The sequence below is a fragment of the Arthrobacter sp. ok909 genome, from assembly GCF_900104405.1.
GTDB lineage: Bacteria > Actinomycetota > Actinomycetes > Actinomycetales > Micrococcaceae > Arthrobacter > Arthrobacter humicola.
On the sequence record NZ_FNJS01000016.1, the window covers coordinates 1 to 55,888 of the forward strand.

General features: G+C 67.6%; 56 protein-coding genes (1 of these 56 cut by a window edge). 42 read left to right on the plus strand and 14 right to left on the minus strand.

The annotated features are described in order from the left end of the window. Positions 1–2 precede the first annotated feature (2 nt). Positions 3–899, minus strand: coding sequence for a glycosyltransferase (locus BLR03_RS13605; protein ID WP_091253387.1), 897 nt, complete (start codon positions 897–899; stop codon positions 3–5). Between the two features lie 308 nt (positions 900–1,207). Here BLR03_RS13605 and BLR03_RS13610 point away from each other — a divergent pair, with 308 nt between their 5' ends. The 15 genes from BLR03_RS13610 (at position 1,208) to BLR03_RS13680 (ending at position 16,884) form a co-directional block, all read left to right on the plus strand. Then, positions 1,208–2,332 (plus strand): MraY family glycosyltransferase, encoded by a 1,125-nt coding sequence (locus BLR03_RS13610; RefSeq protein ID WP_091253389.1) that lies wholly within the window; start codon positions 1,208–1,210, stop codon positions 2,330–2,332. A 105-nt stretch (positions 2,333–2,437) separates the two neighbouring features. Continuing rightward, the gene (locus BLR03_RS13615) at positions 2,438–2,923 is read left to right on the plus strand and encodes a Cg1360 family ATP-synthase-associated protein (protein ID WP_091253391.1); all 486 of its coding nucleotides are present in this window, start codon (positions 2,438–2,440) and stop codon (positions 2,921–2,923) included. Further along, on the plus strand, positions 2,916–3,266 hold the full coding sequence (locus tag BLR03_RS13620) for a hypothetical protein (RefSeq protein WP_254788479.1): 351 nt from the start codon (positions 2,916–2,918) through the stop codon (positions 3,264–3,266). Before BLR03_RS13615 ends, BLR03_RS13620 begins: the two co-directional genes overlap by 8 nt. A 91-nt stretch (positions 3,267–3,357) precedes the next feature. Beyond that, the gene (gene atpB, locus BLR03_RS13625) at positions 3,358–4,158 is read left to right on the plus strand and encodes a F0F1 ATP synthase subunit A (protein WP_091253392.1); all 801 of its coding nucleotides are present in this window, start codon (positions 3,358–3,360) and stop codon (positions 4,156–4,158) included. Between the two features lie 123 nt (positions 4,159–4,281). Continuing rightward, positions 4,282–4,500, plus strand: a complete 219-nt coding sequence (gene atpE, locus BLR03_RS13630) for an ATP synthase F0 subunit C (RefSeq protein WP_091253394.1) — start codon at positions 4,282–4,284, stop codon at positions 4,498–4,500. Between the two features lie 48 nt (positions 4,501–4,548). After that, positions 4,549–5,100, plus strand: coding sequence for a F0F1 ATP synthase subunit B (locus BLR03_RS13635; RefSeq protein WP_091253396.1), 552 nt, complete (start codon positions 4,549–4,551; stop codon positions 5,098–5,100). Continuing rightward, positions 5,100–5,924 carry a F0F1 ATP synthase subunit delta gene (locus tag BLR03_RS13640; protein ID WP_091253398.1) on the plus strand — a complete coding sequence of 275 codons (825 nt, stop codon included), beginning with the start codon at positions 5,100–5,102 and terminating at the stop codon, positions 5,922–5,924. The genes BLR03_RS13635 and BLR03_RS13640 overlap by 1 nt, the downstream gene beginning before the upstream one ends. 87 nt (positions 5,925–6,011) lie before the next feature. Then, entirely contained in the window at positions 6,012–7,649 is a 1,638-nt protein-coding gene (atpA, locus tag BLR03_RS13645) for a F0F1 ATP synthase subunit alpha (protein ID WP_091253590.1), read from the plus strand. A gap of 76 nt (positions 7,650–7,725) precedes the next feature. After that, positions 7,726–8,619: a F0F1 ATP synthase subunit gamma gene (locus BLR03_RS13650; RefSeq protein WP_091253400.1), complete on the plus strand. Its 894-nt coding sequence runs from the start codon at positions 7,726–7,728 to the stop codon at positions 8,617–8,619. A gap of 81 nt (positions 8,620–8,700) precedes the next feature. Beyond that, on the plus strand, positions 8,701–10,155 hold the full coding sequence (atpD, locus tag BLR03_RS13655) for a F0F1 ATP synthase subunit beta (protein ID WP_091253402.1): 1,455 nt from the start codon (positions 8,701–8,703) through the stop codon (positions 10,153–10,155). Position 10,156: 1 nt separating this feature from the next. Continuing rightward, entirely contained in the window at positions 10,157–10,441 is a 285-nt protein-coding gene (locus tag BLR03_RS13660; RefSeq protein ID WP_091253404.1) for a F0F1 ATP synthase subunit epsilon, read from the plus strand. A 10-nt stretch (positions 10,442–10,451) separates the two neighbouring features. Then, positions 10,452–10,883 (plus strand): DUF2550 domain-containing protein, encoded by a 432-nt coding sequence (locus tag BLR03_RS13665; protein ID WP_091253406.1) that lies wholly within the window; start codon positions 10,452–10,454, stop codon positions 10,881–10,883. Between the two features lie 5 nt (positions 10,884–10,888). Then, on the plus strand, positions 10,889–13,513 hold the full coding sequence (locus BLR03_RS13670) for a bifunctional lysylphosphatidylglycerol flippase/synthetase MprF (protein ID WP_254788480.1): 2,625 nt from the start codon (positions 10,889–10,891) through the stop codon (positions 13,511–13,513). 146 nt (positions 13,514–13,659) lie between these two features. Further along, positions 13,660–15,015 carry a dihydrolipoyl dehydrogenase family protein gene (locus BLR03_RS13675; RefSeq protein WP_091253410.1) on the plus strand — a complete coding sequence of 452 codons (1,356 nt, stop codon included), beginning with the start codon at positions 13,660–13,662 and terminating at the stop codon, positions 15,013–15,015. An 18-nt stretch (positions 15,016–15,033) separates the two neighbouring features. Next, a complete protein-coding gene (locus BLR03_RS13680) occupies positions 15,034–16,884 on the plus strand; it encodes a glycoside hydrolase family 15 protein (RefSeq protein ID WP_091253412.1) in 1,851 nt (616 codons plus the stop codon). A gap of 224 nt (positions 16,885–17,108) precedes the next feature. Here the strand turns inward: BLR03_RS13680 and BLR03_RS13685 are convergent, their stop codons facing one another. Together BLR03_RS13685 and nucS are read right to left on the minus strand one after the other, a co-directional pair. Continuing rightward, on the minus strand, positions 17,109–17,312 hold the full coding sequence (locus BLR03_RS13685) for a cold-shock protein (RefSeq protein ID WP_011692441.1): 204 nt from the start codon (positions 17,310–17,312) through the stop codon (positions 17,109–17,111). 288 nt (positions 17,313–17,600) lie between these two features. After that, on the minus strand, positions 17,601–18,296 hold the full coding sequence (nucS, locus tag BLR03_RS13690; protein WP_026266819.1) for an endonuclease NucS: 696 nt from the start codon (positions 18,294–18,296) through the stop codon (positions 17,601–17,603). Between the two features lie 65 nt (positions 18,297–18,361). On the opposite strand from nucS, the gene BLR03_RS13695 reads away from it, so the two are divergent. Next, the gene (locus tag BLR03_RS13695; RefSeq protein ID WP_091253414.1) at positions 18,362–18,724 is read left to right on the plus strand and encodes an ATP/GTP-binding protein; all 363 of its coding nucleotides are present in this window, start codon (positions 18,362–18,364) and stop codon (positions 18,722–18,724) included. 45 nt (positions 18,725–18,769) lie between these two features. Beyond that, a complete protein-coding gene (locus BLR03_RS13700) occupies positions 18,770–19,597 on the plus strand; it encodes an alpha/beta hydrolase (RefSeq protein ID WP_091253416.1) in 828 nt (275 codons plus the stop codon). Between the two features lie 107 nt (positions 19,598–19,704). On the opposite strand, the gene BLR03_RS13705 is transcribed toward BLR03_RS13700, so the two are convergent. Together BLR03_RS13705 and BLR03_RS25325 are read right to left on the minus strand one after the other, a co-directional pair. Continuing rightward, positions 19,705–21,006: an AI-2E family transporter gene (locus tag BLR03_RS13705; protein ID WP_091253418.1), complete on the minus strand. Its 1,302-nt coding sequence runs from the start codon at positions 21,004–21,006 to the stop codon at positions 19,705–19,707. 605 nt (positions 21,007–21,611) lie between these two features. Then, complete coding sequence (locus tag BLR03_RS25325; RefSeq protein ID WP_368086971.1) at positions 21,612–22,109, minus strand: pentapeptide repeat-containing protein; 498 nt, start codon at positions 22,107–22,109, stop codon at positions 21,612–21,614. Between BLR03_RS25325 and BLR03_RS25330 the strand changes: the two genes are divergently transcribed. From BLR03_RS25330 to BLR03_RS13745, 8 genes are all read left to right on the plus strand, one after another. After that, positions 22,108–23,181 carry a DUF8094 domain-containing protein gene (locus tag BLR03_RS25330; RefSeq protein WP_368086972.1) on the plus strand — a complete coding sequence of 358 codons (1,074 nt, stop codon included), beginning with the start codon at positions 22,108–22,110 and terminating at the stop codon, positions 23,179–23,181. The two genes, BLR03_RS25325 and BLR03_RS25330, sit on opposite strands and share 2 nt — an antisense overlap. A 56-nt stretch (positions 23,182–23,237) precedes the next feature. Continuing rightward, positions 23,238–24,242, plus strand: a complete 1,005-nt coding sequence (locus BLR03_RS13715; protein ID WP_091253422.1) for a tetratricopeptide repeat protein — start codon at positions 23,238–23,240, stop codon at positions 24,240–24,242. Next, positions 24,242–25,342 carry an NADH:flavin oxidoreductase/NADH oxidase gene (locus BLR03_RS13720; RefSeq protein ID WP_091253424.1) on the plus strand — a complete coding sequence of 367 codons (1,101 nt, stop codon included), beginning with the start codon at positions 24,242–24,244 and terminating at the stop codon, positions 25,340–25,342. Before BLR03_RS13715 ends, BLR03_RS13720 begins: the two co-directional genes overlap by 1 nt. Before the next feature lie 125 nt (positions 25,343–25,467). Then, positions 25,468–26,265 carry an ABC transporter ATP-binding protein gene (locus BLR03_RS13725; RefSeq protein WP_091253426.1) on the plus strand — a complete coding sequence of 266 codons (798 nt, stop codon included), beginning with the start codon at positions 25,468–25,470 and terminating at the stop codon, positions 26,263–26,265. After that, on the plus strand, positions 26,247–27,818 hold the full coding sequence (locus BLR03_RS13730) for a transporter (protein ID WP_091253429.1): 1,572 nt from the start codon (positions 26,247–26,249) through the stop codon (positions 27,816–27,818). Before BLR03_RS13725 ends, BLR03_RS13730 begins: the two co-directional genes overlap by 19 nt. A gap of 61 nt (positions 27,819–27,879) precedes the next feature. Next, entirely contained in the window at positions 27,880–28,662 is a 783-nt protein-coding gene (nagB, locus tag BLR03_RS13735; RefSeq protein ID WP_091253431.1) for a glucosamine-6-phosphate deaminase, read from the plus strand. Between the two features lie 106 nt (positions 28,663–28,768). Next, the gene (locus BLR03_RS13740; RefSeq protein ID WP_026266820.1) at positions 28,769–29,095 is read left to right on the plus strand and encodes a DUF3039 domain-containing protein; all 327 of its coding nucleotides are present in this window, start codon (positions 28,769–28,771) and stop codon (positions 29,093–29,095) included. A 231-nt stretch (positions 29,096–29,326) separates the two neighbouring features. Beyond that, positions 29,327–31,117 (plus strand): DEAD/DEAH box helicase, encoded by a 1,791-nt coding sequence (locus BLR03_RS13745; protein WP_091253432.1) that lies wholly within the window; start codon positions 29,327–29,329, stop codon positions 31,115–31,117. A 92-nt stretch (positions 31,118–31,209) separates the two neighbouring features. Here the strand turns inward: BLR03_RS13745 and BLR03_RS13750 are convergent, their stop codons facing one another. The 3 genes from BLR03_RS13750 to BLR03_RS13760 all read right to left on the minus strand — a co-directional run bounded on the left by BLR03_RS13750 (position 31,210) and on the right by BLR03_RS13760 (position 33,639). Next, on the minus strand, positions 31,210–31,557 hold the full coding sequence (locus BLR03_RS13750; protein ID WP_091253435.1) for a hypothetical protein: 348 nt from the start codon (positions 31,555–31,557) through the stop codon (positions 31,210–31,212). 84 nt (positions 31,558–31,641) lie between these two features. After that, the gene (locus tag BLR03_RS13755) at positions 31,642–32,310 is read right to left on the minus strand and encodes an isochorismatase family protein (protein ID WP_091253437.1); all 669 of its coding nucleotides are present in this window, start codon (positions 32,308–32,310) and stop codon (positions 31,642–31,644) included. Further along, positions 32,311–33,639: a nicotinate phosphoribosyltransferase gene (locus BLR03_RS13760; protein WP_237563368.1), complete on the minus strand. Its 1,329-nt coding sequence runs from the start codon at positions 33,637–33,639 to the stop codon at positions 32,311–32,313. A 37-nt stretch (positions 33,640–33,676) separates the two neighbouring features. Between BLR03_RS13760 and clpS the strand changes: the two genes are divergently transcribed. The 6 genes from clpS to rdgB all read left to right on the plus strand — a co-directional run bounded on the left by clpS (position 33,677) and on the right by rdgB (position 38,082). Further along, positions 33,677–34,042 carry an ATP-dependent Clp protease adapter ClpS gene (gene clpS / locus BLR03_RS13765; protein WP_091253439.1) on the plus strand — a complete coding sequence of 122 codons (366 nt, stop codon included), beginning with the start codon at positions 33,677–33,679 and terminating at the stop codon, positions 34,040–34,042. Further along, complete coding sequence (locus tag BLR03_RS13770) at positions 34,035–34,601, plus strand: DUF2017 domain-containing protein (RefSeq protein ID WP_091253441.1); 567 nt, start codon at positions 34,035–34,037, stop codon at positions 34,599–34,601. Before clpS ends, BLR03_RS13770 begins: the two co-directional genes overlap by 8 nt. 85 nt (positions 34,602–34,686) lie before the next feature. Beyond that, a complete protein-coding gene (gene murI / locus BLR03_RS13775; protein WP_254788482.1) occupies positions 34,687–35,727 on the plus strand; it encodes a glutamate racemase in 1,041 nt (346 codons plus the stop codon). Beyond that, positions 35,724–36,521 carry an MBL fold metallo-hydrolase gene (locus BLR03_RS13780; protein WP_091253445.1) on the plus strand — a complete coding sequence of 266 codons (798 nt, stop codon included), beginning with the start codon at positions 35,724–35,726 and terminating at the stop codon, positions 36,519–36,521. Before murI ends, BLR03_RS13780 begins: the two co-directional genes overlap by 4 nt. A 128-nt stretch (positions 36,522–36,649) precedes the next feature. Further along, positions 36,650–37,408 (plus strand): ribonuclease PH, encoded by a 759-nt coding sequence (gene rph / locus BLR03_RS13785; protein ID WP_091253448.1) that lies wholly within the window; start codon positions 36,650–36,652, stop codon positions 37,406–37,408. Beyond that, positions 37,405–38,082: an RdgB/HAM1 family non-canonical purine NTP pyrophosphatase gene (gene rdgB / locus BLR03_RS13790; protein ID WP_091253451.1), complete on the plus strand. Its 678-nt coding sequence runs from the start codon at positions 37,405–37,407 to the stop codon at positions 38,080–38,082. Before rph ends, rdgB begins: the two co-directional genes overlap by 4 nt. Before the next feature lie 94 nt (positions 38,083–38,176). On the opposite strand, the gene BLR03_RS13795 is transcribed toward rdgB, so the two are convergent. Continuing rightward, a complete protein-coding gene (locus BLR03_RS13795; RefSeq protein WP_091253452.1) occupies positions 38,177–38,944 on the minus strand; it encodes a VTT domain-containing protein in 768 nt (255 codons plus the stop codon). Positions 38,945–39,059: 115 nt separating this feature from the next. Between BLR03_RS13795 and BLR03_RS13800 the strand changes: the two genes are divergently transcribed. Both BLR03_RS13800 and BLR03_RS13805 read left to right on the plus strand, forming a co-directional pair. Beyond that, the gene (locus BLR03_RS13800; protein ID WP_091253455.1) at positions 39,060–40,088 is read left to right on the plus strand and encodes a 3'-5' exonuclease; all 1,029 of its coding nucleotides are present in this window, start codon (positions 39,060–39,062) and stop codon (positions 40,086–40,088) included. 116 nt (positions 40,089–40,204) lie between these two features. Then, a complete protein-coding gene (locus tag BLR03_RS13805; RefSeq protein ID WP_254788483.1) occupies positions 40,205–40,756 on the plus strand; it encodes a DUF4395 domain-containing protein in 552 nt (183 codons plus the stop codon). Between the two features lie 35 nt (positions 40,757–40,791). Here the strand turns inward: BLR03_RS13805 and BLR03_RS13810 are convergent, their stop codons facing one another. After that, positions 40,792–41,955 carry an ADP-ribosylglycohydrolase family protein gene (locus BLR03_RS13810; protein WP_091253456.1) on the minus strand — a complete coding sequence of 388 codons (1,164 nt, stop codon included), beginning with the start codon at positions 41,953–41,955 and terminating at the stop codon, positions 40,792–40,794. A gap of 173 nt (positions 41,956–42,128) precedes the next feature. On the opposite strand from BLR03_RS13810, the gene BLR03_RS13815 reads away from it, so the two are divergent. From BLR03_RS13815 to BLR03_RS13840, 6 genes are all read left to right on the plus strand, one after another. Next, a complete protein-coding gene (locus BLR03_RS13815; protein ID WP_091253459.1) occupies positions 42,129–42,485 on the plus strand; it encodes a YidH family protein in 357 nt (118 codons plus the stop codon). After that, entirely contained in the window at positions 42,482–42,823 is a 342-nt protein-coding gene (locus BLR03_RS13820) for a DUF202 domain-containing protein (RefSeq protein ID WP_091253461.1), read from the plus strand. The genes BLR03_RS13815 and BLR03_RS13820 overlap by 4 nt, the downstream gene beginning before the upstream one ends. A 160-nt stretch (positions 42,824–42,983) precedes the next feature. Then, positions 42,984–43,985 (plus strand): MIP/aquaporin family protein, encoded by a 1,002-nt coding sequence (locus BLR03_RS13825; protein WP_091253464.1) that lies wholly within the window; start codon positions 42,984–42,986, stop codon positions 43,983–43,985. A gap of 62 nt (positions 43,986–44,047) precedes the next feature. Continuing rightward, positions 44,048–45,268, plus strand: coding sequence for an exonuclease SbcCD subunit D (locus BLR03_RS13830; protein ID WP_091253466.1), 1,221 nt, complete (start codon positions 44,048–44,050; stop codon positions 45,266–45,268). Then, on the plus strand, positions 45,265–48,333 hold the full coding sequence (locus BLR03_RS13835; protein ID WP_091253469.1) for an AAA family ATPase: 3,069 nt from the start codon (positions 45,265–45,267) through the stop codon (positions 48,331–48,333). The genes BLR03_RS13830 and BLR03_RS13835 overlap by 4 nt, the downstream gene beginning before the upstream one ends. A gap of 183 nt (positions 48,334–48,516) precedes the next feature. Beyond that, positions 48,517–49,884: an MFS transporter gene (locus tag BLR03_RS13840; RefSeq protein ID WP_254788494.1), complete on the plus strand. Its 1,368-nt coding sequence runs from the start codon at positions 48,517–48,519 to the stop codon at positions 49,882–49,884. 85 nt (positions 49,885–49,969) lie between these two features. Here BLR03_RS13840 and BLR03_RS13845 read toward each other — a convergent pair whose 3' ends face one another. After that, a complete protein-coding gene (locus BLR03_RS13845; RefSeq protein WP_091253473.1) occupies positions 49,970–50,686 on the minus strand; it encodes an IclR family transcriptional regulator in 717 nt (238 codons plus the stop codon). 210 nt (positions 50,687–50,896) lie between these two features. On the opposite strand from BLR03_RS13845, the gene BLR03_RS13850 reads away from it, so the two are divergent. The 3 genes from BLR03_RS13850 (at position 50,897) to BLR03_RS13860 (ending at position 54,539) form a co-directional block, all read left to right on the plus strand. Further along, positions 50,897–51,508 carry a flavin reductase family protein gene (locus tag BLR03_RS13850; protein WP_254788485.1) on the plus strand — a complete coding sequence of 204 codons (612 nt, stop codon included), beginning with the start codon at positions 50,897–50,899 and terminating at the stop codon, positions 51,506–51,508. Between the two features lie 53 nt (positions 51,509–51,561). Continuing rightward, positions 51,562–53,016, plus strand: a complete 1,455-nt coding sequence (gene hpaB, locus BLR03_RS13855; RefSeq protein ID WP_091253476.1) for a 4-hydroxyphenylacetate 3-monooxygenase, oxygenase component — start codon at positions 51,562–51,564, stop codon at positions 53,014–53,016. Between the two features lie 191 nt (positions 53,017–53,207). Then, on the plus strand, positions 53,208–54,539 hold the full coding sequence (locus BLR03_RS13860; RefSeq protein WP_091253478.1) for an MFS transporter: 1,332 nt from the start codon (positions 53,208–53,210) through the stop codon (positions 54,537–54,539). A 54-nt stretch (positions 54,540–54,593) separates the two neighbouring features. On the opposite strand, the gene BLR03_RS13865 is transcribed toward BLR03_RS13860, so the two are convergent. The 3 genes in view from BLR03_RS13865 to BLR03_RS13875 are tightly spaced (at most 4 nt apart) and all read right to left on the minus strand, a layout consistent with a single transcriptional unit that may run on beyond the window. Then, positions 54,594–55,421 (minus strand): alpha/beta fold hydrolase, encoded by an 828-nt coding sequence (locus tag BLR03_RS13865; protein ID WP_091253481.1) that lies wholly within the window; start codon positions 55,419–55,421, stop codon positions 54,594–54,596. 4 nt (positions 55,422–55,425) lie between these two features. Beyond that, positions 55,426–55,755 carry a biotin/lipoyl-containing protein gene (locus tag BLR03_RS13870; protein ID WP_043482513.1) on the minus strand — a complete coding sequence of 110 codons (330 nt, stop codon included), beginning with the start codon at positions 55,753–55,755 and terminating at the stop codon, positions 55,426–55,428. After that, positions 55,748–55,888, minus strand: the 3' portion of a protein-coding gene (locus BLR03_RS13875) for an alpha-ketoacid dehydrogenase subunit beta (RefSeq protein WP_091253483.1). 903 nt of this gene lie beyond the right edge of the window; the window shows 141 of its 1,044 coding nt (coding positions 904–1,044); its start codon lies off the right edge, out of view; its stop codon occupies positions 55,748–55,750. Before BLR03_RS13875 ends, BLR03_RS13870 begins: the two co-directional genes overlap by 8 nt.

Genomic DNA, 55,888 nt, shown 5'->3' on the forward strand with positions numbered 1-55,888 from the left:
GGTCAGAACTTCTGGTCCTCCAGGGGACCGAAGCCCTTGCCGCGGAGGCCGGTGGAAAATGCACGGAACCAGTCGGCGAGGCCGCGGACGTCGCCGCTGCGCAGGAAGTAGCCGAGGTAGCCGCCCACGTCCGCGATCAAGGACTTGACCCGGAAATGGCGGCGGATCATGTAGCCGCGGTTCCGGTAGTAGAAGTAGCGCTTGAAGGCGGAGTCCGGAACGATCACGTGCCACCGGGCGCCGAAGACGTGCTTGGTTTCGGAAAACGCGTGCGGGTGGGTGATGGCGGCGGTGGTGACCGTGCCGAAGCGGATGCCGGCCTTCCGCAGCCGCAGCGTGAAGTCCACCTCGTCGCCGCGGATGAACAGGCGCATGTCCGGCAGGCCCACCTTGAAGAAGACATCGGAACGGATCAGGGCGCCGTTGAAGAAGTGCCCGTCGCCGGGCAGGAACCCGACCTTCTCCACGTCCGCGCGCTCGTGCGTGACCTTGCCGTTGAGGCGGAAGAAGAAGGACAACTGCTCCGGGTGTCCGGGGGCCAGCACGAGCGGGACCACGGCGTCCAGGCCGCGGTCCTGCGCTTCGCGGAGCAGCGTGGCGAGGCATTCCGGGTCGGCGGGCTCGGCGTCGTCGTCCATCATCCAGATCCAGTCAGCCCCGCTGGCCACGGCCTTGAGGATGGCCAGCGAAAAACCGCCGGCGCCGCCAAGGTTGGCCTGGGACCGGACATAGTCCACGTTGGCGTGCCGGTCCGCGACATCCTTGGAGGGCACGGTGCCGCTGTCGACGAGGCAAATGGAGCGCACCGCAGCGGTCTGGCTGTTGATGGCATCCAGCAGGACTGCCAGCTCCCGGGGACGGTCAAACGTCACGGCAGCGACTGCAACCGAGGGGGTCATCGCGGGGTCCTTTCAGCACGACCGTCAGTGGTTTTCCCGCCGGCGGAGGGCCGTGTGACGCGAAGACAGGTGGCCGTTGGCATTAGTATCTTGACTAGAGTCCACTGTAATACAGCCCTGTCAGGCACTACGCACTGCCTGCCCTGTGCACGGCGACGGAGAAGTTTCATTTTTCGAACGACAGTTCCACGGCAATTGAATTCACCCCATATCCGCAGCTCACCGGTGCCTCCGGTGCTGCGGAGCATGCCGCCGTGTCATGCCTTCGCCTGTGATTGTGCCGATGGCTCAGGACTGGTGGTCTTCCCGTGATCATGTATCTGCTCATGATGCTGACGGCAGCGATCGTGAGCTACGCGGCCACATGGGGTGCCCGGCTTGTGGGCAACAAACTGGAACTTTATTCACCGATCCGTAGCCGCGACATGCACTCCAGGCCGATATCCAGGCTCGGCGGCCTCGGCATCTTCGCAGGCGTCCTGGTGGCCCTGGTCACAGCGAGCACATCGTTCTTCGTCAAGGACATTTTCCGCAACAACACCGCGCCCTGGGGGATCCTTGCCGGGGCCACCGTGATCGTGCTGGTCGGCGTCGCGGATGATCTGCTGGATCTGCGATGGTGGGTCAAACTGATCGGCCAAAGCGCCGCGGCACTGGTCGTGGCCATCTGGGGAGTCCGGATGACGATCATCCCGTTCATCCCGGAACCGTTCGTGATTCAGAACGAGGCCGTGAGCATCGTCCTGACTGCCGGGCTGATCGTGACCACCATGAACGCGTTCAACTTCATCGACGGACTGGACGGCCTCGCCGCGGGAGTGGCGATCATCGGGGGAGCGGCCTTCTTCCTCACGGCCTACTGGGTCCACCGGACCGCCGTCCTGCTGGACCGCTCGGACCTGGCCACCCTCCTGACGGCCATTGTGGTGGGCAGCTGCGTCGGCTTCCTGCCGCATAACTGGTTTCCCTCGAAGATCTTCATGGGTGATTCCGGGGCCATGCTGATCGGCCTGCTCATGGCATCGGCCGGCGTCGTGTCCACCGGTCAGATCAGCTCCGGGCTCTACGACCGGGCTAACGGCATTCCCACGGTCATCCCGATCCTCCTGCCGTTCGCCGTGCTGTTCCTGCCGCTCCTGGACCTGTGCCTGGCTGTCGTGCGGCGGACCGCGCTGGGCCGCTCGCCCTGGTCGGCGGACCGAGGGCACCTGCACCACAAACTCCTCGACATCGGCTACTCGCACCGCAGCGCCGTGGTGCTCATGTACCTGTGGACCAGCATCCTGGCCTTCGGCGGCCTCGCGTTCGCGATCTTCCCGTGGCACATAGTCCTGGCCGTCGATCTGGCGGCCGCCGCAATCATGGCCGTGGTGACCGCCTGGCCGTATCTGCGGCAGCGGGGGCCGGGGCAGATCGCCGGCACGCCGGAGTAGCATGCTCCGGCGCTTTTCCGAATAATTTCTATCTAATGTAGAATTCAGGGGCGGTACTTCGCCGCTCACCAAGACCTTCACCACGCACGCGACGATTGGGATCTGATGACCTCCAACGCCGAACCGGGACCCGCTTCCGGCAACGGACCCGTTGGTGTCTCCGGCCCCACAAAGTCCCTGTGGCTGAGACTGCTGGCCATGAGTTCGGCCGTCTCCGCCGTCGCCCTGCTGATGACCGGCGTCACCGCCTTCTTCTTCAACGGCGCCGTGGGATTCTGGTCCGCCCTCTTCGGAGGAGCCCTGGTGATGGCATTCTTTGCCATCAGCCTCGCGGTGGGCCACTTCGTCGGCCGCAACAACCCCTCCGGAGCCATCGGACTGTTCGTCGCGACGTATTTCGTCAAGGTCGTCGGCTTTGCCGTGGTCCTCTTCGTTATCGGTGCCCCCGCCTGGCTGCACGGCCGCTGGTTCCTGATCGGCGCCGTCGTGACCGTGGTGTTTTGGCAGGCGACCGAGATTTACGGTTTCAGCAAGGCCAGGCTCCAGATTTACAGCGATCCAGAACCCCGGAAAGGCGGCACGGATGTTTAGCCGCAAAACGGGCCGAAGGCCAGTTACCGGACCGATCAATAAGGTCGCCAAAACACCCAAAACCACGGCCGGTGCCCCCGGTGTATCCACGGACGGCAGCGACGGCGGATACAACGCCGGGATCGCCGTCTTTAGCTACATTGTTGGCGGAATCATCGTCTGGAGTTTGATAGGGTGGGGACTGGATAATCTGTGGGGAACCCGCTGGATTGTGCTCGCAGGCGCTCTGCTTGGAGCTGCGGGAGGGTTCTATCTTTCTCATATGCACGGCCTCACCAGTAACAGAACTTCAGCTGATGACGGCAATGCTGCACGTGGCCCGTCCCAGGACGAGGAACAGTAATGCCAAATAATTTCACAGGGGGAGAGGCGGGCAGCAATGTCGCCGGTCCCCGCCCAACGCCCAATGATGGACACTGCAGAGAGGAAACGCGTTGATCGCGCTTGCGCTCCCGGCCCAAGATTCTGGAACCTTCACGCCTCCTGGAATTGAAGAACTTCACCTGCCGGCTATCATCCCGTGGGGTGCAGCCGAAGGATTTTCCAAGCAGATGCTGCTGGTAATCCTGTCGGTTGTCATTATCGCTACATTCTTTGTGATCGCTGCGCGGAAGCAGCAGCTCGTTCCCGGCAAGCTGCAGTTCGCAGGCGAGGCCGCCTACAGCTTCGTCCGCAACGGCATCGCCAAGGACATCATCGGCGGCAGGGACTTCATGAAGTACGTCCCGCTGCTGTTCAGCCTGTTCTTCTTCATCCTGGTGAACAACATCTACGGTGCAATCCCGGTGATCCAGCTTCCGACCTTCTCGCACGTCGGCGGCGCCTACGTGATGGCAGCGATCGTCTATGTCACCTGGATCGCGATCGGCATCAAGAAGAACGGCCTGAAGTACTTCAAGCTGGCGACGGTTCCTTCCGGTGTCCCGTTCTACATTCTCCCAATCGTCGTCCCGATCGAGATCATCTCCAACTTCCTGGTCCGCCCGGTCACGCACAGCCTCCGTCTGTTCGCCACCATGCTGGCCGGCCACTTGATCGTGATGATCTCCGGTGCGGGCATTGAATTCCTCGTGATGCAGGAAAATGTTCTCCTCAAGGGCGCGTCCGCACTCGTCCTTGCAGGTGCCATCGCCATGTACATGCTCGAAGCACTGATCATGGTGCTGCAGGCCTACGTCTTCACGCTGCTGACCGCGATCTACATCGAAGGCGCGCTGCACGCCGACAGCCACTAGGCAAAGAGCCGCACGGCAGACGCCGAAAAGGCGCAGCGCCTGCGGCACAAAAAAGACTTCCCTTCACGGGGATGAAGCAACCCAAACAACCTGCCACTTGAGTGGCATCTTGAAAGGAAAAAAATGAACGGCACCATCAACGGCTCCCTCAACCTCATCGGCTACGGCCTCTCCGCCATCGGCGGTGGTATCGGTGTGGGTCTCGTGTTCGCTGCCTACATCAACGGTGTGGCACGCCAGCCGGAAGCCCAGCGCGTCCTGCAGCCGATCGCATTCCTCGGCCTCGCGCTGACTGAAGCCCTCGCCATCCTCGGCCTGGTCTTCGCGTTCGTTCTCAAGTAAACAGAACAACCGAACATCCAGAACCGAGTAGATAAGGACGGGTGAAATATGAATCAAACGATCATCTCAGCCGCCACCGAAGGCGGTACTAACCCCCTCGTTCCCAATCCTTGGGAGATGCTTGTCGTCTTCGCCGGCTTTGCTGTCCTCATGTACATCGTGGTCAAGTACGTTGTCCCGATGTTCGAGAAGACCTTCGCAGAGCGGGCCGAGGCCATCGAGGGTGGCATCGCCAGGGCTGAAAAGGCCCAGGCCGAGGCCTCCGCAGCACTCGAAGAGTACAAGCAGCAGCTGACGGAAGCCCGCACGGAAGCCAACCGCATCCGTGAGGAAGCACGCGGCGAAGGTGCCCAGATCCTGGCGGAGCTGAAGGAAAAGGCCGCTGCCGAGTCTGCCCGCATCACCGCACAGGCCCACGCCCAGATCGAATCCGAGCGCCAGGCGGCCGTTGTGTCCCTGCGCGCGGAGGTCGGCACGCTGGCCACGACGCTGGCGAGCCGCATCGTCGGCGAGGCACTGAGCGACGACGCACGGTCGGCCCGCGTGGTGGACCGCTTCCTGGCAGATCTGGAGAACCAGAACGCGGGTGTAGCTAAGTAATGGCAGGTGTATCGAGCGAATCGCTGGCCTCTGCGCTGGCGGCACTGGAAGCCAAGCTTCCCTCCGCGTCGCTGCAGTTGGCAGAAGAACTCTTCGGCATCCTGGGTACGGTGGACAGCTCGGCTGGCTTGCGCCGCGCCCTGACTGACCCGTCCCGCAGCGGTGACGAAAAGTCGGCGCTGGTCAAGCAGCTCTTCGGAGGAAAAGTATCCGCCGACGCTGTTGAGATCGCGGGCGGACTGGCCAGCTCCCGCTGGGCATCTGCACGGGATATCGGCGATGCACTCGAGACTCTTGCCGCTTCGGTGGTCATCGCTGTTGCCGAGAATAAGTCGGCAGTCTCTGCCTCCGGACTCACCGGACTGGAATCGCTGGAGAACGATCTGTTCGCCTTCAACCATTCCGTCGAGTCCAGCCACGAGGTCCAGCGCGCTCTGTCCGAGCCGCAGGCCAGCCCGGCCGCCAAGGTGACCCTCGCCGAGAAGCTCGTACCTGGTGCGAGCAAGGAAGCGAAGGTCCTGATCGGACAGGCCGTCACGGCTCCGCGTGGTCTCAAGGTCACCAGGCTCGTTGGCCGCTTCGCCGAGCTTGCCGCCAAGCGCCAGCAGCGCTGGATTGCAACGGTCAGCATCACCCGTCCGCTGACGGAGACCCAGACCAGTCGCCTGCAGGTGGGGCTGAATGCCCTCTACGGGCGCGAGCTCAAGATCAACATGAACGTTGACCCGGCACTCATCGGCGGGATCCGGATCCAGGTGGGGGATGAAGTGGTTGACGCTTCTGTCCTCGGCCGATTGGGTGAACTCCAGCGTCAGCTTGCTTAGCTAGCCGGACAAGCACAACCTAACGACAAGAAACCCCGGTCATCGTGAGCAACGATGATCACGAAAACAGGAGAGCAGGGACTGCAGATGGCCGAATTGACCATCAACGCCGACGACGTCCGTATTGCGTTGAACGAGTTCGCGGCGTCCTACGAACCCGGAAACGCAGAGCGCGTAGAGGTCGGCCGTGTAACAACCGCAGGTGACGGCATCGCCCGTGTTGAGGGCCTTCCCTCGGTCATGGCGAACGAGCTGCTTCGCTTCGAAGACGGCACCCTGGGCCTGGCCCAGAACCTCGATGTCCGCGAAATCGGCGTCATCGTCCTCGGTGACTTCACCGGAATCGAAGAAGGCCAGGAAGTGCACCGCACCGGACAGGTTCTGTCTGTACCGGTCGGCGACGCCTTCCTCGGCCGCGTGGTTGACCCGCTGGGCCAGCCCATCGATGACCTCGGCGAGATCAAGGCCGAGACCACCCGTGCCCTGGAACTCCAGGCGCCCGGCGTGACCCAGCGTAAGTCGGTTCACGAGCCGATGCAGACCGGCCTGAAGGCCATCGACGCGATGATCCCGATTGGCCGCGGCCAGCGTCAGCTCATCATCGGTGACCGCCAGACCGGCAAGTCGGCAATCGCGATCGACACGATCATCAACCAGAAGGCCAACTGGGCTTCCGGCGATGTCACCAAGCAGGTCCGCTGCATCTACGTCGCCATCGGTCAGAAGGCGTCCACGATCGCGGCCGTCCGTCAGACCCTTGAGGACAACGGCGCCCTGGAATACACCACGATTGTGGCTTCCCCCGCGTCCGACCCGGCAGGCTTCAAGTACCTGGCACCGTACGCCGGCTCGGCGATCGGCCAGCACTGGATGTACGGCGGCAAGCACGTCCTCATCGTGTTCGATGACCTGTCCAAGCAGGCCGAGGCCTACCGTGCAGTGTCACTACTGCTGCGCCGCCCGCCGGGACGCGAAGCCTACCCGGGCGACGTCTTCTACTTGCACTCCCGTCTGCTGGAGCGTTGTGCCAAGCTCTCCGACGAGCTCGGTGCAGGCTCGATGACCGGCCTGCCGCTGATCGAGACCAAGGCGAACGACGTTTCCGCCTACATCCCGACCAACGTGATCTCCATCACCGATGGCCAAATCTTCCTGCAGTCGGACCTCTTCAACGCCAACCAGCGCCCCGCTGTCGACGTCGGTGTGTCCGTCTCCCGCGTCGGTGGCGCCGCCCAGGTCAAGTCCATGAAGAAGGTCTCCGGTACCTTGAAGCTGGAACTGGCCCAGTACCGCGACATGCAGGCCTTCGCCATGTTTGCCTCGGACCTCGACGCAGCATCGCGCCAGCAGCTGACCCGCGGTGCACGCCTGATGGAACTGCTCAAGCAGGGCCAGTACTCGCCGTTCCCGGTCGAGAACCAGGTCGTCTCCATCTGGGCCGGCACCAACGGCTACCTCGACGACGTTCCGGTTGAAGACATCAACCGCTTCGAGACCGAGTTCCTGGAGCACCTCAAGCACAAGTCCTCCATCCTGACGACCCTGGCTCAGACCAACGTCATGGACGATGACACCGCAGAAGCACTGAAGACCGCGATCGTGGACTTCAAGAAGGGCTTCTTCGGCGAGGGAGACAACCTCCTGGTCGGTGCGGGGCACGAGGAGCACGCCCCCATCGGCGAGGATCAGGTCGACCAGGAAAAAATCGTCAAGCAGAAGCGCTAGTTTCGCTGGCAGGGACTGCCGGGACCCGCACGGGTTCCGGCAGTCCCGGCCATCGGGATCTTAGGAAAGGATAAGTATGGGAGCCCAGATCCGGGTCTACCGCCAGAAGATCAGCTCGACGACGTCGATGCGCAAGATCTTCAAGGCGATGGAACTGATCGCTACCTCGCGCATCGGCAAGGCCCGCGCACGCGTAGCAGCTTCACTGCCTTACGCAAACGCGATCACGCGTGCCGTTTCTGCTGTCGCAAGCCAGAGCGAAATCGACCACCCGCTGGTCACCGAGCCGGCGCAGATCCGCCGGGCCGCCGTCCTGGTTATCACCTCGGACCGTGGCCTCGCAGGATCGTACTCGGCGAGCGTCCTTAAGCAGGCCGAAGGCCTCAACGAGCTGCTGCACGAGGAAGGCAAGGAAGTCAAGACATTCCTGGTCGGCCGCAAGGGGCAGGCGTACTTCGACTTCCGGAACCGTCCGTACCACCGCGTATGGACCGGCAACACGGATGCACCGGAGTTCGCGACCGCTCGGGAAGTCAGCGAAGCACTGCTGGCTGACTTCGCCGCCGCCTACGAAGAGGGCGGCGTCGACGAAATCCACGTCGTCTACACCCGCTTCAAGTCGATGGTGACCCAGGAGCCGACGGTCGTCCGTCTGCTGCCGCTCGAAGTTGTCGAAGAGACGGCCGCGTCCGAATCGGACCTGCTGCCCCTCTACGAGTTCGAGCCGGAAACGGAGCAGGTTCTCGATGCCCTGCTGCCGCGCTACATCGAATCACGTATCTTCGCCGCCATGTTGCAGGCAGCGGCTTCCGAGCTCGCAGCCCGCCAGCGGGCGATGAAGTCCGCCGGCGACAATGCGACGGACCTCATCAAGAAGTACACGCGTCTGCGCAACACTGCCCGCCAGGCTGAAATTACGCAGGAGCTTTCCGAAATCGTGGCCGGCGCCGACGCGTTGAACGCGTCCTAGCCAGCCCGGGTCCGGACCCAGCTGTACCTGCACCAAAAGATAAACTTAACCCCACGCCATCTACTGAGTGAAGTGAGAGAGATGACTGCCACTGCTACCGAACACGTAGCCGCAACGTCCGGTGCTACCGGCCGTATTGCACGTGTTATTGGCCCGGTTGTCGACGTCGAATTCCCGGCTGACGCAATCCCCTCGATTTACCACGCACTCACCACCGAGATCACTCTCAACGGTGAGACCAAGACCATCACCTTTGAGGTTGCCCTGCACCTGGGCGACAACCTCATCCGTGCCATCTCCCTCCAGGCCACCGACGGACTTGTCCGCGGTACCAGCGTGGTGGACACCGGTGCCCCGATCTCCGTGCCCGTGGGCGACGGCGTCAAGGGACACATCTTCAACGTGCTGGGCCAGCCCCTCGACGTTGCCGAGTCCGAACTCCAGATCACCGAACGCTGGCCGATCCACCGCAAGGCTCCCGCCTTCGCGACCCTGGAAGGCTCCACCGAGATGCTGGAAACCGGCATCAAGGTGATCGACCTCCTCACCCCGTACATCAAGGGTGGCAAGATCGGTCTGTTCGGTGGTGCCGGCGTCGGCAAGACCGTGCTGATCCAGGAAATGATCACCCGTGTTGCCCGCAACTTCGGCGGCACCTCGGTGTTCGCCGGTGTCGGCGAGCGTACCCGTGAAGGTAACGACCTCTGGGTTGAAATGGAAGAGGCAGGCGTCCTCAAGGACACCGCCCTTGTATTCGGCCAGATGGACGAGCCGCCGGGAACGCGTCTGCGCGTGGCCCTGTCCGCCCTGACCATGGCGGAGTACTTCCGCGATGTGCAGAACCAGGACGTGCTGCTCTTCATCGACAACATCTTCCGCTTCACCCAGGCAGGTTCCGAGGTTTCCACCCTCCTTGGCCGCATGCCTTCGGCCGTGGGCTACCAGCCCAACCTGGCTGACGAGATGGGTCTCCTCCAGGAGCGCATCACGTCCACCAAGGGCCACTCCATCACCTCGATGCAGGCCATCTACGTTCCCGCAGATGACTACACCGACCCGGCTCCGGCCACGACCTTCGCACACCTCGACGCGACCACGGAACTTTCCCGTGAAATCGCCTCCCGTGGTCTGTACCCGGCCGTTGACCCGCTGACGTCGACCTCCCGCATCCTGGATCCGCAGTACATCGGCCACGACCACTACAACACGGCCGTCCGCGTCAAGCAGATCCTGCAGAAGAACAAGGAACTTCAGGACATCATCGCCATCCTCGGCGTTGACGAACTCTCTGAAGAAGACAAGATCGTCGTGTCGCGTGCACGCCGCATCCAGCAGTTCCTCTCGCAGAACACCTACACCGCCAAGCAGTTCACCGGCGTCGAAGGCTCCACCGTGTCCATCAAGGACACCGTTGAAGGCTTCACCGCGATCTGCGACGGCGACCTCGACCACGTAGCAGAGCAGGCGTTCTTCAACGTCGGCGGCCTGGACGACGTCGAGCGCCAGTGGGCCAAGATCCAGGAACAGACCAAGTAATATGGCTGAGCTTGAGGTTGAGATTGTCGCAGCGGACCACTTCGTGTGGTCCGGAGCGGCCAAGATGGTCAAGGCCCGCACCAGCGATGGTGAAATCGGAATCCTGCCCGGCCACTCGCCCCTGCTGGCGATTCTGGCCGAAGGTGAACTGGCAATCGAGCCGGTGTCCGGTGACCGCATCTCTGTAGTTGTTGATGGCGGGTTCTTCTCCGTCGACAACAACAGGGTGGTCATTGTTGCTGACAACGCCCAAATGGGCGAAGCGGCTACTGCGGGGATCCGCTAGCACGACCTTGATGAACGATATTGGTTTGCCGTTCATCGTCCTGGCAACTGCGTTTGCGTTGCTGGTCTTTGCACTGTGTCTTTCGGGGGTGCGCCGCTTCAATCTGCGGCGTGCCCTCGGCACGGTGGACGCCTCCATCTGCACGGCTGGAAAAAGCTGGCAGATGGGGGTTTGTCGTTATCAGGACAACGAGCTCGAGTGGTTCCGGCTGGTCTCACTGAGTGTCCGTCCCAAGCACACCTTCCGGCGCAGCTCCCTGGAGCTGCTGGGCCGGCGCAAGCCCACCGAATCAGAGCTCCTCAAGGTCCAGCCTGACGCCGTGATCGTGGAGCTCCGCTACGAAGGCCAGGAGGTCCTTCTTGCGATGCGGTTCGACGCCTACACGGGATTGTCTTCCTGGCTTGAGGCCGGACCGGTCATCGGCGTCGGCACCTGGCGCTAGCGCCTGTGGACGCATCATGGCTGGGCGTCTGGAAGCAGGGCGTGCGCCGGACGCTGGCGCATTTCCGGGCGGTACCGTTCACTCTGACGGTCCTCGCGGCCTTCCTGGCCATCGGGGCGCTCACGGGCAGCTTCCTGTCCGGGGCGCCGCACGCGTTGCTGCCCATTGTGTCCGTCAGCGCCCCGGGCCTGAAGGCAGGGCACTGGTGGTCGCTGTTCACCTCCCTGTTCTTCGCCAGCAATCTGCTGGCCTACCTCGCCGCGTCGCTCATGATCCTGCTGCTGCTGGGCCTCGCCGAGCGGCACCTGGGCACGCTCCGGACGGCCGTGTTCTTCTTCGTCGGCCAGTTCGCGGCGGTGACCCTGTTCCTGCTGATCACGCAGCTTGCCCGCTACCTCGGCGACGGCTGGCTGGGCCTCATGGTCAGTGCCCGGCTGATCGGCCCCTACGCGGCCGTCCTCGCCGTCGTCCTGGCGGCCAGCGGGCTTCTGCCGACGCTATGGCAACGGCGCCTGCGGACCGCCGTCGTGTCCGTCTCCCTGCTGCTGGTGCTTTATGTGGGCCATGCGGAGACCGTGGTGGGGCTCTGCGGGGCACTCGCCGGCCTGGCCGCGGGCTGGTGGATCCAGGGCGACCGGGGCACGCTGCACCGCCACCGTTCAACGGGACGGGAAACGCGGAACCTGCTGGCCCTCACGGTGACCATCTTCGCGGTGGGACCGATCCTTACTGCCGTTGTCAGCAGCCCCACCGGGCCCCTCGCCTTGTTGCGCGACGTCGTGCTGAACCCGTTGCCCACGCTGAGCCAGCTGGAAGAAAACTGCGGCGGTACCGTTGACGTCAACTGCCTGGAGGCCGGCCGCGCCGGTTTCGCCGGTCCGCTCGGCCTCGCGCTGGCGGTCGTCCCGGTGGTCCTCCTGCTGATCTGCGCGGACGGCATGCGGCAGGGCCGCCGGCTTGCCCTGCGGATCGCCATCATTGTCCAGCTGGGGGTGACGGCCCTCGCCGCTGTGTACCTCGCCCTGTTCGCCCGCATTCCGCACTATCCCAACGGGCCCCGCCCGGCCGTCATGGGCTCAGGCTTCGTCCACGTCCTCCCGCTCGTGGCCGTTCCGCTGCTGGTCGTGGTGCTGCTCTGGTTCAACCGGCGGCAATTCAGGGTGGAGACGGCTCCGCTGGCCCGGCGGACCCTGGGGCTGGTGGTCGGCGGCACGTGGCTGGCGCTCACCGGCGCCTACACGGGGGCGTGGCTGGCGGCCGGCGGGATGGACCGCGACGGCGGACCGCTGGGCCTGGTGGCGGAACTGGCCCGGCAGTACCTGCCGCTGCCCATTCCGGGCGCCTACAGCCGGCTGTTCCAGAACCGCAACGCCGTCGAGGCCTTCTTGTTCGCCTATGCCGGCATCATCTTCTGGGGCGTAGCCCTCGCCGCGGTCTGGCTGGTCCTGCGGCGGCGGCTTCACGGTACCGGGATGACCGGTACCGACGTCGGCTCCGGGGACCGGGACACGGCCCGTGAGCTCATCCGCCAGGGCGGCGACTCACTGTCCTGGATGGCGCTCTGGGAACCGAACAAATACTGGTTCACGCCGGACCGTCGCGGCGGGATCGCCTACCAGCAGCACGGCAACATTGCCCTGACGCTGGCCGGACCGTTCGGACCCGCGGCGCTCCATCAGGAGACCGCGGCCGGCTTCATGCGTTACTGCGCCGAAAACGCCCTGATCCCGTGCTTCTACTCCTGCACCGACGGACTCTGGCCGATGCTCAGTGCCCGGGGCTTCCGCAGGGTGGCCGTGGCCCAGGAAACCAGGCTTGCGGTGCGCGAACTCGAGTTCAAAGGCAAGCAATGGCAGAACGTCCGCACAGCCCTGAACCGTGCCGCGAAGACCGGCGTCCGCGCCGTCTGGGGCCGCTACAGCGGGTTTCCGGCCCCGCTGCGCGCCCAGCTCAGCGAGGTCTCCGAAGAATGGGCGGCTCAAAAGCACGTCCCCGAAATGGGTTTTACGCTCGGCAGCATGGACGAGCTCGACGACGACGACGTGCTCTGCTGCCTGGCCGTGGACTCCGCGGGACGGGTGCACGGCGTCACGAGCTGGCTGCCGGTTTTCGAGGACGGGCGGATCGTGAGCTGGACCCTGGACTTCATGCGCCGGCGCGGGGACGCTTTCCCCGGCGTCATGGAGTTCCTCATCGCCTCCGCCGTCCGGGAGCTCAAGCGCACCGTGGAGGTCATCTCCCTGTCCGGCTCACCGCTGGCCAAGGACCGCTCCGGAGACGATGCGCGGGAGCGCGAAGGCGACGACGGTGGCGGTGCCTTGGGCGGCGGCCGCGGGGGAGGAAACGCGGGGGACGGCGACGGGGCGCCGGGCGCCGGCGGACAAGGCGACGCGGGACCGGAGGGCCTGGCCGGAATCCTCGACGTCGTGGGCCGGGCCCTGGAGCCGATCTACGGCTTCCGTTCGCTGGCAACCTTCAAGTCGCGCTTCAAACCGGACTACCGCACGCTGTACCTGTACTACCAGGATCCGCTGCAGCTGCCCGCGATGGGCCGGGCCCTGAGCCGGGCTTACCTTCCCGGGTTGTCCGTCCGGCAGAGCGCACGCCTGCTGCGGACCCTGGTGCGGTAGTTGCCGCGTTGTGTGTCCCCGACCGCAGAACTCGGACTAATGTCTGAGCTAGACTGGCCTGCCGCGGCTCGGACCCGGGTTTTCAGCAGTGCCGAATTAGCAGTGCCGAATTAGTAGTGCCGAATTGACGAGGATGAGGTATTTACATGGCCGAGGAAATTGATGTCGTAGTTATCGGGATGGGCCCGGGCGGTGAGGCCGCCGCCGGGGAACTGGCAGAAGCGGGCCTCTCGGTGGTGGGAATCGAAGGACGCCTGGTCGGCGGGGAATGCCCCTACTACGGCTGCATTCCGAGCAAGATGATGATCCGGGCCGGTAACTCCCTGGCAGAGGGGCGAAGGGTCCGCGGCCTCGCCGGGGAGACAGACGTCCGCCCCGATTGGGTGCCGGTGGCGGATCGGATCCGCTCCGAGGCGACCGATGACTGGGACGACACTGTCGCCGTCGACCGCTTCACCGGCAAAGGCGGCCGCTTTGTCCGCGGCCGGGGCCGAATCGTCGGACCGCGGACTGTCAGCGCCGCCGGCCAGGAGTTCGCCGCCCGCCGTGCCATTGTGGTCAATACCGGTACGGAACCGATGATTCCTCCGATCCCGGGGCTGGCCGACGTGCCCTACTGGACAAACCGGGAGGCAATCGCCGCCGCCGAGGTCCCGGAATCCCTCATCGTTATCGGGGGAGGAGCCATCGGCGCGGAACTGGCGCAGGCATTCGCGCGATTCGGTAGCCGGGTCACCGTTCTGGAAGCGGCACCGGGCCTGCTGCCCCCGGAAGAGCCCGAGGCCGGCAAGCTCCTCGGGGACGTGCTCCGCGAGGAGGGCATCGACGTCCATGTCGGGGCACGGATAGGAAACGTCCGGCACTCTGCCGGCACGTTCACGGTAGACCTCGGCGGTTTCACCATCAGCGCCGGCAGGCTTCTGGTCGCAACGGGCCGCACTACCGGTCTCGAATCCCTCGGCGTGGCTGCGCTGGGCCTGGACCCGGCTGCCCGGTTCCTTGACCCCGATGAGCACATGCTGATTGCCGACGGCGTCTACGCCATCGGGGACATCACGGGCAAGGGCGCCTTTACGCATATGTCCATGTACCAGGCAGCCATCGCCACGGCGCATATCCTTGGCCGCGACCTGGCCCCGGCCGAATACCACGCGGTTCCGCGGGTGACCTTCACCGACCCCGAGATCGGTTCCGTGGGCATCACCGAGGCCCAGGCACGGGGGAAGGGCCTGAGCGTGCGTGTCGGTTTCACGGACCTTTCCACCTCCGCCCGCGGCTGGATCCACAAGTCCGGCAACCAGGGCTTCATCAAGCTCGTCGAAGACTCCGACCGCGGCGTACTGGTCGGTGCGACGTCTGCGGGCCCTGCCGGAGGCGAGGTCTTGTCGGCCCTGACACTGGCCGTCCACGCCGGGATTCCGGTCAGCACGCTGCGGCGGATGATCTACGCCTATCCAACATTCCACCGCGCCATTGATGACGCGTTGGGCCGTCTTAAGTGAACCCGACGGCGTGTACCGATGACTGGTGAGCCCATTGCCAACTACGGGATGCTCTCTGATTGCCGCTCCGCCGCGCTTGTGAGCGCCGCGGGTTCCGTGGACTGGTTGTGTTTTCCGCGCTTTGACAGTCCGTCGGTGTTTGGCCGGATCCTGGGCGAGGACGCGGGATTCTGGTCGATCCGGCCAGTGGACGAGCACTCCTCGACCCGGCGCTACCTCGGGCCCACGATGGTGCTTGAGACGGTCCACACCACGGCCGACGGGACCGTGACGGTCACCGATGCCTTGGTACTGGGGGACGGGAACCGGGGCCACGAGCTCGGTGCGGGCGCGCCCGGAACGTTGCTGCGGCAGGTGGCCTGCCTCGACGGCGAAGTCGCGATGGAGGTAATTTTCGCACCCCGGCCGGAATACGGGCTGGTCCGGCCCCTCCTTGAGGCAACGGCCGGCGGCGTCTTAGTCCACGGCGGAGCCGATGTCCTGGCCTTCTCCACCCCGGTCCCCTTCGACCTGGATGCTGGCGAAGCGATGGCGAAGCCGGTTCTGCGCGCCGGAGATGTCCTGGGATTCGCGCTTCACCACGAGAATGCCGGGCCGGTACCGCCGGCGTTCTGGAGCCAGGGGGACATCGCGCGCCGGATTGAGGACACGCTGGAGGGCTGGGGCAGCTGGTCACAGATGCACCAGAGGTACGAGGGGCCGTGGCAGGACCTGGTCGCTTCCAGCGGCAGGGTCCTGCAGGCACTGACGTTCTATCCGACCGGTGCGATTGTCGCCGCCCCGACCACGTCCCTGCCCGAGGTCGCCGGCGGCACCCGGAACTGGGATTACCGGTACACCTGGATCCGGGATGCCAGCATGACCCTTCAGGCACTGTGGGTGGCCGCCTGCCCGGACGAGGCCGGAAGGTTTTTCCAGTTCCTCGCGGAGGCTGCCGCCGATCGGCTGACCGGCGGCGACGAGCTGCAGATCATGTACGGTATCGGCGGGGAACGCGACCTGTCCGAACGTGAACTCGCCCACCTTCCCGGCTGGCGCGACAGCGCCCCGGTGCGGGTGGGCAACGGCGCATGGAACCAGCGCCAGCTCGACGTCTATGGCGAACTCCTCGACGCCGCCGCCACACTCCCGGACTATCTCAACGACATGGCTCCCGGGACGCGGCAGTTCCTTGCCGACGCAGCCGACGCCGCCGCATCCCGCTGGCAGTCAAGGGACCAAGGGATCTGGGAAGTCCGTGGCGCTCCCCGTCACTACCTGCATTCGAAACTGATGTGCTGGGTGGCCGTGGACCGGGCCATCGCCCTCGCCAACGTCCTGGATGCCGAAGACAGGGTTCCACACTGGAATCAGACCCGGCAGCAGCTCGCCGATTCGATCCGCAGGAACGGCTGGAACGAGACCGCCGGCGCCTATACCCAGGCCTACGGCTCCGAAGATCTGGACGCGTCCGCGCTGATGCTCTCCATCGTCGGCTTTGTCCCCGCCGATGATCCCCGCATGCTGGCAACGATCGACGCCATCGAGAACCGGCTCACCGACAGCCGGGGCCTGGTATACCGGTATCAGGCCGGCGACGGGCTCTCCGGGGATGAGGGAACGTTCCTGCTGTGCACGTTCTGGCTGGCCCATGCCCTGGCACTTGCCGGACAGACCCGCCGCGCCCGCACCGTCTTCGAACGGGCTGCGGGATTCGCCACCGATCTGGGCCTGCTGGCCGAAGAGGTCGCGCCGGACAGCAACGAGCTGCTCGGAAACTTCCCGCAGGCCTTCAGCCATATCGGCCTCGTCAACGCCGTCTGGGCAATCCGTGCCGCCGAAGACAAAGACCGGCCTCCTGCCGCCGTCGACGGCGACGACGCCCTGTGACTCGTCCCTGACGGGTCCGCTTTCCGGGAATCCGGCGCCGTGCGGTCCTTCGGCCGAAATGATCTGCAGCTGCGTCTAAAAGCAGCGGGACGGAAAAACCACGGCGCCCAACAAAGCAGGGCGCCTAACAAAGCAGGGCGCCCAACAATGCAAAAAATGATCCCCGGCACTAATGCCGGGGACCATTTATTGCGGGAATTGCCGCAGCAGTTCCGTGCGGGAGACTAGACCAGCGTCACGCCGGTAGCCTGGGGGCCCTTGGCGCCCTGGCCGATCTCGAACTGAACGCGCTGGTTCTCGTCGAGGGTCTTGAAGCCGCCGGTCTGGATCTCGGAGTAGTGAACGAAGACATCGCCATCGGAGTCATCCGGGGTGATGAAGCCGAAGCCCTTTTCTGCGTTGAACCACTTGACGGTTCCCTGTGCCATTTGTTTCTCCTCATTGTGGATCTTGAATAAGTCCGGCGCACTTCACACCGGCCTTGGTCACTCTGCGAGAAGAACCTTGGCTTCGGGCCCGGATCCCGGACCGTGGCGGCAGGAGCTTCACGCTCGCAACATGTCTTGCGAGCATGAAAAAACACCTACACAAAGACTCGTATAAGAATTTCATGACACTTGCTTCAGGTCAACGGGCGCAAGCGAGAATTGCATAAATTTTGTGCAAAGAATCCCTTAACGCGAATCCGCGCCCGGAAAAGCCTGCCCGGGGCGTACTTAGAAGAGCCGGGACTCGCTGTCGTCAACGCCGCGCATGGCGTCGTAGTCCAGGGTGACGCAGTCAATTCCGCGGTCCTTGGCGAGGACCTTGGCCTGCGGCTTGATCTGCTGGGCCGCGAAGATCCCCCGGACCGGTGCCAGTAGCGGGTCCCGATTGAGCAGTTCCAGGTAGCGGGTTAGCTGTTCGACGCCGTCGATGTCACCGCGCCGCTTGAGCTCAATGGCCACGGTGGCGCCGTCGGCGTCCCGGGCGAGGATGTCCACCGGGCCGATCGCGGTGAAGTATTCGCGGCGAATCAGGGAGAACCCGGTCCCGAGCAGTTCAATCTGCGCAGCCAGCAGTCGCTGGAGGTCCGCCTCGACGCCGTCCTTGATCAGGCCGGGATCCTGGCCCAGTTCGTGGGAGGTGTCGTGCAGCTGCTCATGAATGTTGATGATGAGCCGGTCATCGGTCTTGGCGGACTGGACCGTCCACTGCTCGACGACGCCGACCTCGACGTCGACCTCGTCCGGGGTGGAGACCCGCAGCGAGGCAGGCGGGCTCATCCAGTTCAGCGGCTTGTAGGACCCGCCGTCGGAATGGACCAGGACCGAGCCGTCGGCCTTGACCAGCAACAGGCGGGTGGCCAGCGGGAGGTGGGCTTTGAGGCGGCCGACATAATCGACAGAGCAACGGGCTATGACTAAACGCACCCGGTCCACTCTACCGTCTGTGCCGGGGGAGCAGGGAGGCAGCCGGGCTGGGGCAGAATGGAACCATGCCGCGTTCCAACCGACCCCGTCGCACAGTGTCAGGAAAGACCGTGTCAGGAAAATCGGGCTCCGGCGCCAAACACGGAGCCAGGAACGGTCCGGCGCCGGAACTTGATCTGGAGCGGGCACGCTCGGGTTTTGCCCGCCGGGAGAGCGCGCCGGACGGCGAATGGATGGTCCGCTCCATCACCGCAAGCCGTGCCGAGAAGACCTACATCTGCCCCGGCTGCTCCACGGCCGTGCTGCCCGGGATCGCCCACCTGGTGGTCTGGTCCGATGATCACCTCTTTGGCGCCGCCGCTGGCCTAGCGGAGCGCCGGCACTGGCACAGCAACTGCTGGCGGTCACGGACGTACCGGTATCGCTAACGGGTAGGACAGGTATCGCTAACCGTTATCGCTAAGCTTGTCAGCATGACTTTTGATCCGGCGTCGTACGTCTTCACCCAGCCGTCCGCGCCCACCCCCATCCGCGCTTCCACCGTCCTGCCGGCCCGCCGCGAGAACGTCGAACTCCGGACCTCGGACGGACACCGGCTGGTGGGCGAGCTGGCGGTCCCGGAATCGGGCGAGATCAAGGCAACGCTCATTACGCTGCACCCGCTGCCGACGCACGGCGGCTTCATGGACTCGCACGTCTACCGCAAGGCGTCCTACCGGCTGCCCGCCCTGGCCGGGATCGCCGTGCTGCGCTTCAACACCAGGGGCACGTCCTCGCCGCGGGGGACCAGCGGGGGCGCCTTCGAGGAAGGCATCGGCGAGCGTCTCGACGTCGAGGCTGCCGTGCAGTTCGCAGTGGACCGCGGCCTGCCGAACCGATGGCTCGTTGGCTGGTCCTTCGGTACCGAGCTCGCCCTCATGTATGGCGCCACGGAGCCGGTGGCCTCGGAGATCGAGGGGGCTGTCCTGCTCTCACCCCCGCTGCACCGGGCGACGGACGTGCACCTGAAGGAGTGGGCCGAGGCCGGCAAACCGCTCAAGGTCCTGGTCCCCGAACACGACGACTACCTGCAGCCCGCGGCGGCGGCGGAGAGGTTCGCCGTCGTCCCGCAGGCCGTGGTGGTAGGCGTCGACGGCGCCAAGCACCTGTGGGTGGGGGAGAAGTACGCCGGGCGCGTGCTTAACGAAATCGTGGACGAGGTCCTGCCTGGACGCGCCGCGACCGGCAGTGCCGGAACCGGAAGCGCTGGAACCGTGCTGCCCCAGGAATGGGACGGGCCGGTGGCCACGGCTCACGCCTGAGCCGGCAACGCCGCGCCTCATAGTCAAAATAGTCGAAACCGCACCGAAAAAGGACAGTCGCACCGTGGATCCACGGTGCGACTGTCCTTTGCCGGTGCGAAAACGACTTAGCGGTTGTCCTGGCGGGCGATGAAGATCTCCTTGAGCAGCAGTAGGACCGCCGCCGCAGTGGGGATGGCGATCAAGGCACCGAGCACGCCGAGCAGGCTGCCGCCGGCGATGACCGAGATGACGGCGACGGCACCGGGCACCGCCACGGCTTTCTGCATGATCCGCGGCGAGATGAAGTAGGCCTCGAACTGGAGGTAGGCGAAATAGCAGATGGCGAACACGAGCGCCGTCTGCCAGCCGGCCGTCAGCGCAACCAGTGTCACCAGGCAGCCGGCAATCATGCCGCCCACGAGCGGGATGAACGCCAGCAGGGCCACGACGAACGCCAGCAGCGTTCCGAACGGCACGCCGATGATCGACATCACGATGAAGGCGAAGGTGGCGTTCAGTACCGCCACGACGGCCTGGCCGATCACGTAGTTGCCCACCGAACCGGTAATTTCCTCCGACAGGGCTTGAACCCGGTGGCGGCGCGAGCGCGGCGCGAGCCGGTAACCCCATTTCTTCATGGCGGGCAAAGCCGCGAGGAAGTACAGGCTCAGGACCAGCACGATCAGCGCGCCGAACAGCCCGTTGGCCACCGTGGAGCCGAAGCCCACAACGCCGCCGAAGATGCCGCCCATGGCATCCGGGTTGTTGACGAACTTCTCGAGCTCCTGCGTGATGCGGTCCCGTATGCCGAATTGCTGGTCAATGCTCCGGAAGAAGTCTGAGTCAACGAACTCCTGGACCCACTTCGGCGCCTGCTGCACAATTTGCGTCACCTGCTGCACGATGGTGGGGATCAGGGTGGCAAAAAACGCCGCGACCGCCAGGGCCAGGGTGGCAACGGCCATGAGGATGCCGGCGGCCCGGGGGACGTTCTTGCCTTCGAGCCAGCGCACCACCGGGTCCAGTCCGAGGGTGATGAACAGCGCCGTGACGATCCACAGGAGCAGCTGCGTGGTATTCGAGCCGATCCAGTAGACCAGGAGTGCGACGCCCACGCCCACCGTGCCCATGAAGCCCATATATAGGGGATGCTGGGCGGACATCCGGGGGCCGGGACTGCCGAAGCGTCCGGCGTCACCGGCCTCGCCTACCCCTTCGTCCTCGGCCTCGTGCTCAGGAGGCATTTCGAAGCGGAGCCGCGGCTGGGCTCCCGGCAGGGGCTGACGCAACCGCCGGGCCAAGGACAAAAGCACTCCGGCGGCGGCAACCCGGGGGCGGGAGGCAATCGGCTGCGGGGCAGGTTTCTGGTTGCCGGATTCCTGGGCTTCTTCCGGTCCTGCGGAGGACGAATCCGTATCTTCAGTCACTGCGGTGAATGCCCTTAATTCTCTGCGGCGCCATGGCGGCTGCGCTGGTGTGATGATCACCGCAAACACTATCAGCAGGCTTGTCAGCTCAAAGGCGGGGCGCCGGCGCGGGGGTCCCGGACGGGGGCGGGCCGGGCCGCCGATCTGACTCGCGGGTAACAAAACGGTTACTATTGAAGCTACGTGTCCGCTGATGATTGGTGTATTTTGCGTTTCAAGACTGCAGTCGCCCTGGTGCTGCTCGGCCTCCTGACACTGCTGGCTGGAATTGGCCAGAAGACCTTTTGGGCTCCTCCGGAGACCATCACGGCCACCGCTCCGGCCGGTACTGCGGCGCCGCTGACCGTCTTCGACGAGAAGCTGAGGACGCTGCACCCCGGGACCGTGAAGATCAACGTCAAGGGCGAGGGCAGCTTCATGCTGGCAGCAGGACGCCCGGACGACGTCAACGCCTGGGTGGGCAAGACCGCGCACAACACGGTCGCCGGCGTGTCCGGCGACGGCAAGGCGCTGCAGCTGACGCATACCGACGGCGAAGCAACCGCGCCGTCGCCCGCCGGATCGGATCTTTGGGTCACCACCGAAAACGCCAGCGGTGAAATGAACTATTCCTGGAACGCGCCGGCAGACGGCGACTGGTCCCTCCTCCTCGCAACGGACGGCACCAAGCCCGCGCCGAGCACCATCACGATGACCTTCCCGAACGACACCTCCACGCCCTGGGCCATTCCGTTCATGGTGCTCGGCGGCCTGCTCATCATCGCCGGCGTGGCACAGCTGGTCCTCAAGCCCAAGGCCGGCAACCGGAGCTCCGGCACCCCGACCGGCGGGGGCGAAGGCAGCCCGTTCGTCCGCCGCGCGCAGGCCAAGGCCGCGGCACGCCGCGGAAGCCGGGGTTCAACGGCCGGCACGCAGCCGGCCACGCCTGGAGAGACTGCCCCCGACACCGCGCCGCAGCCGGCCATGCCTGAAAAGACCGCGCCCGAAAAAACCGCTCCAGGGAAGACTGCGCCCGAAAGAACCGTGCGTGAACAAACCGTGCGTGAACAAACTGTGCCCGAGCAGAAGCGGGGTGCCCGCACCGCACGCCGTGCCGGCGTCATGGTTGCCTTCTTGACGGCCGCCGCCGTCACCGGAACCTCCGTGGCGGCCCATGCCAGCCAGACGCCGGCCCCCTCGCCGAGCGCCAGCGCCCCGGCATCCAGTGCTCCGGCTGCCAGTGCCCCTGCCTCTAGTGCCCCTGCCTCGGCCAGCGCGACTCCGGGCACCTCGGGCCCGGACCAGGCCGCCGATGCCCCGGTGCTCCTGGACGCCCAGTTCCGCCGCGTCCTGGAACAGGTTGCCGGTGCCGTCGATGCCGGCGACGCCGCCAAGGACGCCGCCAAACTGCAGCCGCGCGTGGCACAGTCCGAGCTCGAGGTGCGCACGCAGAATTACAAGATCCGGTCCCAGGTGGGTTCCTACGAGGCCCGCATGCCGGTCCGCTCCACGAAGCTCCTGACCACCGTGGTCACCAACAAGCGCAGCTGGCCCCGGTCCGTCATGGCCGTGACGCAGGGCGAGGGCAACGTTGTCCCGCAGGTGCTGACGCTGACGCAGGCCTCCCCGCGGGACAACTACAAGCTCGTCAGCAGCACGCCGCTGCAGCCCGGAGCCACGTTCCCGGCGATCGGGCGGGGCGGCACGGAGACGCTGGCGCCCTCGGACAAGTCGGGCCTGCTGTACAGCGGCGAGGAAGCGCTCGCCGGGCTGGGTGACCGCCTGACCAAGGCCGACTCCGCCTTCAAGGACAAGCTCGTCGAAGGCCAGTCCTCCCCGTACATCGCCGACACCCTCGCCTACCAGGCCGACGTCGTCACGTCCGGGGTCAACGGCACCTTTGCCTTCACGCACAAGGTAGCCCCGGAGAACACTGTCGTGTTCCGTACGGCCGACGGCGGGGCGCTGGTCCTGGGCCGCCTGAACTTCTCCTTCGACGGCACTCCGAAGGCTGAGGGCGACAAGCTCACGATCGGCGACGACGCGGCTGCCCTGGCCGGCGGTAAGGAGACCAGCACCGGCATGGTGCTCAACTTCGCCGAGTCGGTGGCGGTCTATGTTCCGCCGGCAGGGTCCAAGGATCCGATGAAGCTCGTGGCCGCCACCCGCGGCCTGGTCGGAGCGGCTTTCAAGTAGCCCTTACCGGCGGCGCGGGTGGCGCCGGGCAGGGCTTCAATGGCTAGAGTGGAGCTATGACAACGCCAGCTTCCCGACCGGTCCCGCCAGTTGCCGCCAACCCGCTGAACCTGCGCGGCGCCGTCGATCTCTCCGCCTTGAAACAGCGCCCGGCGCCGCCGGCTGCAGGTGCGGGCCGGACAGGCTCCACCGACGCTCCGCCCACTCCTGCAGCCGGCGGCGCCGAACACGCCAGCCGTCCGCTGCGGGTAGACGTCACCGAAGGCAACTTCCAGGAGCTGGTGGAGCTCTCGGCGCAGGTGCCCGTGGTGATCGCCCTGTGGGCCTCCTATTCGCCGGACTCCGGGCAACTGGTGGGCGTCCTGGAGGACATCGTCGAAAGCTACGACGGCCGGCTGGTGCTCGGCGCCGCGGACATCGATGCCTTTCCGCAACTGGCCCAGGCCTTCCAGGTTCAGGCCGTGCCGACCGCCGTCGCTGTCGTCAAGGGCCAGCCCGTCCCGCTCTTCCAGGGCGGTGCCGACGAGGAGCAGGTGCGCAGCCTGTTCGATGAACTCCTCAAGGTTGCCGCGGCCAACGGCGTGACCGGACGGATCGGCGCCGGCGGTCCCGGCAGCGGGGAACCGGAGGCTCCGCCGCTGTCGCCGCTGCACCAGGCCGCATTCGACGCGATCGAGGCCGGCCACTACGACGCGGCCGCTGCCGCCTACCGTCAGGCCCTGAACGAGATGCCCTCTGACGCCGAGGCCAAGGCCGGGCTGGCGCAGGTGGAACTCATGGCACGCCTCCAGTCCTTTTCCGGGCCCGACGCCGACGCCCTCCGCCGGCTCGCCGCCGATGAGCCGGACAACCTCGACGCCCAGCTTGGCGTCGCAGACCTGGACATCGCCGGCGGCCACATCGAGGACGGCCTCGGCCGGATCGTGGCGTTCATCGGCCGGAACTTCGGCCCGGAACGGGAGACCGCCCGGGTCCGGCTGCTCGAACTCTTCGACGTCGTGGGCACCGGCGACGAGCGCGTCGCCAAGGCTCGTCAGGGACTGGCCCGGGTGCTGTTCTAGTGGGATCCGCACTCTTCACGCCGCTGGAGCTGAGGTCCCTGCGGCTGCAGCACCGCGGCTGGGTTTCGCCGATGTGCCAGTACAGCTGCGAGCCCGAAACCGGCGAGGGGGTGCCCACCGACTGGCACCTCATGCACCTGGGCTCGTTCGCCACCGGGGGAGCGGCCCTCATCCTCACCGAGGCCAATGCCGTGAACGCGGAGGGCCGGATCAGCCCCCGCGACGCCGGCATCTACAACGACCGCCAGGCCGCGGCCTGGGAACGCATCACTGCCTTCGTGCACCGGCACGGCACTGCGGAGACCAGGATCGGCACCCAGCTGGCGCACGCCGGCCGCAAGGCGTCGTCCTACTGGCCGTTCTCCGGAAAATCGGGCAGCGTACCGGCGGCCGAGGGCGGCTGGGACACCGTGGGTCCCGGCAACGGTGCCTTCGACGGCTACGCGCCGCCGTCGGCCATGACTGACGCGGAGATCGACGGCGTGATCGCCGATTTCGCCGCAGCTGCCGTGCGGGCCGTCGCTGCCGGTTTTGACACGATCGAGATCCATGGCGCCCACGGCTACCTGCTGCACCAGTTCCAGAGCCCGCTCGTCAACGACCGCACGGACCGCTGGGGCGGGGACGAGGCCGGCCGGAACCGGCTGACGCTTGCCGTGGTGGACGCCGTCCGCGGCGTCATCCCCGACTCCATGCCGCTGCTGCTGCGGATCTCTGCCTCCGACTGGGCGCCGGGCGGGATCGAGGCCGAGGCCTCTGTCCGGCTGGCCGGCGCCGCCGCGGAGCACGGAGTGGACCTGGTGGACGTTTCTTCCGGCGGCGCCGTGGCGCACCAGCAAATTCCGATCGGTCCCGGCTACCAGACCGGGTTCTCGGCCCGGATCCGGCGCGAAACCGGGGTCAAGACCGGCACGGTGGGACTGCTGACCTCGGCCGGGCAGGCCGAGCACGCGGTTGCGACCGGCCAGGCCGACGGCGTGTTCATCGCCCGGGCCGCCCTGCGGGATCCGCACTGGTGGCTGCGGGCAGCGTTCGAGCTCGGCCACGACCTTGCCTGGCCGCCGCAGTACGAGCGCGCCATACCCCGGCATTCGTTCTAGAACTCCACGGTTGGGGGTGCGGGTAGTTGCTGTGCGGGTGCGGGTGCGGGTGCGGGTGCGGGCGCGGGGGAAGCTACGCCTTGCGGACGATCCTTTTCGCGACCGGGGGCGGTTAGTCTAGCGTCATGACTTACCAGCCCCCGGTGCCGCACGGCCCGTCCGCGCCGACGGTCCCTGCCCTGTCCCTGCTCGGCCTCGCCAAGCGCTTCGGCGACAAAATCGCGGTCGACGGCATCACCCTGGACGTTCCAGCCGGATCCTTCTACGGGGTCGTCGGCCCCAACGGCGCCGGCAAGACCACCACCTTGTCCATGGCGACGGGACTGCTGCGCCCCGATTTCGGGACCGCGCTGGTCCATGGCGTGGACGTCTGGCAGCATCCGCTGGAGGCCAAGAAGCTGATGGGGATCCTGCCCGACGGCGTCCGGCTGTTCGACCGCCTCAGCGGCGAACAGCTCGTCACGTACGCCGGCCTGCTGCGCGGCATGGACCGGGAGACGGTGGCCGCGCGCGTGGCGGAGCTGCTTGCAGCCCTGGACCTCGGCAACGACGCCGGCACGCTGGTGGTGGACTACTCCGCCGGCATGACCAAGAAGATCGCCCTGGCCTCGGCACTGATCCACGCGCCGCGGCTCCTGGTCCTCGACGAACCCTTCGAATCGGTGGACCCCATCTCCGCGGCCAACATCCGCGACATCCTGGACCGCTACGTCGCCTCCGGCGGAACGGTCATCGTTTCCAGCCACGTCATGGACCTGGTCCAGCGCATGTGCGACCACGTCGCCGTCGTCGCCAGCGGCCGGGTCCTCGCAGCCGGCACGGTGGAGGAAGTCCGTGCCGGGGCGAGTCTCGAGGACCGCTTCGTGCAGCTCGTGGGCGGCCGCAACCACACGGAGGGACTGGAATGGTTGCGCACCTTCTAAGGCTCAAGCTGACCCTCCTGCGCAACAGCGTGAGGCGCAGCCCCTGGCAGCTGGTGGGCCTCGGCATCGGCACCCTGTACGCCCTGGGAATCGTCGGGCTCCTGGTGGCCGGGCTGCTGCTCCTGCGCGGCCAGGAGATTGAGCTCGCCCAGACGGTCGTGGTCCTGGGCGGCGCGGCAGCACTCCTGGGCTGGGCCATCATCCCGGTCGCGGTCTCTGCCGCCGACATGACCCTGGATCCGGCCCGCTTCACCACCTTCGCCGTGCCCAAGCCGCAACTGCTGGCGGGGCTGGCGTTGGGCGGCCTGATCGGCATACCGGGCCTTGCCACCTCCCTCGTCGCGCTCGCCACCGTGGGCACCTGGTCCCGCAGCGTGCCCGCCGCGGCCGGCGCACTCATCGGCGCGGTGCTGGGCGTGCTGAGCTGCGTCGTGCTGTCCAAGGTCGTGACCACCGCGACGGCAGGGCTGGCGAGCTCCCGGCGCTTCAAGGACATCAGTGCCGTCGCCTTCCTCATCCCGCTGGTCCTCATGGGCCCCATCGTGGCAGGCATCGCGAAGGGAATCGCCGGTTCGGGCGATTTCCTGGCCAGCCTGGCCCGGACACTGTCCTGGACACCCGCCGGCGCGGCCTTTTCGCTCGGCGGCGAGCTCGCCGCCGGCCACTACGGGGCAGCCGCCGTGAAATTCCTCATCGCCGTGGCCACCCTGGCCGGGCTCGCCCTGGCCTGGAAGGTCCTGCTGCAGCGTGCCCTGGTGACCCCGCCCTACGCGGGAACCTCCAAGCGCCGTTCCGGCGGTCCGGGCCTGTTCGGGGTGCTCCCGGCGACCCCGGCCGCGGCCGTCGCCGCGAGGTCCCTGTACTACTGGCTGCGCGATCCCCGGTACGCCGGCGCCCTCGTAGTCGTGCCGCTCCTGCCCGTGCTGTTCCTGTTCCAGGGCAGCCAAAGCGGGTTCTACGGCCCGTTCCAGTTTGTCGGTCCGCTGACCGCCTTCCTCCTGGCCTGGTCGATCTCCACGGACGTGTCCTACGACAGCACCGCGTTCGCCCTGCACGTGGCCACCGGAGTGCGCGGCGCCGACGACCGGCTCGGCCGGGCCTTGGCGTGCCTGAGCTTCGCGCTGCCCGTCGTGCTCCTGTTCAGCGTGGGGCCGTTCTTCGTCACGGGCGACTGGGCCAAGCTGCCCGCGGTCCTGGGGCTCTCGCTCGGCGTGCTGTTCAGCGGGCTGGGCCTGTCCTCCGTGGTCTCGGCGCGCTACACGGTGAGCGTCCCGCTGCCGGGAGACAGCCCGTTCAAGAAACCGCCGGGCAACGTGGCCCAGACCCTTGCCGTGCAGCTCGGCGGCATGGCGGTCCTCATGGTCCTCGTGGCACCCGAAGCGGCGCTCGTGGCCGCACAGTTCATCACCGGCAGCACCGTGCCCGGCTGGATCGCCCTGGTCCTTGGGCCGGTGCTGGGGCTCGCGCTGTTCGCCACCGGGGTCAGGGTTGGCGGCATCTGGCTCGACCGCCGGGCGCCGGAGCTGCTGGCACAACTGGCCGTCAACCGCTGACGGGTGCATGCTGGGAGTGCGCAGACCCGAACGCCAGGTAAGCCAGGTAAAGGCAGGGATTATGGAAGTTGTCATCCTTCCGGGCAGCAAGCAGATCGCATCGCTGGCGGCCGATGCGGTGGAAGCCTTGCTTCGCCGCAAACCCGGCGCCGTCCTGGGCTTGGCGACGGGCTCCACCCCGTTGCCCATCTACAGCGAGCTGGCGCTGCGGCACGAGCGCGACGGACTGGACTTCAGCGAGGTCCGGGCCTTCGCCCTGGACGAGTACGTGGGACTCCCGGCGGACCATCCGGAGTCCTACCGCCAGGTGATCGCCCGCGAATTCACCGCACGGGTCAACATCAGCCCCGCCAACGTGCACGTGCCCGACGGCGCCGCGGCGGACATCCCCGCGGCCTGCCAGAGGTATGAAGACGCCATCCGCGATGCCGGGGGAGTGGACCTGCAGCTCCTCGGCGTCGGAACCGACGGCCATATCGGGTTCAACGAGCCGGGCTCGTCCCTCGCGTCCCGGACCCGGATCAAAACCCTGATCGAGCAGACACGCCGGGACAACTCACGGTTTTTCGGCAGCCTCGCCGAGGTCCCCCGCCACGTCCTGACGCAGGGTCTGGGCACCATCCTGGACGCCCGCCACGTGATTCTCGTCGCCACCGGCGCGCAGAAGGCCCAGGCCGTCCGGGATCTCGCGGAGGGCCCGGTCTCCGCCATCTGTGCAGCGTCGGTGCTGCAGCTGCACCCGCACGCCACAGTCCTCGTGGACGAGGCGGCGGCGTCCTCGCTGCGGCTGGCCGATTACTACCGCCACAGCTATGACCACAAACCTGCCTGGCAGGGCCTCTGAGTCCCGCCGCCGGCATCGCGGAAGCATCGCGGAAGCATCGCAGGAGCATCGCGCAGCCCCGCCGCGGGCGGCGCGCAGGTCCGGTCGCGCGCTTCCAACGGCTAAGATGGGTGTCATGACTAGCATGACCGATCCTCTCGAAAACGACCCGATGCGCGAGCTCTCCGGAGCCGGGACGTCAACGGCCACGATCGAGCGCGAGGAACTGCGCCAGGAAGTGGAGCCCGGTGACCGGGAGCGCTTCTCGCACTACGTGCGCAAGGAAAAGATCATGGAATCCGCGCTGACCGGCGAGCCCGTGATCGCGCTCTGCGGCAAGGTCTGGACGCCCGGCCGCGACCCGCAGAAGTTCCCGGTGTGCCCCGAATGCAAGGAAGTTTACGAGGGCCTGCGCCCCGGGAACGACGGCGGCAAGGGCTCCGGCGATAAGTAGCGGCACGTGAGGGCTAACGGACCGCATTGGATCCGTTAGGCGTCACCCTGTGGCGCTTCTGTAGTCCCCGGAAGCGCCCTGTAGTGCCCGTGTAATGTCCCTCTACGGCGGCGCGCCGCTGCGCCGCCGCGCTTTTGTACTGCCCGCGGTCCATCCGAAAAAGATTGGTGTTTTTGTGCTTAATTGGGTTTCTCCGTCGGCTGCAGCCATGCGCGGATGGGGGGCGCCCCAGTGACAGAGACACTCTTCGGCGGACCCGTGCTTCCCCCCGCCTATCCCGAGCGGGCCGCCTGGGGCACCGCCCCGAAGCTGCGCGCCTGGCAGCAGGAGGCGCTGGACAGCTACTTCAGCACCCATCCCAAGGATTTCCTTGCCGTCGCCACCCCCGGCGCCGGCAAGACCACGTTCGCCCTGCGGGTGGCGTCCATGCTCATCGAGTCCGGCGTCGTGAACCGCGTGACCATCGTGGCGCCAACCGACCACCTGAAGCGCCAGTGGGCCGACGCCGCCGCGAAGGTGGGTATCGCGATCGACCCGAATTTCAAGAACGCCGACGGCCAGCACGGCCGCGGGTTCATCGGAGTCGCCGTCACGTACGCTCAGGTGGCCAGCAAGCCTATGCTGCACCGGGCCAAGACCGAGGCCGCCCGCACGCTGGTGATCCTGGACGAAATCCACCACGGCGGCGAGGCCCTGTCCTGGGGAGACGGCCTCCGCGAGGCGTTCGACCCCGCGGCCCGCCGGCTGTCCCTGACCGGTACCCCGTTCCGCTCCGACACCTCGCCCATCCCGTTCGTGGAGTACGCCGAGGACCGGGACGGGATCCGCCGCTCCAAGGCCGACTACACCTACGGCTACGGCAAGGCGCTCCGGGACCACGTGGTCCGCCCGGTCATGTTCATGGCCTACTCCGGCCAGATGCGCTGGCGCACGAGCGCGGGCGATGAAATGGCCGCCTCCCTGGGCGAGTCGGCCGTCACCAAGGACATCATCTCGCAGGCCTGGCGCACCGCGCTGAACCCCGCCGGCGAATGGATCCCCGCCGTCCTGGCCGGAGCGGACAAGCGTCTGAGCGAAGTGCGGCGGAGCGTCCCCGATGCCGGCGGCCTGGTCATCGCCACCGACCACGAGGACGCCCGGGCCTATGCCGGCCAGCTGAAGAAGATCACCGGCGAATCGCCCACGGTCATCCTCTCCGACGACGCCAAGGCCTCCAACAAGATCGAGGAATTCTCCGCCGGCGACAAGCGCTGGATGGTGGCCGTGCGGATGGTGTCCGAAGGCGTCGACGTGCCGCGGCTGTCCGTCGGCGTCTATGCGACCTCGACCTCCACCCCGCTGTTCTTCGCCCAGGCCGTGGGCCGCTTCGTGCGTGCCCGCAAGCGCGGCGAAACGGCATCGGTGTTCCTGCCCTCGGTGCCGCAGCTGATGGCGCTGGCCAACTCCATGGAGGCCGAGCGTGACCACGCCCTGGACCGCCCGGAGAAGGACGACGGCGACGGTCTGTTCAATCCAGAGGACTCGCTCATGGACGAGGCCAACCGTGAGGAGAAGGCCTCCGACACCCTGATGAAGGGCAAGTTCGAGGCCCTCGACTCGCAGGCGTCCTTTGACCGCGTGCTCTTCGACGGCGGCGAGTTCGGCACCGGCGGCGAGGTGGGCTCGGAGGATGAGCTCGACTTCCTCGGAATCCCCGGACTTCTCGACGCCGAACAGGTCGGCACGCTGCTGCGCCAGCGCCAGCACGAGCAGCTGAACCGCAAGAACAGGCGCGCCCCGCAGGCCGGTGCCGCGCCCGAGGCGGCCGTGCCGGCCGTGCCCGACCACCGGATGCTCATGGACCTGCGCACCGAGCTGGCCAAGAACGTGGCGGCGTGGTCTGCCCGGACCGGGACCCCGCACGGCGTCATCCACACCAAACTCCGGACCGTCTGCGGCGGCCCCGCCGTCGCCCAGGCCAACGAGGAACAGCTGCAGACCCGACTGCGGAAGCTGCAGGACTGGTTCATCGGGCGGAAATAGCCGCCGGCGCCGCTCAGCATGGCAGCAACAGCGAAGGGACCAGGCCGGTGGCCTGGTCCCTTCGCTGTGTGTAACAGTCTCTTGCGCTCCGGTTACTGGCCGTTGCCGCAGATCTTGCCGTAGGTCTGGCCGGCCGCGGTGTAATCGGCCTTCATGGTTTCGAGCTTGGCGGCGTCGGGGTTGGGTTTGGCGGACTCGTCGAAGTATTCGATGATGGTCTGCAGCGGAGCCCGGAGGTCATCCGATGCCGCGGCCTTGATGGGCCGCAACTGGTTGGCGACCCTGTTCATGCCGGCTTTGTCAGACGTGGCCGAAGGGGCGGAGACCACGGTCTTGACCCGGGCGCAGGTTTCCTCGTTGGTCAGCTGCGGGGAAGCCGAGCAGCCGGCGGCGGCGAGCAGCGCTCCGGCGGCAATCAGGACGGTCAGGGTCTTCTTCATGGTGTACTCCGGGGTTCTACGGGACGGTCAAAATGGCAAGACTGGCGATTTGGCAAGGATTTCGAGTCTACTGCGGCGGCGGGCTCACAGGACATCGACGCCGCCGAACTCCATCTCGGCCACGGCGTCGTCGAGGTCTTCGGCGATTCCGGCCGTCAAACCGCGCAGCACCGTGACGGAGTAGCCGGCCTGGACGGCATCCAGGGCGGTCGCCTTGACGCAGTAGTCCGTGGCGATGCCCACCACCACGATATCCTCGACGTCGTGGCTTTGCAGCCAGTCGTCCAGTCCGATCGCATCATCGCCGGCGGTGAAGGCACTCAATGAGTCTTCGGCGTCTTCAGCGCCGGGGCCGGTTTCGGCAACGGGCATGGCGCCGGGCTTCCGGTCCCCGGTGGGGACGTCGTCCTCGGGGGCCAGGAGTCCTTCAAAACCGGAGTACGCCGCGGCGAACTGGCCCTTGCGGAAGTAAGCCTGGATGTACTCGGGGTCCAGGTCGGGGTGCAGTTCGGCCCCCCGGGTGCCCGCCACGCAGTGCCGCGGCCAGCTGTCGACAAAGTCAGGGTCCTCCGAGAAATGCGCCCCCGGATCGATGTGCCAGTCCTGGGTGGCCACGATGTGGTCGAACTGGCTGTGGTGGGCGTCGACGTACTCGCTGATCTCGCCGGCGAGGGCTGCCCCGCCGGCGACGGCGAGGGAACCCCCTTCGCAGAAATCGTTTTGGACGTCAACAATGATCAGGGCGCGGGACATTCAGTCCTCCTCGTAGATGGTGGGGATTGCCGCCTCGCCGCGTTGCAGCCGGTTGACGACGGCGGGGAGCTCCCTCATGGTCTCCGCGTGGCGCCGCCGGGCGCGCTGGACCCCCTCGGGGCCGGTCCACCCGGGCAGGAGTTCGCCGTTCTTGACGAACTGCTGCAGGAGCGGACGGTCATTGCCGTCATCCTCCGGGTGGTGGCCGACGCCGACGATTTCCTGGGTGGCGGTCCCGCGCTCGTTGAGCTTGCGCAGCGCGTACTTGCGGCCGCCCTTGCTGGCTTTGTTCTTGGCGGCCTTCGCGACGGAGATGAAGTCCCCGGCGTCGTCGGTGCGGCTGACGAGCTTGTAGACCATGCTGGCCGTCGGGGCCCCGGACCCGGTCACCAGCGAAGTACCGACGCCGTAGGAGTCCACGGGTGCGGACTGCAGCGCCGCGATGGCGAATTCGTCGAGGTCGGAGGTCACCACGATCTTGGTGTGGTCATTGCCGAGCTCGTCGAGGAGCTGGCGGACCCACTGGGCCTGGGCTACGAGGTCCCCGGAGTCCAGCCGGACCGCGCCGAGTTTGTCTCCGGCGAGGTCGACGGCCGTGCGGACCGCCGTTTCGACGTCGTACGTGTCCACCAGGAGCGAGGTTTCCGGGCCGAAGGCGGCAATCTGGGCCTCGAAGGCCTCACGTTCCGTGTCATGCAGGAGCGTGAAGGAATGGGCGGCCGTGCCCACGGTCTTCAGCCCGTAGCGCAATCCGGCCTCCAGGTTGGAGGTGCTGTCGAACCCGGCAATGACCGCGGCGCGGGCAGCGGCGGCGGCCGCCTCCTCATGCGTCCGGCGCGACCCCATTTCGATGCACGGACGGTTTCCGGCCGCCGTGATCATCCGGGACGCGGCGGAGGCGATGGCGCAGTCGTGGTTGAGCACGGAGAGCAGGTACGTCTCCAGGATGCAGGCCTCGGCGAACGTGGATTCCACGATCAGGACGGGGGAGTTCGGGAAGTATGCCTCACCCTCCGGGTATCCCCAGATGTCGCCGGAGAAGCTGTAGCCGGCCAGGTACTCCAGCGTCTGGTCGTTGACCACCTTCGTCCGGCGCAGGTAGTCCAGTTCCGGCTCGCCGAAGCGGAAGTTCGCGATCCCCTCCAGCAGGCGTCCGGTGCCGGCGACGATCCCGTAGCGGCGGCCGTCCGGCAGCCTCCGGGCGAAGGCCTCGAAGACGGATTTCCGGTGGGCCGCACCGGACTGCAGAGCACCCTGCAGCATGGTCAGCTCGTAATGATCGGTGTACAGGGACGTGCGGGGACGGTCCCAGCCAGCTGATGAACTCACAAATTCACTCTAGTGTGCATCCCCATAGAATGGACAGATGACCCTCAGCGTTGCGCTTGGCCCCGACACACGGGAGAGCACCCAGACCGGAACTGTGACGTCCACCGACGTCCTGACCGCCCCGGACATCCCCTGGAACCTCGTGATCTGGAATGATCCCGTGAATCTGATGAGCTACGTGAGTTACGTGTTCCGCAGCTATTTCGGATACTCGGAGGCCAAGGCCAACAAGCTCATGATGGAGGTCCACAAGAAGGGCCGCTCGATCGTGGCGCACGGCAGCAAGGAACAGGTGGAGCAGCACGCGGTCGCCATGCACGGCTACGGCCTCTGGGCGACGGTGGAAAAAGCCACCGGCGGCAGCGGGAGCGGTTCAGGCAAAGGCAAGGGAAAACGTGGCTAAGGCATTCAAGTACGGGCTCAAGGGCATCAAGGGCTATCTGGAGCCGGCTGAACGGGAACTGCTGCGCAGCCTTTTTGCCGACGTCATCTCCATGCTCGAGCCGGCCGAGCGGGCCAACGAGGACCCGCTGGCCGCCCTGGTGGGACTGGACGCCGACGCCCGCGAGCCCTCGGACCGGGCCCTGCGCCGGCTGCTGCCGAACGTGATGAAGAACGACGACGGCGCCTCCCTCGAGTTCCGCCGGTACACCGAGCGCTCGCTGCGCGAAAGCAAGATCGGCGCGTTGAAGGCGGCCGCACTGAGCCTGGACAGGGACGACCTTGTCCTGACCCCGGCCGACGCCCGGCACTGGGCCACGGCCCTCAACGATGTCCGGCTGGTCCTGGCCGAACGCCTCGACATCCGCGACGACGCCGACGCGGACAACGTCCACCTCATGCAGGACTGGTCCCAGGCCGAGGACGTGGAAAGCTACCTGGCCCTCGTATACAACTTCACCACGTGGCTGCAGGAGTCTCTGGTCCAGGCGATGGTGCACTCGCTCGATGCCCGGCGCTGAGCGCGGGCGTGTGACACATGAGACACGAGTTGCACGCCACAATGTGATGGCCGCCCCGCAGGCGTTGTCCTATCCTCGAATAATCATGACTTCAGCATCGAGTATGGACCCGGCCGCAGCTGTTGCCGCGGACTCCCCAGCGAGCAATACCGCCACCGGCCCCACGGGCCCCGAACCGGCATCGGAGCTGGGATCGCGCCCCATCGGGGTCTTCGATTCCGGCGTCGGCGGGCTCACGGTGGCCCGGTCGATCATCGACCAGCTTCCCAACGAATCCATCCTGTATGTCGGCGACACCGCCAACGGCCCCTACGGGCCCCTTCCCATCGCCGAAGTCCGCGCCAACGCCCTCGGCGTCATGGACGAGCTCGTTGACTCCGGCGTGAAGCTGCTGACCATTGCCTGCAACTCCGCCTCGGCCGCCGTGCTGCGCGATGCCCGGGAGCGGTACACGGCCCGGTACGGGATTCCGGTGATCGAAGTGATCCAGCCGGCGGTGCGTCGCGCCGTCGCGGCGACCCGCACGGGCCGGGTGGGCGTGATCGGGACCTCGGCCACCGTGGGGTCGCGCGCCTATGAGGACACCTTCGCGGCCGCCCCGGACCTGGAAATCACGTCCGTGGCCTGCCCGGCGTTCGTGCCCTACGTGGAGGCCGGGATCACCACGGGGCCGGAACTGCTCGCCGTCGCCCGCGACTACCTGGCACCGCTCATAGCCGCCGGCGTGGACACCGTGGTGCTCGGCTGCACGCACTACCCGCTACTCACGGGCGTGATCTCCTTCGTCCTGGGCGAGGACGTCACGCTGGTCTCCAGCGCTGAGGAAACGGCCAAGGATGTCTACCGTGCCCTCGCCTCCCGCGGGCTCGAGCGCATGGACGCCGCGGCCCCCGAGCACAATTTCATTGCCACCGGGGATGCCGCCCAGTTCGAACACCTCGCCCGGCGCTTTCTCGGCCCCGAGGTCCTCAGCGTCCGCCACGTGGACCACGTCGCGGCGCAGTACCCCACCGGCAGCCTCGCCCGGATCACCCCGGAGATGATCGCCGCCGCCCAGGCCGGCACGGGCCGGCCGCGGATCTCCAACTTCGTGGGCGGATCCGCGGGCGGGGGAACGCTGCTGTGAAGCTGACCATCGTGGGCTGCACCGGGTCCTTCCCGGGACCCGGCTCGCCGGCGTCGTGCTATCTGCTGACCGCCAACGACGGTGAGCGGAACTGGAAGATCGTCCTGGACATCGGCAGCGGCGCGCTGGGCGCGATCCAGCGCTACACGGACCTGGAGGACATTGACGCGATCTTCCTGACCCACCTGCACCCGGACCACTGCATGGACCTGTGCGGCCTGCACGTTGCCGTGCGCTGGAAGCCGGGCGGCTGGGGCAAGGGCCGGATTCCGGTGTGGGGACCAGCCGCCACCGCCGACCGCATGGCCACCGCCTACGGCCTGGACCTGGATCCCGGGATGCACGAGGAATTCGACTTCAGCAACTGGTCCGAGCGCAAGCCGGTGACCATGGGTCCGTTCACCGTCACCCCCTACGCCGTCAACCACCCGGTGGAAGAGGCCTACGCGCTCCGGGTCGAGGTCACCGAACCGGACAAGGACGGCAACCCCGTCACCCGCGTCCTGAGCTACTCCGGGGACACCGACTCGTGCAGCGGGCTTGAGGACGCGGCCCGCGATGCCGACCTCTTCCTGTGCGAGGCGGCCTTCGAGGAAGGCCGCGACGACGCCATCAAGGACGTGCACCTGACAGGCAAGCGCGCGGGGGAGGCCGCCGTCGCCGCCGGTGCCCGGCGGCTGCTGCTGACGCACATCCCCGTCTGGACGTCCCCGACCACCGTCATGGCCGAGGCCAAGGAGGTCTTCGGCAAGGACGTGGCCGTCGCCGTCGCGGGTGTGCACTACACCGTTTAGACGCCGGCACTGTTTCGACGCCGGCACTGTTTCGACGCCGGCACTGTTTCGACGCCGGCACTGTTTCGACGCCGGCACTGTTTCGACGCCGGCACAGCCGGGGCCGGGCAAGTCGATAAGCTAAAGACATGACTTCCCAAGCTCCTACTGTCCCCGTCATCCGCGCCGACGGCCGCACCGCCGATCAGCTGCGCCCGATCAGCATCACGCGCGGCTGGTCCAAGCAAGCGGAGGGATCGGCCCTGATCGAGTTCGGCAACACCCGCGTGCTGTGCACGGCCTCCTTGACGGAGGGCGTCCCGCGCTGGCTCAAGGGCGAGGGCCGCGGCTGGGTCACCGCCGAATACGCCATGCTTCCCCGGGCCACGAACACCCGATCCGACCGCGAATCGGTCAAGGGGAAAATCGGCGGCCGCACGCACGAGATCTCCCGGCTGATCGGCCGCTCACTGCGCTCCATCATCGACACCAAAGCCCTCGGTGAGATCACGATCGTGCTGGACTGCGACGTCCTGCAGGCCGACGGCGGCACCCGCACGGCGGCCATCACCGGCGCCTACGTGGCCCTCGCGGACGCCATCCGCTTTGCGCGCGAGAAGAAGATGATCGCCAAGAACGCCGAGCCCCTGATCGACACCATCGCCGCGGTGTCCGTCGGCATCATCGACGGCGTGCCGATGCTCGATCTGCCCTACGTCGAAGACGTGCGCGCCGAGACGGACATGAACGTCGTGGTGACCGGCTCCGGAAAATTCGTGGAAGTCCAAGGCACCGCCGAGGGCGCGCCCTTCGACCGCGACGAGTTGAACAAGCTCCTGGACCTGGCGCTGCTGGGCACGGAGCAGCTCGCCGCCATCCAGCGCGACACCCTGGCTGAAGCCCCGTGACAGAGGCGCCCTCGGCGGACCTGCCGGATGCCGGCAGCACGGCGCCCCGGCTTGTCCTCGCCACCCATAACAAAGGCAAGCTGCGGGAACTCCGCGAGCTGCTGCGCGGCCAGGTGCCCGGACTTGACGTTGACACGCAGGTAGTGGATGCCGGCGCCGTCGGAGCCCCCGACGTCGCCGAGACCGGGGTGACCTTCGCCGAAAACTCGCTCCTGAAGGCGCGGGCCGTGGCGACGGCCACCGGGCTCGTGGCAATCGCCGACGACTCCGGACTGTCCGTTGACGTGCTGGGCGGTGCGCCCGGGATCTTCTCGGCGCGCTGGTCCGGCCGGCACGGAGATGACGCCGCGAACCTGCAGTTGCTCCTGGCCCAGCTGGCCGACGTGCCGGATGAGTATCGCGGGGCCGCGTTCGTCTGTGCCGCGGCCCTGGCGGTGCCCGGGTCCGCGCCTGAGGACGGCCGGGAAGTCGTGGAGTACGGACAGCTGGAAGGGATGCTCCTGCGCGAGCCGCGCGGGGAAGGCGGCTTCGGCTACGACCCCGTCCTGCAGCCCAGCGGACTGGACCGCAGCTGCGCCGAGCTCAGTTCCGAGGAGAAGAACGCCATCAGCCACCGGGGCCATGCGTTCCGTGCACTCCTGCCGGCCATCGTCGAGGCCCTGGCCGGGACGTAGGCCGCCGCGGCAGGCGCGGTGTGATGCCCGCTGAGAGTGCTTAAAGCAAGAGAGGCGCCCCACACTGTGGGGCGCCTCTCTTGCGTGCGGTGTGTCAGGGGGTCCTGCGCTCTTCTTCCGGTTCGTGCTCCTCGATGAACTCCTCCACGACGTCCGTGCCGTACTTCTCGGCCTGCCGCCTGGCGATGGCGCCCCGGATGACTTCGATGGCGATCGGGATGACGGAGACCAGCACGATGGCGATGAAGATGATGTCGAGGTTGTCCTTGACCCACGGCACCTTGTCTCCGAGCAGGTAGCCAAGGAGGGTGACGCCGCCGCCCCACAGCACGGCGCCGATCACGTTGTAGGTGAAGAATTTGCGCTTGCTCATCTGCGCGACGCCCACGATCACCGGGACGAAGGTGCGGATGATCGGGACGAAGCGGGCCAGGATGAGGGCCTTGCCGCCGTGCTTTTCGAAGAAGGCGTGCGCGTTTTCCACGTTTTCACGCTTGAACAGCTTGGAATTGGGCTTGTTGAACAGGGAGGGACCCGCAGTGGCCCCGATCAGGTAGCCCACCTGGTTGCCGATGATCGCGGCGACGATGATGAGCGCCGTCAGGACCCAGATGTTGACCTGGATGGTGCCGGTGGCCACGAGCAGCCCGGCCGTGAACAGCATGGAGTCGCCCGGCAGGAAGAAGCCGATCAGCAACCCGGTTTCGGCAAAGATGATGCCGCAGACCAGCAGGACCACCCACGGCGCAAAGGCCGGATTCGCCAGGAAGACCTGCGGGTTGAGCCAGTCGGGGAGGAAGGAGGCCAGATGTGGCTGCACCGGACCGGCGCCGCCAAGGGCGGACACGGCAAAGTCGCTCATAGCTATAAGGTTCACCTGTTAAGGGTACTTGACGGCCGCCGGCCGGCCCCTGCAGTGCTGCCGGGGCCGGCCGCGCCGGTGCGGAGGTCCCGCCGTCGGGCGGTAAAGTTGAGCCGTGGGTTTGGACTTTACGGCGATCGACTTTGAGACCGCGAACGGCTTCCGCGGTTCACCGTGCGCCGTTGGCCTGAGCAAGGTCCGCGACGGCGTCGTTGTTGAGGAAGCCTCCTGGCTGATGCGGCCGCCGGAGAACCACGACACCTTCGACCACCACAACGTCCGGATCCACGGCATCCGCCCGGACCAGGTGGCCGGCCTGCCGCGCTTCGGGGAGCTGTTCCCCGAGATCGGGGCGTTCATCGGCGAGGATGTGCTGGCGGCCCACAACGCGGCGTTCGATCTCGGCGTGATCCGCTCGGGCCTGGAGGTGTCCGGGCTGCCCGGTCCCGCCTACGACTACGTCTGCACGGTGGTGCTGTCCCGGCGCTGTTACTCGCTGGTGTCCAATTCGCTGCCGTACGCGGCCGAGGAAGCCGGCGTGCCGCTGGTCAACCACCATGATGCGGCCGAGGACGCCCGCGCGTGTGCGGGCATCCTGATCGACATCGCCGCCCGCAACGGGGCGGCGAGCATTGCCGAACTCTATCTGTCCCTGGGCATGGAGGTCTCGCACCAGCCGGCCTTCGACCCCCGGCACGACCCTTTGTCCAAGGCCACCCTGGCCGCACTGGAGGCGCTCGCCGGGGGAAACGCCGGGGGAAATGTTGGGGCGCCGTCGGGCCGCCGGTTCGTTGCCGGCTGGCCCGAGGAAGGTCCCAACCCGGAACCCAATCCCGGCGCCAGCCCTGACCACCCGCTGTTCGGCCAGACCGTCGTGTTCACCGGCGAGCTGGCGATTCCCCGGCCCGAAGCCAAAATCCGCTCCGCCGAGCTCGGCGCCCGGCCCGAAAGCCGGGTCACGGCCCGCACCACCGTCCTGGTGGTGGGCGACGGCTTCGTGGCCGCGGACCTGCGCTCCGGCCGGATCACCGGCAAAGCCCGTCGCGTCCTGGAACTGCACGAACGCGGGCAGCGGATCGAAGTCCTGTCCGAGGGGGAATTCCTCCAGATGGTCGGCGGACACGTGGCCGCCGCCACCGCCTGAACCGGACAGCCCGGGGCCCGGATAACCCCGCCGGCCCGGGCCGGCATGAACCTGCCGGCAGTCACATGGCGCAACAATCATTCCCCCTGCGGCGCGCACGCTCGTAGCCTTGGCGGATGAGCAAACTGATGGATGCACAGACTCCCGCCGTTCGGTCGACATCAGTGGCGTCGAAGCGCGGAATTGACTGGGGCAAGGTGTTCGCGTTCCCGAACCCGGTGAACGAGTACTCCGCCCGCATTACCGCGGCACTGGTCGTGGTGCTCTCCGCAGCGACTCTGCTGACCGGTTTCGGCTGGGGGCTCGCCATCATCGCGGCGGGGTTCTGGCTGCGCGTGCTGTTCGGTCCGCGGATATCGCCGCTGGCGCAGCTCTCGGTCAAGGTCATCACGCCCTGGCTCGGCCGCACGCGGCTTGTTGCCGGCCCGCCCAAGCGGTTCGCGCAGGGCATCGGCGCCGCCGTGTCGACGGCCGCCGCACTGCTGCTGGCCGCCGGCCTCGCGCCGGCTGCATGGGTCCTGCTGGCTGTGCTGATCGCCGCCGCGTCCCTGGAAGCATTCGCCGGGTTCTGCCTCGGCTGCACCATCTTCGGATTCCTGCAGCGCCGCGGGGTCATCCCCGAGGACGTCTGCGAGGCCTGCAACAACGTCTCGCTCCGGCGCGCCTAAGGCCCGCCGCCGGCCCAGGATACGAGTAAGTGACGTTACGAGCCGGTGACGGCTGCCAGCCGTGACGCCATGCCCCGGATGACCTCCGGTGCCTCCAGGGCCGCCAGCCAGCCAGCCGGCAGGCACTGCTCGCCGTAGTACGCCCCCAGGATGTTTCCCGCGATCGACGCCGTCGAGTCGCTGTCCCCGCTGTGGTTCACCGCGACGGCGATGGCCGCGCGGAAGTGGGCCTCGGCGGCACCGGCCCCCGTCGCTGTTTCTGTCCCGGTTCCCGGGGCGGTGGCCAGCACGGCGTAGAGCGCGACGGCGAGGGCTTCCTCTGCCACCCAGCCCTCGCCGAGTTCGCGGACCAGGTCCTCCGGGCTGAGCCAGTCCCCGGACCCCGGCCTGTCCCCGGCTAGCCGAAGGGCCGCCTCCAGCCGCGCCACGACGTCCGCGTCCGGGCCTTCGTCCCTGCGCAGGACGCCGCCGCGCAGCTGTCCGAGGGCCGATTCCGCGGCTTCGCGCAGCCCGCGTCCGGTAGCCAGGGCATGGATCACCAGGCTGAACACTCCGGCGCTCTGCCGTGCCGCGGGGTGTCCGTGGGTCAGCGACGCGGCGTCGGAGCTGAGCTTGTAGACCGTCTCGGGCTCGAGGTGGGGGATCAGGCCGAACGGCGCCGAACGCATCACGGTGCCGCAGCCCTTCGACTCGGGGTTGACCGGCCGCTTCACGGTCCCCATCTCGCCCGTGGCGAGTCCGCTCAGGCACGCGTTGCCCGGCGCCCGGCGGTTCTTCAGAACGTCCTGGCCGTCGATCCAGCGCGGCGGCTGGACCGGGGCCGACGCCGGCACAGCGACCCCTTGGGTGCCCAGCCAGCGCAGGTACGCGAGCCACAGGCACGCGTTGATGTCGGCCGACACGCCGTCGTTCGCCCATTCGAGCGCCTCAAGGAGGCCGTCCGCCGTGTACAGCGTCATTTGCGTGTCGTCCGAAAACGGGCTGGCGGCGTCGAGAGCGGAAAAGTCCTGCAGGCCCGCGGGGCCGAACCGGGCGCGGATTGCGGAAATGCTGTCGAACTCGACGGCGTAGCCCAGCGAATCGCCGAGCGCGCCGCCCAGCAGGCAGCCGTGAATGCGCGAGCCGTGGGCAGGGGCCGGGGAATGTGACAGGCCGGGTGCTGGGGCTGGTGCGGGCGTGGTCCCGGGCTCGGTGCTCATGTCTTCAAATTTACCCGGCGCCGCGCGCACTACCCAATGAACGCCGGTAGGGTGCTGTTAGGACCCGTCCAGCGGTCGGGCGAAGCAACCGCCGGTGGTGCCGTCGCCAGGCCAGACGCGACAACCAGGCCAGACAGGACAACTAGGCCAAACAGGACGACCAGAGGACACGAATGCGCGAACCGACGTGGCGGAAGACCGGAACCACGCCCGATTACAGATTCTCCCTGGCCAACGAACGGACGTTCCTGGCCTGGATCCGCACGTCCCTGGCCCTGATCGCCGGGGCCCTCGCGATTGACCAACTGGCCCCGGAAATTGCGCCCGCACCGATTCGGATTATTCTGTGCGTCATCCTCGCATTCCTGGGCGCCGGCCTGGCCGCCCTGTCCTACCAGCGGTGGGGACTCATGGAGGCGGCCATGCGGAACAACCGCGAGCTGCCATTCTCCGGGCTGATGCTGGTGATGACCATCGGCGTCGCGGCCGCGGCCCTGGTGTTTGCCGCCCTGATCCTGCTGGCGCGGTGAATCCCGAAGAGGCCCGGGATCCCGGGCTGCAGCCCGAGCGGACGTCCCTGGCCTGGCGCCGGACCCTGCTGGCCCTGATAGTCGCGGACCTGCTGATCTGGCGCAGCTGGGCGCTCGCGGCGTCCCGGGGCGGTCCTTCGGGGCGTGTCGATTACCTGGGCGTCTGCGCATTCGTCGCCATGGCCGCCACCCTGATTCTGAGCGTGTGCGTGCTGGTCCGCGGGCACGAACTCCGGCGGTCCACGACCGCGCCTTCGGCAACGCTGCTGCGCTGGGCCGCAGCCGCCGTCATGGCCCTTGCCTCCAGCGCCGTGGCCGCGGTAGCGCTCGGGCGCTAAGCCGCAACCCAGCGAACATCCAGATTCCGCTGGCAGACTGCTGGCGAAGCTATTCTCCGGGCGGCCCGATGCCGTACCCGGTCCATGACCCGGCGGCGGGCCAGCGACGGCGCAATTTCAGCCCCAGGGCGCGCCGCCACCAGCGAAGGAAGTCCTGACCATGACCCTGCCTGTGCCATCCCACGACACCGTCGGCGTCCAGCCGCCGGCCGCCAGCGACGATGCGCCCCGGCCAGCGCTCCTGGCCCGGCTGTCCGCTGAGGCGTTCGGGACCCTGATCGTCGTGGTCGCAGGTCTGGGCGTGCCGCTGTTCACCATTCCGCAGTCGAACCCGCTGCCCGCCGCACTTGCCGCCGGCGTGGCCCTGACGGCGGCGATGCTGGCCGTCGGCTACATCTCGGGCGGCCATTTCAACCCCGCCGTCACCCTGGGCAACGTCATCGCGGGCCGGATTAGGCTGGCCGACGCCGCCGCGTACATCGGCGCCCAGCTCGTGGGTGCCGTGCTCGGCGCCGTCGCCCTGTTCGGCGTCCTGCGCACGGTGCCGAAGATTGACGACAGCCAGGCCGCGTTTTCCACCGTGACGGCCGGTTTCGGCGAGCACTCGATCATCCAGGTTCCCATGGCCGGCGTCCTGCTCGTTGAGGTGCTCGGCACGGCCCTGCTCGTGGCCGTCTTCCTCGCCACGACGGCCGGCCGGAACCCCGCCAAGGCGGCGGCCCCGTTCGCGGTCGGCCTGACGACGGCGATGCTCCTGCAGTTTGGGCAGGCGATCGGCAATGTTCCGTTCAACCCGGCCCGCGCCACGGCGTCGGCCATCTTCAGCGGTCCGGATGCGCTGGGGCAGCTGTGGCTGTTCTGGGTAGCGCCCGTGGTGGGTGCGGCCATCGCCGGACTCGTTTTCCGCGGCTTTGCCCAGTCGACGGCCCCGGCAGCTCCCCGGCCGGACGCCCGCCCCGCGCGGCCCGCGCGCGGCAAGTCCGCCGGTAAGGCCACCGCCGGCACGGCGGTCCCGGAGCTCGGGAACGCAGCGCCGGATGAGGCAGAGCCGGCGAACGCTGAGATGGACAACGCAGAGCTGGCCGACGCACGGCCGGCCGGCGCCGCCCGCGCCGGGGACGACGAGGCCCGCAGCTTCTTCGACCGCAAGGGCCGCGAGTAACCGCGGTCACCCCTGCGGGGTGGTGGCGCAAGAGTGTCGGCCCCAGCCGATACCGTAGGAATATGCGGTTACTGCACACCTCCGACTGGCACCTGGGCCGGTCCTTCCACGGCGTCGGCATGCTGGATGCCCAGCGCGACTTCATCGACCAGCTCGTCACCTTTGTCCGGGACGAGGCAGTGGATGTCGTCCTCATCGCCGGGGATGTCTATGACCGCGCGCTGCCGGGTGTCGACGTCGTCGGCCTGCTCGATGACGCCCTGGTGCGTCTCACGGGAACCGGCGCCCAAGTCGTCCTGACGAGCGGCAACCACGACTCCGCCATCCGGCTGGGATTCGCCTCACGGCTGCTTGAGCGCGGGGGAGTGCACCTGCGCACGCGGCTGAACGAACTGGACCAGCCCGTGCTCCTTCCTCTCGGCGATGCCGCAGCGGACGACGCCGCAGGTGGGGTTACCGGTGGGGATGCAGGGGACCAAACAGGGCCGGTGCTGGCGATTTACGGAATCCCGTGGCTTGAGCCCCGGCTCGTAGCTGAACAGCTGGGCGTCGAGACCGCGAGCCATTTTGAGGTCACACGGGCCGCCACCGAACGGATCCGGGCAGACGTGAGCCGCCGCAGCGAGACCCGGACCGTCCATTCGGTGATCCTGGCGCACACCTTTGCCAGCGGAGGCATCAGCTCTGACAGCGAACGGGATCTGAGCATCGGCGGCGTGGGCGCTGTCCCGCTGGATCTCTTCGACGGCTTTGCCTACACGGCCCTGGGCCACCTGCACGGCCGGCAGGAACTCTCGACGGCGGTGCGCTACTCCGGCTCGCCGCTGGCCTACTCCTTCTCCGAAGCGAAGCACAAGAAGGGCGGCTGGCTCGTGGAGGTCGACGCCGATGGAATCGGCGAGGTGCGCGAAGTGCTGTGGGACGCGCCCCGGGCCCTCGCCGTGCTGCGGGGGAAGATCGAGGACCTCCTGGCGGCGGAGGAATTCGCGTGGGCGGAGGGCGCCTATTGCCAGATCACGCTGACGGACGCCGCGCGCCCCGCGCAGGCGATGGACCGGCTGCGGGCACGGTTCCCCGACACCCTGGTGCTCGGGTTCGATCCCGACGGCCCTGGCGCGGCGCCGAAGGCCAGCTACAGCAGCCGGCTGGCCGAGGCCGACGACGACCTCTCCGTCTGCTGCGGATTCCTCGACCACGTCCGCGGCAGGCCCGCGTCCGACGCCGAAGCAAAGGTTCTCGCCGAGGCCCTCGAAGCCGTGCGCTTGGAAGGGGTGTCCCTGTGAGGATCCACCGCCTTGAAATTTCCGCCTTCGGCCCGTTCGCCGGCACGGAGCGGATCGATTTCGACCGTCTCAGCGCACACGGGCTGTTCCTGCTCAACGGCGCCACCGGTGCCGGAAAAACCAGCGTCCTGGACGCCATCTGCTTCGCCCTGTACGGCTCGGTTCCCGGAGCCCGGCAGGACGGGAAGCGGCTGCGCAGCGACCACGCGGAAGCCGCCGCCGAGCCCCGCGTCACCTGCGAGTTCTCGGCCAAGGGCCGGCACTTCGAAGTTTCCCGCTCGCCCGCCTGGGACAAGCCGAGCACCCGGGGCAAAAACGGTTTTACGGTCCAGCAGGCCAACACGCTGCTGCGCGAACGCGTCGACGGCGTGTGGGTGGAGAAATCCGGCCGGAATGACGAGGCCGGGGCTGAGATCGCCGACGTCCTGGGCATGAACCGGGAGCAGTTCACACGCGTGGTCCTGCTGCCGCAGGGCGACTTCGCGGCCTTCCTGCGGTCCAAGGCATCCGACCGGCTGGAGCTGCTGCAGAGCCTCTTCGGGACCCAGCGCTTCGAGGCCGTGGAGCAGGAACTGTCCCGGCAGGCGCAGGACGCGAAGGCGGAGGTGGCAAGCCTCACCGCGAGGCTCGACCTGCTGCTGGCCCAGGCCGAGTCCGAAACCGCGGCACTCGACCTCGACCCGGCCGATGCCCCCGGCCGGGACGCCCCCGATGCCCTCCTGGCCTGGCTGGACGACGCGGCGGCAGCCGCCGCGACCGGGCGCCGGACCGCGGCCGCAGCAGCCGGGCAACAAGCCGCGGACCAGGCCTCACTGCTGGAAGCCGCCACCGCGCGGGCTAGCCGCCACGCCAAACTTGCCGCCGCGGAACAGCGGCGGAATGATGCCGACGCCGCCGCACCCGCCCTGGCGGAACAAGCTATCACGCTGGGCCTGCACCGGAAAGCCGAAGTGCTCGGCGGCCAGCTGCGGGCCGTCGAAAGTGCCGGGGCCGCCGAGGACCTGGCGGGAACGGCCCTGCTGGAGGCCGCCCGGCAGTTGCGGTCCGCGGCCGTCGCCGACCCCGAACTCGCCGGGCTGGACCTCGTCGACGCCGGGGCGGACACCGGCCGCGAGCCCGAAGCCTTCGACAGTGCAGCCCTCCGGAACGGCCTCGGACAGCTGCGGTCACTGCGCGCCGTGCTCACCGAACGCCTGCCCGACGAATCCCGGCTTACGGGGCTCACGGACCGCGGCAGCCGGCTGCGCCTGCAACTGACGGCCCTGGAAACACAGCAGCGGACCGGCGCCGCGGCCCTGGACGCCTTGCGCACTGAATCGGAGGCGCTGGTCACCGGAATCGTCCCCCTCGAGGAGCTCGCCGCCGAAGCCCAGCTCCGCGCCAAGGAGGCCACGGCGGCGGACGAACTCGTGGCGATTGTTGGCCGCTACCTCACTACGGAGGCCGCGTCCTCGGCAATCGCTGAACGTCACGCAGCGGCCCGGAACGACCACCAGGATCTGAGGCAGCACTGGCTCGACCTCCGCGAACAACGGCTCACCAACGCCGCCGCCGAGCTCGCCGCGCAACTCCGCGCCGGAGTGCCCTGCCCGGTCTGCGGCAGCCAGGAGCACCCGGAGCCGGCTCCGGCCGCGGCGTCTGCACTGGCCGTCGCGGAGGCGGAGAAGGCCGCACAGCAAGCCAGCGACGATGCAGAAGCGGCGCTGGCCGCCCTCGGGCGCGAACTCGCCGAGGCCCGGCAGGACGTCGCCGTGCTGGCGGCCCAGGGCGGCAGCACGCCTTCCGAGGAAGCCCGTGCCGATGCAGCACTTGCCCGTGCACGGGCCGACGATGCCGCCCGCGCGGCCTCGGACCTTGCCGCTGGCCGGGCCCGGCTGGCAGAACTCGAGACGGCAATCGCCTCGGCAGAGCGGGCGCAGGCCGAGGCCGCCTCCGGCATCGCCCAAACGCAGTCCACGATCGCCGAAGTCGACGAACAGGCAGAAGTTCTCGAGCACGCCCTGGACAAGTTGCGCGCCGGCCACGCCAGCCTTGAGGGGCGGATCGCCGCCCTCACCGGAACAACAGCGGTCCTGGAGCGTGCAGACGCCGCCCAGTCGGTCCTGGAACAGGCCGGCGCACGCACCGCGGAGGCGCGCCGCCAGCTGGACCAGGCACTCCCCGCCACGGGTTTCAGCACCGAAGCCGCGGCACGGGCTGCCCTGGTGCCGGCTCCGGAGGCGAGAGGGCTCGAAGCCGCCATCCGGGCGGGACAGGACGAGGCCGCGAGGATCCAGGAGCTGTTCGCCGGAGAGGAGCTCGCCCTGGCCGCCGCCGAGCGGGCGGCCGGGGAGCTGGTCAGCGAGGCCGCCCTCGAAGAACTCCAAGCGGCGTCGGCCGCGGCGGAACGCCAATCCCGGGACGCCGAGCTCGCGGCGGGCCTGGCAGAAAACTCGGTCCGGACCCTCGGGCGCATCGCCGGGGAGTATGCAGAACTTGCCGCGGCCGGCCGGGAACCGCGGGAACGGGCCGCGCTGCTTGGCGCCGTGGCAGAGGCGGCCAGGGGCGGAGGCGACAACACCTACCGCATGAGCCTGAACAGCTACGTCCTCGCCGCCCGGCTGGAGCAGGTGGCCGTCGCCGCCTCGGAACGACTGATCGGCATGAGCGACGGCCGCTACACCCTGCAGCACACCGATGCCAAGGCCGCGCGCGGCGCCAAGTCCGGCCTCGGCCTGGAAGTGGTCGACGAGTGGACCGGCCAGCGCCGGGACACCGCCACCCTTTCCGGCGGCGAGTCCTTCATGGCGTCGCTGGCCCTGGCGCTGGGGCTGGCCGACGTCGTGCAGCACGAGTCCGGCGGCGTGGACATCGAAACCCTCTTCGTGGACGAAGGGTTCGGCAGCCTCGACGACCAGGCGCTGGAACAGGTCATGGACGCACTCGAAGGCCTCCGGGACGGCGGCAGGGTAGTGGGGCTCGTGAGCCATGTGGCGGAAATGAAGCAGCGCATCGGCACCCAGCTCCAGGTGGTCAAGGGCCGGAACGGTTCCACCCTGCACATCAGCGACGACGCCCGGGCCTGACCAGGACCTGCCGTCGCGGCGCCGGGTCAGCTACCATGGACTCGTTACCGGGTCGCGCGCATCGGGAGGAGGGACGATGCGCACCATTGAACGAACCCGGAAACCATGTCCCCTTCACCGTCTTCAGTGGCGTCTGCTCTTGACGCGACCCCCTCGGCCGGCCAAACCACCGCTGCCGACACCATGCCCCCACCGGCCGTTCAGGCCCCCGCGCTGCCCGCCCCCGCGCTGCCCGCCCCCGCGCCCGGGAAGGGCGGCCGCTTCGCCCGCCTGCCGCTGCTGGCCGGGCGGACTTTCATCCCGCTGGGGCTCTTCGCGCGACTGCCGCTGGCTATGCTCACCGTCGGCGCCCTCACCCTTGTCACCGCCGTCACCGGATCCTATGCCGTGGGCGGCGCCGCAGCCGGTGCGGTCGGCATCGGTTCCGCGCTGGGTGCTCCCGTCCTGGGCGTCCTCGCGGACCGGCTCGGCCAGCGCGGAGTCCTGCTGGTGTCCGCCATCGCCAATACCGCGGCCATTGTCGCCCTGATCCTCGCGGCGTACCTGATTTCCGGCGTGCAGGACCTCGCCGCTGGCGCCCCAGCGCTCGCCGCGGCCTTCGTGGCCGGGGCCAGTTGCCCGCAGGTCGGCCCGCTCGCCCGGGTCCGCTGGATGGCGCTGACATCCCGGACGTCGGGGGCCGGCCGCGCGGCCGGCGCAACCTCCGCGGCCCTGGACACTGCCCTGTCCTATGAGAGCACCGCGGACGAACTCACGTTCGTGCTTGGTCCCGCACTGGTCGGTGTCCTCGCCAGCCTGCTCGCGCCGTGGCTGCCGCTGGCCCTCGCTGCGGCACTTACAGTCGTCCTCGTGCCCGCCTTCGCCGTCCACCCCACGCACCATGCGGTGGTCCGCACCCCCCGGCGGCCGGCTGCCGGTTCCGTCGCCGGGACGGCAGGGGAGCGGGACCGGTGCGCCCCGACGCCGGCACGGCGGCTCCGGACCCTGGCCGCCGTCGCCCTTCCCGTGCTCGCGATGGTGTGCATGGGCACGTTTTTCGGCTCCACCCAGACAGCGCTGAGCTCCTTCTCCGCCAGCTTCGCCACGTCCGAGCTCGCGGGCCTGCTCTACGCCGCCATGGGACTCAGCTCTGCCGCGGCCGCCCTCTCGGTCGCGTACTGGCCCCGTCGCTTCACGGTCAACGCCCGCTGGATCGCCGGCGGGGCACTCATGGCCGGCCTTGCTCCGCTGTTGCTGCTGCCCGCTACGGCGCTGCCCATGGTCCTCGTGCTGCTGGTCCTGGGCCTGCCCGTCGGCCCGCTCATGGTCACCGTCTTCGCGATCGGCGGCCTCGTGGCTCCGGCCGGAAAGCTCGGCACGGTCATGACGGCCCTGGCCAGCGGCATCGTCGCAGGCACCGCGCTCGGATCCTCCATCGCCGGACAGTTCGCCCAAAACTTCGGGTATTCAACGGCGTTCCTCGTGCCGGTGTGCGCCGCCACGGCGCTGTTCCTCCTGGGGACGGCCGCCGCCGTCGTCCTCCGGCAACGCGGGAAGAACACCCCCAACTGACTAGCAGCTATGGTCGTTTTGAGCGCTGAAAACGGCCCTAGCTGCGAGTCAGTTGGGACAGGACGGCGGGCCAGGGCGCGGGCGTTTAGCCCAACTGCGCCTCGATGCGCCGGGCCGCCTCCGTGAGGGCGCCGGCGACCTCTGCCTGATCCTGCGCCGCACGGATGTAGACCACCGCGAGGGCGGCCGGCCGGCCCCCGGGCACGCGCAGCGGCACCGCAAGCGAGGACACCCCGGTAATGACCTCGTCATGGCTCGCCGCAAAGCCGCGGCGCCGGGCCTCGTCCGCTTCGGCCCGGTACGGGATGCCCGGTGCCAGGGCCTGCCACTCCGGCTCCGTGAAGGCGGACTGGATGGCGATGCCCGGCGCGCCGGCGCTGATGGGATGCCGCGACCCCGGGTGCTGCACGACGGCGGGGCCGCTGTGCCGCGGATCGACGGTCACCAGCGTCACGCACTCCTCCCGGTCCCAGACGGCCACAAAGGCGCTCATCGTCAGGGTGTTGGCCAGCTGGGTCAGTTCCGGCAGGGCCGCGGACTGCAGATTGCGCGAGACTCCCCGCGCCAGGACGGCTAGGCCCGGGCCCGGCTGGACGCGGCCGCCGTCGTCGCGTACCAGCAGCGAATGGTCCTCGAGGGTGCGCAGGATCCGGTAGGCCACGGAGCGATGGACGCCCATGGCGTCGGCGAGTTCGGCGATGGTGAGCGGCTGCTGAGCTTCGGCGAGGATCTCCAGGGCCCTGATGCCGCGGGAGAGCGTCTGGGACGGGGAGGCCTGGGCGCTGCCGGCGTTCGGGGTCATGGGATCCATCCTAGGTGCGGGGTCGCGGGAAGACGGGTTCGCCGGAGGCTCTTGTGTTCCGGCTCACGGTCCGCTAGCGTTCTATATGGGAACTATTTGTTCGATTATAGAACACTGACGTATAAAAAGCTCAAGCATAAAAAGCCCAAGCACAAAAAGCCCGAGTATGAAACGCCCAAGAGAAGATACAGCGCCAGGAAACTTCAGCCCGTGAGAGCACGTGCTGAAAGCGCAGCCTGGAAGACCGCCACCGAACCCAAGGGATCATCGATGATTGCCGAGCCTCGCGACCATGCCGGGGATGCCCCGGGCGCCGGGCGTGTCCACGGCCGGGTGGCCGACCGGCGGGCCAACCATTTCCGGGGCAGTCTCGGCAGGTACGCCACCGGCGTCGCGATCGTCACCTTCGACGGGGTGACGAAGCGCCACGGCATCACCGTCAACTCCTTCACGTCCGTCTCGATGGACCCGCCGCTGGTGCTGGTGAGCATCGCCCGCACCGCCAAGGCGCACGATGAACTCGCCGGCCGGCCCTTCACGGTGAACATCCTCGGCGCCGAGCAGCGGCACCTGGCCATGCACTTCGCCGGCCGCCCCGGCCCCGAGCCGCTGTGGGTGGAAGGCGAGACCGCGCCGCGGCTGTCCAATGTGCTCGCCTACTTCGCGTGCAGGCCCTGGGCGGCCTACGACGGCGGCGACCACACCCTGTACATCGGCGAGGTGGCGGACTTCAACTACCGCAACGGCGATGCCTTGGCGTTCGCCAACGGATCGTTCACCACCATCCCGGAAAGCCAGCTGGGCATGGAAGACCTGCTCTAGCCCCCACACCCCCTTCAAGACCGCTCAGCTCAACGACGACTGGAGAAAGACCAATGGGTATCCGCACCGGACGGCAGTATCTGGACAAGCTCAACGCCATGACCCCGCATGTCGTGATCGACGGCGAGGTGGTCAGCGAGAAGATCGCCGAACACCCTGCCTTCCGCAACGTGGCCCGCTCCTACGCCAGGCTGTTCGACATGCAGCACGATCCGAAGTACCAGGACGCGCTGACCTACACCTCGCCGAGCACCGGCGACCTCGTCAACGCGTCCTTCCTGGTGCCGAGGACCATTGAGGACCTCCAGCGCCGGCGCCGGGCCATCTCCACGTGGGCCGAGTCCTCCAATGGCTTCCTTGGCCGCTCCGGGGACTACATGAACTCCTCGCTCACCGCGCTCAGCACGGCCGAGAAGTGGTTCTCGCAGGCGGATCCGAAGTTCGGTGAGAACATCCGCAACTACTACGAGTGGGCCCGGGAGAACGACGTCCTGGCCACGCACACCCTCATCCCGCCGCAGGTGAACCGCTCGGTCTCCGGTTCGGAGCAGCTCGGCGGCCAGCTCTCGGCCCGGATCATCGAGGAGCGCCGGGACGGGATCGTCATCCACGGCGCGCGCATGCTCGCCACCATCGCCCCGATCGCCGACGAGCTCCTCGTCTTCCCGTCCACGGTGCTCCGCGGCACGCCGGAAGACGCCCCCTACTCCTACGCCTTCGCCATCCCCAACGATGCCCCGGGCCTGCGCTACCTCTGCCGTACCTCGCTCTACAACGGCGGCAGCACCCACGACGAGCCGCTCGCCTCCCGCTATGAGGAAATGGACGCCGTCGCGGTCTTCGACCACGTCTTCGTGCCCAACGAGCGCATCTTCATGCTCGGCAACCCGCAACTGTGCAACAGCTTCTACTCCGAAACCGGCGCCGGCGCGCTCATGACCCACCAGGTGGTCACCCGCACCATCGCCAAGAGCGAGTTCTTCCTGGGCCTGGCATCCGAGCTGGCCGAGTCGATCGGCATCGACGGCTTCCAGCACATCCAGGAGGACATCGCGGAGCTGATTATCGACGTCGAAATCGGCCGGGCGCTGGTCCGCGCCTCCGAGGCCGACGCCGAGCTCAACGACGCCGGCGTCATGCTGCCCAAGTGGTCCACCCTGAACGCCGCCCGCAACTGGTACCCGAAGATCGCCCAGCGCTTCCCGCAGATCATCCGCAAGTTCTCGGCGTCGGGCCTCATGGCGCTGCCGGGCGAGGCGGACGTGAACAGCGAGGCCCGCGCGGACATCGAGCTGTACCTGCAGGGCAAGACCCTGACCGGTCCCGAGCGCGTCCGGCTCTTCAAGCTGGCCTTCGACGCCTCGATTTCCGGGTTCTCCGGGCGGCAGTCGCTCTACGAGTACTTCTTCTTCGGGGACCCGGTCCGCATGGCCGGCGCCCTCGTGAACAGCTACGACCGTGAGCCGGTCCGCGCCCGGATCCGTGACTTCCTCGCCCGCACCGACTGACGCGCGAAAGACGCACCCCGGAAATGTGTGCGTCATATCACATTTTCATAGTAGTATCCTACATACCAACTGACCGTTCGATCAGTAATTAGCGTGATCCGCAGCTCCTGCGGCACGAGTTCCACAAGGCACCAGCTAGTCACTTCGCACCCACCCCGGGCAGTACCTCTGCCCCCAGCAACGGAGCTCCAATGACCGTAACTTCATCCGTAGATTCAGTAGCGGGTCCCAGCAGCAAACATGAGGAACGCAAGGTCCTCGCCGGGACGCTGGTCGGCACCACCATCGAGTGGTACGACTTCTTTATTTTTGCCCAGCTGACGGCGACGCTGCTGTCACCGTTGTTCCTGGCCCCGCTGAACGCATCCAACCCCGGCCTGGCACAGATCCTGTCCTTTGCCCTCATCGGCATCAGCTTCCTGTTCCGCCCGCTCGGCGCGATCGTTGCCGGCCACCTGGGCGACCGCCTCGGCCGCAAGGCCATGCTCGTCTTTACTCTGGTCATGATGGGTGCCGCTACGGCCCTGATCGGCTTGCTGCCCACCTACGCGCAGATCGGCGTCTGGGCCCCGATCCTGCTCATCACGCTCCGCGTCATCCAGGGCTTCTCCGCCGGCGGTGAATGGGGCGGCGCCGCGCTGATGGCCGTGGAGCATGCTCCGCTGAGCAAGCGCGGCCTCTTCGGCGCCTACCCGCAGATCGGTGTGCCGGTGGGCATGATCCTCGCCACGGGCCTGCTGTACTTCCTGAACACCAGCATGTCCAAGGAAGACTTCGCCTCCTGGGGCTGGCGTGTGCCGTTCCTGCTCTCCATCGTGCTGATCGTCGTCGGCTACCTGATCCGCCGCGCCGTGTCCGAAAGCCCCGTCTTCAAGGAGATGCAAGACCGCAAGGAAGAGAGCAAGGCACCCCTGGGCGAGCTGATCCGCAAGCACAAGAAGGCCGTCCTGTACTCCACGATGATCTTCATCGGCAACAATGCCGCCGGCTACCTGCTGATCGCCTTCTTCATCTCCTACGCCACCAAGACGCTGAAGATGCAGACCCCGCAGATCCTGCTGGCCACCACGCTGGCTTCCTTCGGCTGGCTGATCTTCACGCTGGTCGGCGGCTGGCTTTCGGACAAGATCGGACGCGTCAAGACGTTCCTGCTCGGCTATGCGATCGTCTTCGCGTGGATGATCCCGATGTTCGCCCTCATCGACACCAAGGACATCGTGCTCTACGGCGTGGCGCTGTTCGTCCTCACGATCGGCCTGGGCCTGTCCTACGGCCCCATGTCCGCCATGTACGCCGAGATGTTCCCGGCCAAGGTCCGCTACTCCGGCATTTCGATCGGCTACGCGTTCGGCGCCATCCTCGGCGGCGCCTTCGCGGCCATGATCGCCGAAGCGCTCCTGCAGGGCACCCACTGGACCGGCTCCATCGGCATCTACATCATGATCCTGTGCGTCATTTCCGCCGTCGGCGTCCTGCTGGCCGGTGAAACCCGAGGCCGCCCGCTGGGCCTCAGCAAGCACTAGTTCCCACAAAAGCAACGCGGGGTCACTTGACCCCGCGTTGCTGTTTAAGGGGACCTAGACGGCCAGGAAGCTGATGGCCCCCTGCTTGAAGGCGCGGCTGGTGACGGCATTGGTGTGGTTGCGGCCGGGCAGGGTGAGCTGCTCCACCATCGCGCCGGACTTGGCCCCCAGGGCGGCGAGGTCCGGCATGAAGGCGGCGCGGTCGTCCTTCTCCCCGGCCACCAGCAGCATCGGCATGGGCGGGATTGCCTCGGCGGGATCGAACGGCTCGCCCTTGATGGCCTCCACGAGCGAGAGCAGCGCGAAAATGTTGTTGCTGGGCAGCAACTGGGCCATCTTCAGCAGTTCGGCGGTCGATGCGTCGGCGATCGGGGTGCCGTCGGCCAGGTACCGCTGCGCGGCCACGAGGTCAAAGTCCGCCAGCGGATCCGCGGTGTTCGGCCCGCCCAGCACCAGGCGGTGCACCAGCTCATGCTGGGTGGCGCCAAACTCCCAGGCCAGCCGGGACCCCAGCGAATAGCCGATCACGTCGAGCCCGCTCGACGGGTCGCCGTCGCGCAGGGGGCGGGCGCCGGCGTCGAACGCGATCTGGAGCAGGTCCGCACGGATCCGGCTGGGGGAGTAGGAGTCCATGTCCTCGGGGGCACCGCTGCGGCCGTGACCTGGCAGGTCCACGGTGATGACGCGACGGCCGGCGTCCAGGAGCGCGGTGAGCCAGCCGGTGTCCTCCCAGTTGAGCTTGGAGGAGGAGGAAAACCCGTGCAGCAGCAGGATCGGACGGAACCCGGCGTCGTTCTGGGGCTCATGCACCTCCACATACAGCTGGGGGTCGGTGCCCTCCACGGTGTGGGAATGCTGTTCGCCGGTGTGTCTGCCGCTCATGGTGTCAGTCCTCATCAAGTACGGCGCTCAGGCGGACCCGGCGCTTCGGTGCCTCTTCCTTCGGGACCGTGCCCACGATGCCGGCGGTATTATCCGGGACCTCGAACACAATCAGGGGCTCGCCGACATTGATCTTGTCACCGGGCCCGCCGTGGATACGCACCACTTTACCCGCCTGCGGGCTGGGCAATTCAACGGCCGATTTGGTGGTTTCAACCTCCACGAGCGGCTGGTTGCGCTCCACCTGGTCTCCCGGGGAAACGAGCCATTCCAGCACGGTCGCTTCGATCAGGCCCTCGCCGAGATCCGGCAGCGGGAAGGAAATTTCAGCCACGTTTGTACTCCAATACTCGCTGGATCCCGAAGAGGATCCGGTCAATGTTCGGGATGTATTCGTCTTCCAGGTCGCCGGAGGGATACGGGACGTCGAAGCCGGTGACGCGCTCCACCGGCGCCTTGAGCGTACC

What these genes read in the sequence shown, in the direction of transcription:
- BLR03_RS13605 (WP_091253387.1), bottom strand. Translation starts at nt 899, where the DNA reads ATGACCCCCTCGGTTGCAGTCGCTGCCGTGACGTTTGACCGTCCCCGG.
- BLR03_RS13615 (WP_091253391.1), top strand. Translation starts at nt 2,438, where the DNA reads ATGACCTCCAACGCCGAACCGGGACCCGCTTCCGGCAACGGACCCGTT.
- BLR03_RS13620 (WP_254788479.1), top strand. Translation starts at nt 2,916, where the DNA reads ATGTTTAGCCGCAAAACGGGCCGAAGGCCAGTTACCGGACCGATCAAT.
- atpE (WP_091253394.1), top strand. Translation starts at nt 4,282, where the DNA reads ATGAACGGCACCATCAACGGCTCCCTCAACCTCATCGGCTACGGCCTC.
- BLR03_RS13635 (WP_091253396.1), top strand. Translation starts at nt 4,549, where the DNA reads ATGAATCAAACGATCATCTCAGCCGCCACCGAAGGCGGTACTAACCCC.
- BLR03_RS13640 (WP_091253398.1), top strand. Translation starts at nt 5,100, where the DNA reads ATGGCAGGTGTATCGAGCGAATCGCTGGCCTCTGCGCTGGCGGCACTG.
- atpA (WP_091253590.1), top strand. Translation starts at nt 6,012, where the DNA reads ATGGCCGAATTGACCATCAACGCCGACGACGTCCGTATTGCGTTGAAC.
- BLR03_RS13650 (WP_091253400.1), top strand. Translation starts at nt 7,726, where the DNA reads ATGGGAGCCCAGATCCGGGTCTACCGCCAGAAGATCAGCTCGACGACG.
- atpD (WP_091253402.1), top strand. Translation starts at nt 8,701, where the DNA reads ATGACTGCCACTGCTACCGAACACGTAGCCGCAACGTCCGGTGCTACC.
- BLR03_RS13660 (WP_091253404.1), top strand. Translation starts at nt 10,157, where the DNA reads ATGGCTGAGCTTGAGGTTGAGATTGTCGCAGCGGACCACTTCGTGTGG.
- BLR03_RS13665 (WP_091253406.1), top strand. Translation starts at nt 10,452, where the DNA reads ATGAACGATATTGGTTTGCCGTTCATCGTCCTGGCAACTGCGTTTGCG.
- BLR03_RS13675 (WP_091253410.1), top strand. Translation starts at nt 13,660, where the DNA reads ATGGCCGAGGAAATTGATGTCGTAGTTATCGGGATGGGCCCGGGCGGT.
- BLR03_RS13680 (WP_091253412.1), top strand. Translation starts at nt 15,034, where the DNA reads ATGACTGGTGAGCCCATTGCCAACTACGGGATGCTCTCTGATTGCCGC.
- BLR03_RS13685 (WP_011692441.1), bottom strand. Translation starts at nt 17,312, where the DNA reads ATGGCACAGGGAACCGTCAAGTGGTTCAACGCAGAAAAGGGCTTCGGC.
- BLR03_RS13695 (WP_091253414.1), top strand. Translation starts at nt 18,362, where the DNA reads ATGCCGCGTTCCAACCGACCCCGTCGCACAGTGTCAGGAAAGACCGTG.
- BLR03_RS13700 (WP_091253416.1), top strand. Translation starts at nt 18,770, where the DNA reads ATGACTTTTGATCCGGCGTCGTACGTCTTCACCCAGCCGTCCGCGCCC.
- BLR03_RS25330 (WP_368086972.1), top strand. Translation starts at nt 22,108, where the DNA reads ATGGTTGCCTTCTTGACGGCCGCCGCCGTCACCGGAACCTCCGTGGCG.
- BLR03_RS25325 (WP_368086971.1), bottom strand. Translation starts at nt 22,109, where the DNA reads ATGACGCCGGCACGGCGTGCGGTGCGGGCACCCCGCTTCTGCTCGGGC.
- BLR03_RS13715 (WP_091253422.1), top strand. Translation starts at nt 23,238, where the DNA reads ATGACAACGCCAGCTTCCCGACCGGTCCCGCCAGTTGCCGCCAACCCG.
- BLR03_RS13725 (WP_091253426.1), top strand. Translation starts at nt 25,468, where the DNA reads ATGACTTACCAGCCCCCGGTGCCGCACGGCCCGTCCGCGCCGACGGTC.
- BLR03_RS13730 (WP_091253429.1), top strand. Translation starts at nt 26,247, where the DNA reads ATGGTTGCGCACCTTCTAAGGCTCAAGCTGACCCTCCTGCGCAACAGC.
- nagB (WP_091253431.1), top strand. Translation starts at nt 27,880, where the DNA reads ATGGAAGTTGTCATCCTTCCGGGCAGCAAGCAGATCGCATCGCTGGCG.
- BLR03_RS13740 (WP_026266820.1), top strand. Translation starts at nt 28,769, where the DNA reads ATGGGTGTCATGACTAGCATGACCGATCCTCTCGAAAACGACCCGATG.
- BLR03_RS13750 (WP_091253435.1), bottom strand. Translation starts at nt 31,557, where the DNA reads ATGAAGAAGACCCTGACCGTCCTGATTGCCGCCGGAGCGCTGCTCGCC.
- BLR03_RS13755 (WP_091253437.1), bottom strand. Translation starts at nt 32,310, where the DNA reads ATGTCCCGCGCCCTGATCATTGTTGACGTCCAAAACGATTTCTGCGAA.
- clpS (WP_091253439.1), top strand. Translation starts at nt 33,677, where the DNA reads ATGACCCTCAGCGTTGCGCTTGGCCCCGACACACGGGAGAGCACCCAG.
- murI (WP_254788482.1), top strand. Translation starts at nt 34,687, where the DNA reads ATGACTTCAGCATCGAGTATGGACCCGGCCGCAGCTGTTGCCGCGGAC.
- rph (WP_091253448.1), top strand. Translation starts at nt 36,650, where the DNA reads ATGACTTCCCAAGCTCCTACTGTCCCCGTCATCCGCGCCGACGGCCGC.
- BLR03_RS13795 (WP_091253452.1), bottom strand. Translation starts at nt 38,944, where the DNA reads ATGAGCGACTTTGCCGTGTCCGCCCTTGGCGGCGCCGGTCCGGTGCAG.
- BLR03_RS13805 (WP_254788483.1), top strand. Translation starts at nt 40,205, where the DNA reads ATGAGCAAACTGATGGATGCACAGACTCCCGCCGTTCGGTCGACATCA.
- BLR03_RS13810 (WP_091253456.1), bottom strand. Translation starts at nt 41,955, where the DNA reads ATGAGCACCGAGCCCGGGACCACGCCCGCACCAGCCCCAGCACCCGGC.
- BLR03_RS13815 (WP_091253459.1), top strand. Translation starts at nt 42,129, where the DNA reads ATGCGCGAACCGACGTGGCGGAAGACCGGAACCACGCCCGATTACAGA.
- BLR03_RS13825 (WP_091253464.1), top strand. Translation starts at nt 42,984, where the DNA reads ATGACCCTGCCTGTGCCATCCCACGACACCGTCGGCGTCCAGCCGCCG.
- BLR03_RS13830 (WP_091253466.1), top strand. Translation starts at nt 44,048, where the DNA reads ATGCGGTTACTGCACACCTCCGACTGGCACCTGGGCCGGTCCTTCCAC.
- BLR03_RS13840 (WP_254788494.1), top strand. Translation starts at nt 48,517, where the DNA reads ATGCCCCCACCGGCCGTTCAGGCCCCCGCGCTGCCCGCCCCCGCGCTG.
- BLR03_RS13845 (WP_091253473.1), bottom strand. Translation starts at nt 50,686, where the DNA reads ATGACCCCGAACGCCGGCAGCGCCCAGGCCTCCCCGTCCCAGACGCTC.
- hpaB (WP_091253476.1), top strand. Translation starts at nt 51,562, where the DNA reads ATGGGTATCCGCACCGGACGGCAGTATCTGGACAAGCTCAACGCCATG.
- BLR03_RS13860 (WP_091253478.1), top strand. Translation starts at nt 53,208, where the DNA reads ATGACCGTAACTTCATCCGTAGATTCAGTAGCGGGTCCCAGCAGCAAA.
- BLR03_RS13865 (WP_091253481.1), bottom strand. Translation starts at nt 55,421, where the DNA reads ATGAGCGGCAGACACACCGGCGAACAGCATTCCCACACCGTGGAGGGC.